The 56,332-nt window shown below is 73.8% G+C and carries 50 protein-coding genes; 26 read left to right on the top strand and 24 right to left on the bottom strand.

Going from position 1 to position 56,332, the window contains the following annotated elements:
* Window positions 1–427: 427 nt before the first annotated feature.
* From AC29IT_RS00250 to AC29IT_RS00235, 4 genes are all read left to right on the top strand, one after another.
* Window positions 428–1,480, top strand: a complete 1,053-nt coding sequence (locus AC29IT_RS00250; RefSeq protein ID WP_488217388.1) for a hypothetical protein — start codon at window positions 428–430, stop codon at window positions 1,478–1,480.
* A gap of 86 nt (window positions 1,481–1,566) precedes the next feature.
* Complete coding sequence (locus AC29IT_RS00245; RefSeq protein ID WP_488217387.1) at window positions 1,567–1,875, top strand: hypothetical protein; 309 nt, start codon at window positions 1,567–1,569, stop codon at window positions 1,873–1,875.
* Window positions 1,876–1,910: 35 nt separating this feature from the next.
* Complete coding sequence (locus AC29IT_RS00240) at window positions 1,911–3,170, top strand: nucleotide sugar dehydrogenase (protein ID WP_488217897.1); 1,260 nt, start codon at window positions 1,911–1,913, stop codon at window positions 3,168–3,170.
* 134 nt (window positions 3,171–3,304) lie between these two features.
* Window positions 3,305–3,838, top strand: coding sequence for an EF-hand domain-containing protein (locus AC29IT_RS00235; RefSeq protein WP_358435871.1), 534 nt, complete (start codon window positions 3,305–3,307; stop codon window positions 3,836–3,838).
* Window positions 3,839–3,949: 111 nt separating this feature from the next.
* On the opposite strand, the gene AC29IT_RS00230 is transcribed toward AC29IT_RS00235, so the two are convergent.
* Genes AC29IT_RS00230 through AC29IT_RS00205 form a run of 6 tightly spaced genes read right to left on the bottom strand, consistent with a single transcriptional unit; the run spans window position 3,950 to window position 9,661 of the window.
* On the bottom strand, window positions 3,950–4,378 hold the full coding sequence (locus AC29IT_RS00230; protein ID WP_488217386.1) for a DUF6917 domain-containing protein: 429 nt from the start codon (window positions 4,376–4,378) through the stop codon (window positions 3,950–3,952).
* Entirely contained in the window at window positions 4,375–5,328 is a 954-nt protein-coding gene (locus AC29IT_RS00225) for a Gfo/Idh/MocA family protein (RefSeq protein ID WP_488217385.1), read from the bottom strand. The genes AC29IT_RS00230 and AC29IT_RS00225 overlap by 4 nt, the downstream gene beginning before the upstream one ends.
* Window positions 5,325–6,449: an Ldh family oxidoreductase gene (locus AC29IT_RS00220; protein ID WP_488217384.1), complete on the bottom strand. Its 1,125-nt coding sequence runs from the start codon at window positions 6,447–6,449 to the stop codon at window positions 5,325–5,327. The genes AC29IT_RS00225 and AC29IT_RS00220 overlap by 4 nt, the downstream gene beginning before the upstream one ends.
* Window positions 6,449–7,741 carry a M20/M25/M40 family metallo-hydrolase gene (locus tag AC29IT_RS00215; protein WP_358435860.1) on the bottom strand — a complete coding sequence of 431 codons (1,293 nt, stop codon included), beginning with the start codon at window positions 7,739–7,741 and terminating at the stop codon, window positions 6,449–6,451. The genes AC29IT_RS00220 and AC29IT_RS00215 overlap by 1 nt, the downstream gene beginning before the upstream one ends.
* On the bottom strand, window positions 7,741–8,616 hold the full coding sequence (locus tag AC29IT_RS00210; RefSeq protein ID WP_488217383.1) for a sugar phosphate isomerase/epimerase family protein: 876 nt from the start codon (window positions 8,614–8,616) through the stop codon (window positions 7,741–7,743). The genes AC29IT_RS00215 and AC29IT_RS00210 overlap by 1 nt, the downstream gene beginning before the upstream one ends.
* Entirely contained in the window at window positions 8,606–9,661 is a 1,056-nt protein-coding gene (locus AC29IT_RS00205; protein ID WP_488217382.1) for a Gfo/Idh/MocA family oxidoreductase, read from the bottom strand. The genes AC29IT_RS00210 and AC29IT_RS00205 overlap by 11 nt, the downstream gene beginning before the upstream one ends.
* Window positions 9,662–10,089: 428 nt before the next feature.
* Between AC29IT_RS00205 and AC29IT_RS00200 the strand changes: the two genes are divergently transcribed.
* The 9 genes from AC29IT_RS00200 to AC29IT_RS00160 are packed head-to-tail and all read left to right on the top strand — an operon-like array spanning window position 10,090 to window position 20,935.
* Complete coding sequence (locus tag AC29IT_RS00200; RefSeq protein WP_358435904.1) at window positions 10,090–11,292, top strand: DegT/DnrJ/EryC1/StrS family aminotransferase; 1,203 nt, start codon at window positions 10,090–10,092, stop codon at window positions 11,290–11,292.
* On the top strand, window positions 11,292–12,476 hold the full coding sequence (locus AC29IT_RS00195; protein WP_358435853.1) for a DegT/DnrJ/EryC1/StrS family aminotransferase: 1,185 nt from the start codon (window positions 11,292–11,294) through the stop codon (window positions 12,474–12,476). Before AC29IT_RS00200 ends, AC29IT_RS00195 begins: the two co-directional genes overlap by 1 nt.
* A complete protein-coding gene (locus AC29IT_RS00190) occupies window positions 12,466–13,449 on the top strand; it encodes a UbiA family prenyltransferase (RefSeq protein WP_358435851.1) in 984 nt (327 codons plus the stop codon). The genes AC29IT_RS00195 and AC29IT_RS00190 overlap by 11 nt, the downstream gene beginning before the upstream one ends.
* On the top strand, window positions 13,446–14,816 hold the full coding sequence (locus AC29IT_RS00185) for a protoporphyrinogen/coproporphyrinogen oxidase (RefSeq protein WP_358435848.1): 1,371 nt from the start codon (window positions 13,446–13,448) through the stop codon (window positions 14,814–14,816). The genes AC29IT_RS00190 and AC29IT_RS00185 overlap by 4 nt, the downstream gene beginning before the upstream one ends.
* 1 nt (window position 14,817) lies before the next feature.
* Complete coding sequence (locus tag AC29IT_RS00180; protein WP_358435901.1) at window positions 14,818–16,377, top strand: class I adenylate-forming enzyme family protein; 1,560 nt, start codon at window positions 14,818–14,820, stop codon at window positions 16,375–16,377.
* Between the two features lie 31 nt (window positions 16,378–16,408).
* Window positions 16,409–17,182, top strand: a complete 774-nt coding sequence (locus AC29IT_RS00175; RefSeq protein WP_358435845.1) for a class I SAM-dependent methyltransferase — start codon at window positions 16,409–16,411, stop codon at window positions 17,180–17,182.
* Window positions 17,179–18,864, top strand: a complete 1,686-nt coding sequence (locus tag AC29IT_RS00170) for a CoA transferase (protein WP_358435843.1) — start codon at window positions 17,179–17,181, stop codon at window positions 18,862–18,864. The genes AC29IT_RS00175 and AC29IT_RS00170 overlap by 4 nt, the downstream gene beginning before the upstream one ends.
* Entirely contained in the window at window positions 18,861–20,480 is a 1,620-nt protein-coding gene (locus tag AC29IT_RS00165; protein ID WP_488217381.1) for a class I adenylate-forming enzyme family protein, read from the top strand. Before AC29IT_RS00170 ends, AC29IT_RS00165 begins: the two co-directional genes overlap by 4 nt.
* Window positions 20,477–20,935, top strand: coding sequence for a carboxymuconolactone decarboxylase family protein (locus tag AC29IT_RS00160; RefSeq protein WP_358435838.1), 459 nt, complete (start codon window positions 20,477–20,479; stop codon window positions 20,933–20,935). Before AC29IT_RS00165 ends, AC29IT_RS00160 begins: the two co-directional genes overlap by 4 nt.
* 40 nt (window positions 20,936–20,975) lie before the next feature.
* Here AC29IT_RS00160 and AC29IT_RS00155 read toward each other — a convergent pair whose 3' ends face one another.
* From AC29IT_RS00155 to AC29IT_RS00145, 3 genes are all read right to left on the bottom strand, one after another.
* The gene (locus AC29IT_RS00155) at window positions 20,976–21,764 is read right to left on the bottom strand and encodes a nucleotidyl cyclase domain-containing protein (protein WP_358435835.1); all 789 of its coding nucleotides are present in this window, start codon (window positions 21,762–21,764) and stop codon (window positions 20,976–20,978) included.
* A 93-nt stretch (window positions 21,765–21,857) separates the two neighbouring features.
* Entirely contained in the window at window positions 21,858–22,508 is a 651-nt protein-coding gene (locus tag AC29IT_RS00150; RefSeq protein ID WP_358435833.1) for a Crp/Fnr family transcriptional regulator, read from the bottom strand.
* Window positions 22,509–22,651: 143 nt separating this feature from the next.
* Window positions 22,652–23,515, bottom strand: a complete 864-nt coding sequence (locus tag AC29IT_RS00145; protein WP_488217380.1) for an endo alpha-1,4 polygalactosaminidase — start codon at window positions 23,513–23,515, stop codon at window positions 22,652–22,654.
* Window positions 23,516–23,835: 320 nt separating this feature from the next.
* On the opposite strand from AC29IT_RS00145, the gene AC29IT_RS00140 reads away from it, so the two are divergent.
* Window positions 23,836–24,018 (top strand): hypothetical protein, encoded by a 183-nt coding sequence (locus AC29IT_RS00140; protein WP_358435828.1) that lies wholly within the window; start codon window positions 23,836–23,838, stop codon window positions 24,016–24,018.
* A gap of 7 nt (window positions 24,019–24,025) precedes the next feature.
* Here AC29IT_RS00140 and AC29IT_RS00135 read toward each other — a convergent pair whose 3' ends face one another.
* Window positions 24,026–25,309: an MFS transporter gene (locus tag AC29IT_RS00135; RefSeq protein WP_358435825.1), complete on the bottom strand. Its 1,284-nt coding sequence runs from the start codon at window positions 25,307–25,309 to the stop codon at window positions 24,026–24,028.
* An 814-nt stretch (window positions 25,310–26,123) separates the two neighbouring features.
* On the opposite strand from AC29IT_RS00135, the gene AC29IT_RS00130 reads away from it, so the two are divergent.
* Window positions 26,124–26,285, top strand: coding sequence for a hypothetical protein (locus AC29IT_RS00130; RefSeq protein WP_358435823.1), 162 nt, complete (start codon window positions 26,124–26,126; stop codon window positions 26,283–26,285).
* Between the two features lie 6 nt (window positions 26,286–26,291).
* Here the strand turns inward: AC29IT_RS00130 and AC29IT_RS00125 are convergent, their stop codons facing one another.
* Together AC29IT_RS00125 and AC29IT_RS00120 are read right to left on the bottom strand one after the other, a co-directional pair.
* Window positions 26,292–27,170, bottom strand: coding sequence for a diacylglycerol kinase (locus tag AC29IT_RS00125; protein WP_488217379.1), 879 nt, complete (start codon window positions 27,168–27,170; stop codon window positions 26,292–26,294).
* Window positions 27,167–28,768: an FAD-binding oxidoreductase gene (locus AC29IT_RS00120; RefSeq protein WP_488217378.1), complete on the bottom strand. Its 1,602-nt coding sequence runs from the start codon at window positions 28,766–28,768 to the stop codon at window positions 27,167–27,169. Before AC29IT_RS00120 ends, AC29IT_RS00125 begins: the two co-directional genes overlap by 4 nt.
* A 17-nt stretch (window positions 28,769–28,785) precedes the next feature.
* Here AC29IT_RS00120 and AC29IT_RS00115 point away from each other — a divergent pair, with 17 nt between their 5' ends.
* Window positions 28,786–29,361 carry a TetR/AcrR family transcriptional regulator gene (locus AC29IT_RS00115; protein WP_358435815.1) on the top strand — a complete coding sequence of 192 codons (576 nt, stop codon included), beginning with the start codon at window positions 28,786–28,788 and terminating at the stop codon, window positions 29,359–29,361.
* The gene (locus AC29IT_RS00110) at window positions 29,358–30,863 is read left to right on the top strand and encodes a glycerol-3-phosphate dehydrogenase/oxidase (protein ID WP_488217377.1); all 1,506 of its coding nucleotides are present in this window, start codon (window positions 29,358–29,360) and stop codon (window positions 30,861–30,863) included. The genes AC29IT_RS00115 and AC29IT_RS00110 overlap by 4 nt, the downstream gene beginning before the upstream one ends.
* Before the next feature lie 43 nt (window positions 30,864–30,906).
* On the opposite strand, the gene AC29IT_RS00105 is transcribed toward AC29IT_RS00110, so the two are convergent.
* Window positions 30,907–31,737 (bottom strand): DUF6807 domain-containing protein, encoded by an 831-nt coding sequence (locus AC29IT_RS00105; protein ID WP_488217376.1) that lies wholly within the window; start codon window positions 31,735–31,737, stop codon window positions 30,907–30,909.
* A complete protein-coding gene (locus AC29IT_RS00100) occupies window positions 31,734–32,858 on the bottom strand; it encodes a Gfo/Idh/MocA family protein (protein WP_358435808.1) in 1,125 nt (374 codons plus the stop codon). The genes AC29IT_RS00105 and AC29IT_RS00100 overlap by 4 nt, the downstream gene beginning before the upstream one ends.
* Window positions 32,859–33,120: 262 nt before the next feature.
* Between AC29IT_RS00100 and AC29IT_RS00095 the strand changes: the two genes are divergently transcribed.
* The gene (locus tag AC29IT_RS00095; protein ID WP_358435806.1) at window positions 33,121–34,503 is read left to right on the top strand and encodes an MFS transporter; all 1,383 of its coding nucleotides are present in this window, start codon (window positions 33,121–33,123) and stop codon (window positions 34,501–34,503) included.
* A 51-nt stretch (window positions 34,504–34,554) separates the two neighbouring features.
* On the opposite strand, the gene AC29IT_RS00090 is transcribed toward AC29IT_RS00095, so the two are convergent.
* From AC29IT_RS00090 to AC29IT_RS00075, 4 genes are all read right to left on the bottom strand, one after another.
* The gene (locus AC29IT_RS00090) at window positions 34,555–35,871 is read right to left on the bottom strand and encodes an amidase (protein WP_358435803.1); all 1,317 of its coding nucleotides are present in this window, start codon (window positions 35,869–35,871) and stop codon (window positions 34,555–34,557) included.
* A gap of 175 nt (window positions 35,872–36,046) precedes the next feature.
* Complete coding sequence (locus tag AC29IT_RS00085) at window positions 36,047–37,849, bottom strand: hydantoinase B/oxoprolinase family protein (protein WP_358435800.1); 1,803 nt, start codon at window positions 37,847–37,849, stop codon at window positions 36,047–36,049.
* Window positions 37,846–39,942, bottom strand: coding sequence for a hydantoinase/oxoprolinase family protein (locus AC29IT_RS00080; protein WP_358435797.1), 2,097 nt, complete (start codon window positions 39,940–39,942; stop codon window positions 37,846–37,848). Before AC29IT_RS00080 ends, AC29IT_RS00085 begins: the two co-directional genes overlap by 4 nt.
* A gap of 303 nt (window positions 39,943–40,245) precedes the next feature.
* Entirely contained in the window at window positions 40,246–41,343 is a 1,098-nt protein-coding gene (locus tag AC29IT_RS00075; protein WP_488217375.1) for an aminotransferase class V-fold PLP-dependent enzyme, read from the bottom strand.
* Window positions 41,344–41,471: 128 nt separating this feature from the next.
* On the opposite strand from AC29IT_RS00075, the gene AC29IT_RS00070 reads away from it, so the two are divergent.
* The 5 genes from AC29IT_RS00070 (at window position 41,472) to AC29IT_RS00050 (ending at window position 47,549) form a co-directional block, all read left to right on the top strand.
* A complete protein-coding gene (locus AC29IT_RS00070; protein WP_358435795.1) occupies window positions 41,472–42,488 on the top strand; it encodes a LacI family DNA-binding transcriptional regulator in 1,017 nt (338 codons plus the stop codon).
* Between the two features lie 330 nt (window positions 42,489–42,818).
* The gene (locus AC29IT_RS00065) at window positions 42,819–43,970 is read left to right on the top strand and encodes a Gfo/Idh/MocA family protein (RefSeq protein WP_488217374.1); all 1,152 of its coding nucleotides are present in this window, start codon (window positions 42,819–42,821) and stop codon (window positions 43,968–43,970) included.
* Window positions 43,967–45,142: a dihydrodipicolinate synthase family protein gene (locus tag AC29IT_RS00060; protein ID WP_358435790.1), complete on the top strand. Its 1,176-nt coding sequence runs from the start codon at window positions 43,967–43,969 to the stop codon at window positions 45,140–45,142. The genes AC29IT_RS00065 and AC29IT_RS00060 overlap by 4 nt, the downstream gene beginning before the upstream one ends.
* Window positions 45,139–45,984: a sugar phosphate isomerase/epimerase family protein gene (locus AC29IT_RS00055; RefSeq protein ID WP_358435788.1), complete on the top strand. Its 846-nt coding sequence runs from the start codon at window positions 45,139–45,141 to the stop codon at window positions 45,982–45,984. The genes AC29IT_RS00060 and AC29IT_RS00055 overlap by 4 nt, the downstream gene beginning before the upstream one ends.
* Window positions 45,985–46,196: 212 nt before the next feature.
* On the top strand, window positions 46,197–47,549 hold the full coding sequence (locus tag AC29IT_RS00050) for a hypothetical protein (RefSeq protein ID WP_358435785.1): 1,353 nt from the start codon (window positions 46,197–46,199) through the stop codon (window positions 47,547–47,549).
* 108 nt (window positions 47,550–47,657) lie between these two features.
* On the opposite strand, the gene AC29IT_RS00045 is transcribed toward AC29IT_RS00050, so the two are convergent.
* The 5 genes from AC29IT_RS00045 to AC29IT_RS00025 all read right to left on the bottom strand — a co-directional run bounded on the left by AC29IT_RS00045 (window position 47,658) and on the right by AC29IT_RS00025 (window position 53,003).
* Window positions 47,658–48,680 (bottom strand): LacI family DNA-binding transcriptional regulator, encoded by a 1,023-nt coding sequence (locus AC29IT_RS00045; RefSeq protein ID WP_358435782.1) that lies wholly within the window; start codon window positions 48,678–48,680, stop codon window positions 47,658–47,660.
* Window positions 48,629–49,240: a P-loop nucleotide/nucleoside kinase family protein gene (locus AC29IT_RS00040; protein ID WP_358435779.1), complete on the bottom strand. Its 612-nt coding sequence runs from the start codon at window positions 49,238–49,240 to the stop codon at window positions 48,629–48,631. The genes AC29IT_RS00045 and AC29IT_RS00040 overlap by 52 nt, the downstream gene beginning before the upstream one ends.
* Window positions 49,237–50,613 carry a sugar porter family MFS transporter gene (locus AC29IT_RS00035; protein WP_358435777.1) on the bottom strand — a complete coding sequence of 459 codons (1,377 nt, stop codon included), beginning with the start codon at window positions 50,611–50,613 and terminating at the stop codon, window positions 49,237–49,239. Before AC29IT_RS00035 ends, AC29IT_RS00040 begins: the two co-directional genes overlap by 4 nt.
* 75 nt (window positions 50,614–50,688) lie before the next feature.
* On the bottom strand, window positions 50,689–51,582 hold the full coding sequence (locus tag AC29IT_RS00030) for a hypothetical protein (RefSeq protein ID WP_358435774.1): 894 nt from the start codon (window positions 51,580–51,582) through the stop codon (window positions 50,689–50,691).
* Window positions 51,579–53,003, bottom strand: coding sequence for an FGGY family carbohydrate kinase (locus tag AC29IT_RS00025; RefSeq protein ID WP_488217373.1), 1,425 nt, complete (start codon window positions 53,001–53,003; stop codon window positions 51,579–51,581). Before AC29IT_RS00025 ends, AC29IT_RS00030 begins: the two co-directional genes overlap by 4 nt.
* A gap of 222 nt (window positions 53,004–53,225) precedes the next feature.
* Between AC29IT_RS00025 and AC29IT_RS00020 the strand changes: the two genes are divergently transcribed.
* Window positions 53,226–53,966: a glycerophosphodiester phosphodiesterase family protein gene (locus tag AC29IT_RS00020; protein ID WP_488217372.1), complete on the top strand. Its 741-nt coding sequence runs from the start codon at window positions 53,226–53,228 to the stop codon at window positions 53,964–53,966.
* On the opposite strand, the gene AC29IT_RS00015 is transcribed toward AC29IT_RS00020, so the two are convergent.
* Complete coding sequence (locus AC29IT_RS00015) at window positions 53,953–54,477, bottom strand: DUF4231 domain-containing protein (protein WP_358435765.1); 525 nt, start codon at window positions 54,475–54,477, stop codon at window positions 53,953–53,955. The two genes, AC29IT_RS00020 and AC29IT_RS00015, sit on opposite strands and share 14 nt — an antisense overlap.
* Before the next feature lie 276 nt (window positions 54,478–54,753).
* Here AC29IT_RS00015 and AC29IT_RS00010 point away from each other — a divergent pair, with 276 nt between their 5' ends.
* Window positions 54,754–55,644 (top strand): alpha/beta hydrolase family protein, encoded by an 891-nt coding sequence (locus tag AC29IT_RS00010; protein WP_488217371.1) that lies wholly within the window; start codon window positions 54,754–54,756, stop codon window positions 55,642–55,644.
* Window positions 55,645–55,790: 146 nt separating this feature from the next.
* On the top strand, window positions 55,791–56,210 hold the full coding sequence (locus AC29IT_RS00005; RefSeq protein ID WP_358435760.1) for a PPOX class F420-dependent oxidoreductase: 420 nt from the start codon (window positions 55,791–55,793) through the stop codon (window positions 56,208–56,210).
* Window positions 56,211–56,332: the final 122 nt, after the last annotated feature.

The raw sequence follows: 56,332 nt of genomic DNA, 5'->3' as shown, positions 1-56,332 counted from the left end.
GGGCGCGGACACGCCCGGCGGAATGTGCGGGAATGGGTGATTGGGGGCACGCGGGGCCATCGGTGAACCACACGCGATACCGGACCCGGATCAACGGCCGAAAGCAGGCCGCCCCCTCGGTCCGCCGCGAAGAACCCTACCCGCCGAACCCCGTTGAAAGGAGGAACTTTCCAGCACCGGAGGGAAAATCACCGATTAGAGTGATCTTGAGCGATCACCCGGATCGGTAATGGCGGTTTCCAATCCAGCACTCTTCGCGAGCAGATTCAAATAGGCGCTGGTCAGCCTGCGCGGTGGACCATTGTGGACTTTCCGCGAGGTCGCCGGAACCACGATTCAGGGGTGCTACGGTCCTCCGCGATCGCCGATGAGGCCCCGAGTTCCCGCGGGCCGAATTCACGCATTCCACGAACAACGAGGAGGTGAGATGTCGCGTCCACGATCCGTTCCGAATCGGTTCCGGTCCCGAATCGCGCGGGCCGGGCGGACACCGCGCTCCGCGGTGCTGTCCTGCTGCGGGCTGGTGCTGCTCGCACCCCTGCTCACGTCCGCGTACGTCCCGCCTCGGCAGGACGCGGCGGCCGACTCGGGCAGGGCCGACATCCCCTGGGTCCCGGACGACGACGTCCCCGGCATCGGGGGCCCGGGGTGGCCCGGCGAGCACCCGGCGCTGTCGCTGCGCACCACCACCGCCCCGCGCGCCGCCCACCCCGGCGACCCGCTCACCCAGACCGCCGTCGTCACCAACACCGGGGACGCCGCGCTGTTCGGCACCGTGGTGAGCCTCGGCGCCGGACCGTGCCACGACGTGGTGGGCGGGCTCCACCCCGGCGATGCGCGCACCGTCACCTGCGACGGAACGGCACCGGCGGACGGCGAGGTGACGGCCCGCGCCGTCGGCATGACCTACACCGGCTTCGCCACCACCGCCCGCGCCACCGCGCAGGTCGACCGGCCCGCACCACCGGCCGAGCCCTCGGTCTCGCTGGAGATCCTGCCCGTGCGGGACGGCGCCGTGCCGGTGCGGGTGCGCAACACCTCCACCGTCCCGCTGCTGGACGTGGCGGTCACCGGGGAACCACCGGCCTGCCGCCGCTCCCTCGGCACGCTGGAACCGGGCGCGGAGACCACCTACACCTGCCCCGCGCGGCCCGGCGAGGTCGTGCGGCTGGCGGTCAGCGCGCGCTCGCTGGCAGGTCAGGTCACCGCCGCGGACGCGACCCTGGTGCTGCCACCGGCACCACCGCCAGCGCCATCGCCACCGGTGCCGCCCGCCGAACCGGCACCCGCCGTGCCGGCACCGCCGCCCGCGGCACGCCCGGCACCACCCCCGCTCGAACCCGCCGTCGAGGAGCTCGCCGACTCGGCGGGCCCCCGCGAATCCCCGGCGCAGACCGCCGGGTTCATCGCGGTGCTCGGCGTGCTGGTGATGATGGTCAGCGTCGGCGCGCTGTCCTCCGCCACCCGCCCGAGCAAGTGATCCCCGCGCACCCACCAGCACCGGACATTCCGCTTTCCGGGCCACGCCGGGGCGCACCACGTCGACTCCGAACAGGAACCCCCACCATGCGCACGAACGCTCGACTGCTCTTCGCGGCCGCCGCCGCGGTGCTCGCCACCGCCCTCCCGGCGAGCACCGCGGGCGCCGCCACAACCGGGCAGGTCCTGGTGTTCAGCACCGAACTCCAACCGGTGGACAGCTACGACGCGCCGAGCGGCTGCTACCGCGCGCCGCTGGCCGCGCACGTGCTGATCAACGACACGGACGAGCCGGTGCGGATCTACGGCGACCCGCTGTGCCTGACGGCGAGCCTCGTCGTCCAGCCCGGGCACGGCGCGCACGTGCCGCCCGGCACCGGCAGCTTCTCGGCGTGACCTCCGGGAACGCCGCGGACGCCGGACACCGGGACATGCCGCGGGATCTCGTCGTGGTCGGGCTCGGCTACGTCGGCCTTCCGCTCGCGGCCGCCGCCTGCGCGGCCGGCCTGCGCACCGTCGGGCTGGACGTCTCCGCGGAGGTCGTGGCCGGGCTCGGCGCGGGCCGCTCGCACGTCGGTGACGTGCCGAGCGGCGCGGTCGCCGAGATGGTCGCCGCCGGGTTCACCGCCACCACCGATCCGGACGTGCTCACCACCGCGGACACGATCGTGCTCTGCCTGCCCACCGGGTTGTCCGCGACGGGCGAACCCGACCTGAGCGCGGTGCGGGCCGCGGCGCACACCGCCGCCTCCCGGCTGCGGCCGGGCACGCTGGTGGTGCTGGAGTCCACCAGCCATCCCGGTACCACCGAGGAGGTCGTGCGGCCCATCCTGGAACGCGGCAGCGGACTGCGGGTCGGTGAGGACTTCCACCTCGTCTACTCGCCGGAGCGGATCGATCCGGGCAACGAGCGGTTCGCCATGCAGAACACCCCGAAGATCATCAGCGGTTGCACGCCGTTGTGCGCCAAGCACGGCGTCGCGTTCTACGGCCGCTTCGTCGACTCGCTCGTCGTCTCCCGCGGCACGCGGGAGGCCGAGATGGCGAAGTTGCTGGAGAACAGCTACCGGTACGTGAACATCGCGCTGGTCAACGAGGTCGCGCTGTTCTGCGACCGGATGGGCATCGACGTGTGGGACGTGCTGCACTGCGCGGGCACCAAGCCGTTCGGCTTCGCCCCCTTCCAGCCCGGCCCGGGCGTCGGCGGGCACTGCATCCCGGTGGACCCGCGCTACCTGGAGAGCAAGGCCCGCAGCGCCGGTTTCACCTTCGGCACGCTGTCCGCGGCGCGCGCCGTGAACGAGCGGATGCCCTCGCACGTGGTGCTGCGCGCGGCGGAACTGCTCGGTGGGCGCGGCCGGATGCTCTCCGGGTCCCGGGTGCTGCTGCTGGGGGTCGCGTACAAGCGGGACGTCGCCGACACCCGCGAGTCCCCGGCCTACCCGATCGCCCGCGGGCTGCTCGCCCAGGGCGCCGAGGTGTCCTACCACGATCCGAGGGTCGCCGAGTTCCACGTGGACGGGCATCCCCTCCGCAGAGCGCTCGAGCTCGCGGAGGCGCTGGCCGCCGCGGATCTGGTGGTCCTGCTGCAGGACCACTCCTGCTACGACCTCGTCGAGCTCTCCTCGTCGGGCTGCCTGCTGCTGGACACCCGGGGGAAGTCCGCGGGGACCGCGGTGACGCTGCTCTGACGTCTCCGGCCGGTTTCCACCGGCCGCATCGAGAAGAACTTGCGCGGTGCTTCGGCTCCGCGCGGGCCGGCCACCCCGATTCCGCGGGGCGGACGGAATTTCCTGTTCACCCATACACAGCTAGGAGGATGGCCATGAGCACGGCTATCGCGAACGACCGCCTGCGCAAGCGCTTCGCCAAGTGGGACCTGGACGGCAGCGGCAGCCTGGAGCGCAACGACTTCGTCCAGGAAGCCGAGAAGATCGCGCGTGCGTTCGACACGAGCGCCCAGAGCCCCCAGGCGCAGCTGCTGCGCGAGGCGTTCACCACGATGTTCGACCACCTGGCGAGCCGGGCCGGCCAGGCGCCCACGGGTTCGCTGTCGGAGGAGCAGTTCCTCCAGGTCGCCGAAGGAATGGTCACCCCGGGTGGCGAGGCCGACTTCGACCGGGTCATGCGCCCGGTGGTGCAGGGCATCGTCGGCCTGTGCGACAAGAACGACGACGGCGTGATCGACGCGGGCGAGTTCGCGTCCTGGCTGACCGCGGTCGGCGTGGACCGCTCGCAGGCCGCCTCCGCGTTCGTCGACATCGACACCAATGGCGACGGTGAGCTCTCGCTGGAGGAGCTGCTCGCCTCGGTGCGCGACTTCCACTTCGGCCGGTCGGACGTCGAGCTGCTGGGCTGATCCGCAGCGCGCGACAAGCGGCCGGTGACCACCCTCCCCTCGCGGAATGGTCACCGGCCGCCGTGTCGTTCCGGCCGTGCGCCGGAGTCGCCGCTCCAGCGGGTCAGCGGGTCAGCACCGTTCGGGGACCACCACCGCCGCTTGCTCGAAGGTGAGCGTCTGCTCCGGGAACAGGTCGAGGTCCGCACCGGTCCACGGGATTTCGGTGCGCACCAGGACGTTGTAGTGGTTCGGGTGGTGGCAGGCGTCGAAGCCGAGCACGGTGCCGACCACCCGCCCGCCGATGTGCAGCTCGTCGCCGCGGTCGAGCACGCCGGCGCAGCCGAACTCGGCGAAGCCGAGGAACCCGACGCGGTCCACGCGGGCGCCCGGGGCGGTGTCGGCGTGGTCGGTGGTGACGAGCTCGTGCACCTCCCCCGCCCGGATGCAGCGGCTGGCGTGCGGTTCGAGCGACATGCCCCGTTCGGTACGGCGGTGCCGCAGCACCTTGACGACGGTGGCGTGCAGCCCGCGTTTGCGGCCGTCTTCGTGCGGGTTCATCCCGAGCCCTCCTCGTTGGACGCGGCGTCCAGGAATTCGGTGCGGTAGACCGCGTCGACCAGTTCCAGCGCGGGCAACCCGCCGTCGGGACGCCGGTCGGCGGCGGTGTTGCCGGCGTCGAGCACGGCGCCGAAGTCGGCGAGGATGCCTTCGTACTCGTGCCACAGGGAGGTCTTGAACCCGTGGTGGCCGTGCAGCATGTCGGCGCGGTGCGCGCTGCCGTCGGCGCAGCGGATCTCGACGTCCTTGGTCTCGCCGGGGTGCGACCAGTCGAGTTCGACGACGGCGGGAACCCCGGTGGCGGAGCGCAGTTCGACGACGGCCTGCCGGTCGAGTCCCACGTCGTCGCGGTGCACGGTGACCGCGGCCGGTTCGACGTCGCCGAGGAACAGCCGCACCAGGTCGAAGGCGTTCGGTCCGTTGTCGGCGACGCACCCGCCGCCGCAGCGGTCCGGGTCGAGGTACCAGGTGTCGCCGCCGATGTGCTCTTCGATGCGTTCGAGGTAGCGCACGGTCATCGCCTCGATGGGGCCGTGGCCGCGGAGTTCCTCGCGCAGCCGCAGCACGTTGTCGTTGTAGCGGCGGTGGAACGCGGTGAACAGCGGCGCGGTGACCGAGGCGAGCGCGGTGAGCGCCCGGGCGTCGGCGAGGTCGATGGCGAGCGGTTTCTCCACGCACACCGGGATTCCGGCCCGCAGCGCGTCGCGGCTGATGTCCGCGTGCACGTCGTTGGGCACGACCACGATCACCGCGTCCGGGGCGGTCTCGGCGAGCAGGTCGCCGTGGTCCCGGAAGACCGGTAGCCGGTCGCGGTGCGCGGCCAGCGCGGAGTCGTCCACGTCGCAGACGGCGGCGAGTTCCCAGCCGGGCAGCGCGTCCAGCGCGGCCAGGTAGTACCGGGAGATGGCGCCGAGCCCGATCACGGCGGCGCGGCGCGGCGCGGCGCTCACCGCACACCTCCGTCCACTTCGGACTCGTCGAAGCCGAGCTCGACGAGGTCGCGGTGCACCGGAGTGCGCAGCGGCACCCCGTCCCGGCGGCGCCGCGCGGCGCGTTCCGCCTCGTGCCAGCCGGGATAGCGCACCGGGTCCTCGGCCGCGGGCGGGCAGTCCAGCAGGGTGCCGAACAGGCTCCGCGCGTCCGCGGTGAACGCACCGCCGGGGCGCAGCAGGTCGGGTGCGATGGCCAGCACGAAGTAGCCGATGTCGTCGTCGCGCCCGTGCGGCCCGCCGTCGCCGTCCAGCGCGGCCGGGGCGGGGCCGACACCGGCGCCGGGCAGCAGCGCGGAGAGCACTTCGACGACGAGTCCGAGCCCGAAGCCCTTGTGCGCGCCGGTCGCCGAGTCGCCGCCGAGCCAGCGCAGGTGCGCGCCGCCGCGGTCGAACTCGGCCGGGTCGGTGACGGGGTGCCCGGTGTCGTCGTCGAGCCATCCGGGCGGGATGCGCTCGCCGTCGGCGGCCGCGATCCGGACCTTGCCGGTGGGCACCGCGGTGGTGCTCATGTCCAGCACGAACGGGTGGCCGTCGAGGGCGGGGGCGGCGACGGCGATCGGGTTGGTGCCGAGCATCGCGAGCGCGCCGAGCGGTGGCCGGGCGATCCGCTGCGAGCCGCAGTTGCTGGCGACGATGCCGATCAGGCCGCGTTCGGCGGCGCGGGCGGCGTGGAACCCCGCGCAGCCGAAGTGCGTGCCACCGCGCACCGACACCAGGCCGACGCCGTGCACCTGGGCGCGGTCGGCCGCGTCGTCGACGGCTTCGGCGGCGGCCCACAGGCCGAGCGCTCGGTGCGCGTCGCGCACGGCGCAGGCGCCGAGGTCGAGCCGCGTGGTCGGCTCCGCGGTGGGGTCCACCCGCCCGGAGCGCAGCTGCGGCAGGTAGAGCCGGGTGAGGTTGAACAGGCCGTGCGAGTCGAATCCGCACAGATCTCCGTGGCACAGCGCCTCCGCGGCGAGGCGCGCCCGGTGATCGGGTATCCCGTGCTCGGCGAACAGCCGCGCGGTGAACGCGTGCAGCCGCGCGTAGGACACCGTCGTTCGTTCCCCGGAGTGTGCGATCTCCGGCAGCAGCGTCATCAGGTGATCTCCTTCCCGGCACCGCCGTGGTGCCGCTTGGTGAACTCGGTGAGCACCGCCGCGACGGCGAGGGCGAAGTCGCGGAGTTCGGCGACGTCGGCGTGTTCGCCGTCGGCGTGCGCGTGGTTCGCCTCCAGCGATCCGGGGCCGAGGACGGCGGTGCGGGTGTCGGGGATGCCGTGCATCCAGATGGCGTCGCAGGTGAACGCGGGCAGCTCGTCGGGCCAGCGCGGGATGCCCGCGGCGGCGAACAGTTCGGCCACGTCCTGCTGGTCGGGCAGGCAGGGCAGGCCGCGCTTGAGCCAGTCGACGCGGGTGATGCCCGCGGCCTGCGCGGCGGTGCGGGCGAATTCCCTGGTGTGCGCGAAGGTGTCGGTGAACTCGCGGACGCCGCTGCGCACCGCCTCCTCCAGCGCGCGTTCGGCGGCGGCGCCTTCGGCGGCGGTGGCGTAGGACAGGTTGAGCAGCAGTCCGCCGCTGCCGTAGACCCGGTTGTGCCGGTCTCCGGTGCGCAGGCCCGCGATGCAGCAGCGCCCCGGCCGGTCCTGCGGGTCGAGGTGGCGGGCGAGGTGCTGGGCGAGGAAACCGAGCAGCACGGTCGCGTTGTGCCCGGCGGCGGGCTCGTCGTCGATGGCGCCGTGCCCGTCGACCCGGATGTGCGCGGTCGCCGAGGCGGTGGACCGGGGCAGGTAGCGCAGCCCGGTCGGTTCGCAGAACACGTTGAGCGCGCCGACGTGCCCTGCTTCGACCAGCGGCCGGGTGCCGTAGGTGCCCATCGCGCCGCCTTCTTCCCCGGCGACGACCTGCACGAGCACCCCGACGTCCTGCCCCAGTTCGGGGTTGGTGACGCGGGCGGCGCGGATTCCGGCCAGCAGCGCCACGGCGGGTCCCTTGGCGTCGATGGCGCCGCGCCCGGTGATCCGCTCCGCGGTGCGGGTGACGGGTTCCAGCCCGCCGACGGTGTCCAGGTGCACGTTGAACATGACGGTGCGTTCCGGCGGCAGTTCCGGTCCGAGCCGCAGCACGAGGCTGGGCTGGTCGGCGAGGAAGTCCGGGTCGCGGGCCGCGTCGCGCACGGTGCGCGGCACGTCCTCGCGGTCCAGCACCGCGGGGTCGGGGGCCGCGTGGTGCGCGGTGCGGAACCCGATCCGCTCGGCCGCCGCGGCGTAGGCCCGCTGCGCCCGCCACATCCGGGAGGGCGGGGTGGCGCCTTCGAGCGGGTTCACGGTGGGCAGCCGCAGCAGGTCCACCAGCAGGTCCAGGTCACCGGGTTCGAGCGGTGCGGTGCCCATCAGGTCCGGCCGGGCGCGGTGACCGCGGTGTAGGGCGCGCTGAGCCGCCCCAGCAGCCGTTCGAGGGCGCGGCCCGCGTCGACGAACCGGTCGGCGGCGGTCTCGTCCGCGCGGACCCCGTGGTGCGGACGGGCGACCAGGTGCGGTTCGAGGGAGTAGGCCCCCTCGTAACCGGAGTTCAGCAGCAGCCGCAGGCAGTCGGCGACCCGCGCGGTGCCCTCCCCCGGTGGCACGTACATCACGGCGCCGGGTGAGCCGGTGGCGTCCTTGACGTGCACGTGCGCGACGTGGCCGATGAGCGGGCGCAGCAGTTCCGGGGCGCTGTAGCCGTGTTCGACGCCGTTGCCGGTGTCGAACAGCAGCCGCAGCGACGGGACTTCGGCGAGCAGCCGCAGCGTCCGGTCGGCGTCGGTGGCGGCCCAGCCGGCGCAGTTCTCGTGCAGCAGCGCGACACCGTGCTCGGCGGCGCGTTCGGCGAGCTTCGCGACGCGATCGCGCGCGCGGGCGCCCCACTCGGGTTCGGGCAGGCCGTCGTTCGGGTAGGACATGATGCGCACGTACCGGCTGCCGAGGTCGCGGCACTGCTCGGCGAGCACGTCGAGTTCGCGCAGGTCGTCGTCGAACGGGGCGGTGATGGGCCGGGCCCAGTTCCCGATCCGGGAGGCGAGGCACACCACGTCGAGCTCGGCGGCGCGGACCTGCCGCACGGTGCGGCGCAGGTCGGCTTCGTCGAGGTCGGCGAGCGGGACGCCGTCGACGGTGCGCAGTTCGATCGAGCGCCAGCCGAGCCTGCGGACGGCGGCGAGCTGCCCGGTCAGGTCCGCGGCGGCTTCGTCGCCGAGGCCGGCGAGCCGGGGGCGCGGGTCATCCTGCATGGTCTGCGGTCCTCCTCCGCTGTCGTGCGGGACCGGTCCGGTCCCGGCAGTGCTGCTTCGCCGCCCACAGCAGGCGGACCACGTCGCGGTGGATCGCGAAGTGCCCGGTGGCGGCGGATTCGGTTTCCGGTCCGATGGCCTTGAACCGGCGGTAGGTGCGCAGCGTGAACTCGGTGAGCGCGTCGTCGGGGAAAACCGACCGCTGTTCGTCGGCCCGCTGTACGTCGGCGCCGTGCACGGTCAGCTGCGCGTGGTGGTCCTGGTCGCTGAGCGGGTAGTGCCCGACGGCTCGGCCGCGTTCGAACGAGAGCTCCACGCTGCGTTCCCGCACCGGCGCGGTCAGGTCGGATTCGATGCTGGTGCGGACGCCGCCCGCGTGCCGCAGCGCGAGCCGCGCGCCGCCCATGCCGGGGATCAGCACCTCGCCGCAGCGCATGTCGGTGCAGTCGGCGTCGACGAGGTCGGCGGGCCCGGCCAGCCGCAGCGCGACGCCGAGCGAGTGCGGGACCTCCACGTCGAACGCGGTCGGGTGCCCGCCGGTGGCGGTGGAGTGGGTGAACCGGGGCTTGTGCTGCCGGAAGGAGATCTCCCGCAGCGGTCCCAGCGGCCGGTGCCGCACCAGGTCGTCGAGCCTGCGGGTGAGTTCGGCGTCGAGCCAGTGCGCGACGACCGCGAGCCGCAGCCCGTGCGCGGCCCGCAACCGTTCGACCTCGGCGAGCGCGGCGAGGTCGGGCGCGACGGGTTTCTCCACGATGATGCGGCGGAAGCCGAGTTCGGCGAGCTCGCGCAGCAGGGCGGTGCGCTCGGTGGGCGGGGTGCACAGGTGCACCACGGTGCGTCCGGGCGGGACCAGTTCGGCGGCGGCTCGGACCGATTCGGCGGCGGTGACCCCGGGCGGGACGCGGCGGGCCGCGGGCGCCGGGTCGCAGGCGACGATCGCGCCGGGGTGGAACAGGTCGCGGTCGAGTCTCCTGGCCTGCGCCAGGACGCGGAGGTGCAGCCCGGCGCCTGCGCGCCCGAGCCCGACCACGAGTGAGTGCAGCATCGTGCTCCGTTGCTCCAGAGGGGTTCGAGGTTGTTTCCGGGATTCCGGAGTCCGCCGCATGCCGGGGTTCGGACCGGGGGATCCCGGCCGGGTTTCGCCGTTCTCCGCGAATTCGTTCCCGCTTCCGCACCGGTTCCGGAGTTCACGCCTTTTCCCGAACCGTCCACACGGGACGGATCGGGCGACCATTCGGGATGCGTGGCGGAATGCAGGTCGGCGACCGCGCGGGGCCGCCGGAGGGCAAGACTAACGATTTCCCCGAACAGCCCAGGAACCGGGTCCGCGCGCCACCCGCAGGTGATCACCGGAAAGGATGAAAAACGCGCTTCACGTTCCGGTGGCCTTTCGGATCCGCGCGGCGTTCCGCTACTTTGCCTAGCCGAAGATCCCTCCCCATTTCCCAGGAGTTGACCGTCGTGTCCCGCGGTGTGCATGACACCGGGACGCGGGAATTATCGAGCCCGCCGGATTCGTCCGCGCCCGTTCCGTTCTTCTCGCAGGCCCGCACGTTCGACCGGCTCTGGCCGGCCATCAGCGACCGCGTCGAAGCGGTCTTCGACAACGGCAAGTTCTCCCACGGCAAGCAGGTCGCCGAGCTGGAACGGCGGCTCTGCGAGTACACCGGCGCGCGGTACGCGATCGGCGTGAACAGCGGGACGGACGCGCTGGTCCTGCTGCTGCGGGCGGTGGGGCTGCGGCCCGGGGACGAGGTGGTGGTCCCCGCCTACTCGTTCGTGGCGACCGCGAGTTCGGTGGTGCTGGCCGGGGGCCGCCCGGTGTTCGCCGACATCGACCCGGTGACCTATGCGCTGGACCCGGCCGAGGTGGAGCGGGTCGCGGGCCCGCGCACCCGGTTCGTGCTGCCCGCGCACCTGTTCTCGCAGATGGCGGACATGAGCGCGGTGTCCCGGGTCGCGGCGCGGCACGGGCTGGTGGTGCTGGAGGACAGCGCCGAGGCGATCGGGATGCGCCAGGTCGGAGTGCACGCCGGGCTGCACGGCGCGGGCGGCGTGCTCTCGTTCTTCCCGAGCAAGACGCTCGGCGCGATCGGCGACGCCGGGGCGGTGCTGACCGACGATCCGCGGACCGCGGAGCTGGTCGCGGGGCTGCGCCACCACGGGCGGTTCGGGCACACCCTGGACCACTTCCCCGGCATCTCCACCGAGACCGCCCGGCCGGGCACGAACAGCAAGATGGACGACATCCAGGCGGCGGTGCTGCTGGCGAAGCTGCCGGAGCTGGACCGGGACATCGCGCGCCGCGCCGAGCTGGCCGCCGCCTACCGGGAGCGGCTCGCGGACGTGCCGGGGATCGTGCGGCTGCCGGAGGTCCTCGACCGCGGCCCCGGCTCGACGAGCGCCTGGTACGTCTACCTGGTCGAGGTGGAGCGCCGCGACGAGCTGGTCGAGTGGCTGGCCCGCGCGGAAATCGGCACCGAAACCTACTACCCCATTCCGCTGCACCGGCAACCCTGCTTTTCGGCGGATTATTCCGCGAAGGTTCCGCTGCCCCACGCGGAAGCGGCGGCGCGGCGTGCGGTGGCCCTTCCGCTCTACCCGGACCTCACCCTCGGGCAACTCGATCGGGTGTGCTCGTCGATCCGCTCCTTCTATTCCGGGAGGCGCGCGTGATGCGTTCCGAGATTCCGTTCTTCCCGCCCGATCTGTTCGAAGACGATCGCAAGGTGATGCTCGATATCATCGGCGAGATCGGTCGGGATCCTCGACAGAAATTCATCCTCGGTGAACAAACCCGGGAATTCGAGGAGCTGCTGCGCGACGATCTCGGCGCCGCCGACGTCATCGCCTGCGGCAGCGGCACCACCGCGCTCGGGCTGGTGCTGCGCGCCGTGGACGTCGGCCCCGGTGACGAGGTCGTGGTGCCCGCGTTCGGGTGCGCCCCGCTGGCCGGTGCCGTGCTGGAGGTCGGCGCCGTCCCGGTGTTCGCCGACATCGACCCGCGCACCATGGTGCTCGACCCCGAGTCGGCGCGGCGGCACATCACCCACCGCACCAAGGCGCTGCTGCCCGCGCACATGTTCTCGATCATGGCCGACATGCCCCGGTTCACCGAGCTGGCCGCCGAGCACGGCCTGCGGCTGGTCGAGGATTCCGCGGTCGCCCAGGGCGCGGTGCTGCGCGGTACGCCCGCCGGGTTGTGGGGCGACGCGGGCGTCTACTCCTTCGTCCAGGTCAAGTCCTTCGGCATGCCCGGCGAAGGCGGCGCCGTCGTCACCCGCGACCCCGAGCTGGGGCAGCGGGTCCGGATGCTGCGCAACCACGGCCAGCAGGAGCGGTTCGTGCACCGCGTCGTCGGCACCAACAGCCGGTTCGACGAGATCCAGGCCGCGTTCCAGCGCTACCGGTACCCGGGCCTGCCCGCCCGGCTCCGGCGGCGTGCCGAGATCGCCGAGCACTACACGGAGCGCTTCGCCCCGCTCGCCGAGCACGGCGTGCACCCGCCACCACCGGGCCGCGAGGGCCGCTGCCACTACGTGTACTGCCTGCTCGCCGAGGAACGCGACGCGCTGCGGGAATACCTCGTCGAGCACGGGATCGGCTCGCACGTGTACTACCCGCTGGCGCTGCCGCACCAGGCCGCGTTCCGGCCCTGGGCACCCGTGGACGAGCACTGGCCGAACGCCGAGCGGGCCAGCGCCCGCATCATCGCCCTCCCGATCTACCCGCACCTCACCGACGGGGACGTGACCCGGATCGCCGACGCGGTCTGCGAGTTCGCCCGCCACCGCCCGCGCGCGCAGGCGCCGGGCACCAGCCAGTCCGGAACAGGAGCAGCACGACACGATGACCAGTGACCTGCACGCCGCCCCCGAACGCACCGGGGCAGGCAGGCCGGAGAGCAAGGCCCGCACCTTCGCCCGCCTGGGCAAGCTCGACGTCTACGACTACTACCTCAGCGTGTTCGTGGTCGGCGCGGCCGCGCTGCCCGCCGCCGGGTTCGCCGCGGGCGCCGAGGCGCTGCCGATGCTGCTGCTGTTCCTGCTCGGCGAGGTCTGCACCCTGGTGGCGCTGGTGTCGTTCGACGACGTGACGGGGTTCCGCGACGGCAGCGACATCGCCAACTACGGGCCGAACGATCCGCTGCGCAAGAAGCTGCGCAAACCGCTGGTCTCCGGCGCGCTGACCGAGCGGGAGGCGCTGGGCTTCGGCTGGGCCGCCGCCGGGTGCGGGGCGCTGCTGTGGCTGGCGGCCGCCGTCGTCGCCCCGCACCGTCCGATGTGGACGATCGTGGTGATCGCGGTGACCTTCGTGATCGCGCTGCAGTACTCCTACGGGCTCAAGCTCAGCTACCACGGCTTCCAGGAGGCGTTCCTCGTCGCGCTGGGCACCGTGCTGGTGCTCGCCCCGTACGGGCTGGCGACCGGCGAGTTCTCCGGGTTCGTGCTGGTGCAGGCGGTGCTGTTCGGCCTCGGGCCGCTCATGTTCGGGGTGTACTCCAACACCAACGACGTCGCGGGCGACCGGGCGGTGGGCCGGCCGACGGTGGCGGCGCTGACCTCGCCGCGCGGCAACGCGCTGTTCATCGGGGCGCTGTCGCTGGGCGAGTTCCTGCTGTGCCTGGGCGCGTCGGTCAGCGGGGTGGCGCCGTGGTGGTTCGCGGTGCTGCTGCTGCCCGGCAACGCGCTGCGCGCCCGGCAGTACCAGCTCGGGTTCCGCGCCGGTGACATCATGCGCGCCCGCAGGCTCGGGTTCCGGGTGCACCGGCTGTACGTGGTGCTGCTGGTCGCGGCGAACCTGCTCGCGGCGTTCGGGGGTGCCACCGGATGAGCGACGAGCTGGACGTAGCCGTGGTGGGTGCGGGCATGGCCGGGCTCACCGCCGCCACCGAGCTGACCCGCGCCGGGCTCGACGTCCGCGTGTACGAGGCCGCCGAGCACGTCGGCGGACGCACCGCGAGCGCCCGCGTCGACGGGTACACCATCGACACCGGCGCCGAGCAGCTGTCGCCCCGCGGCTACCGCGCGACGTGGGAGCTGCTGGCCCGGGTCGGCGTCGAGGACCACGAGATCCCGCTGATCAGCAGCCCGATCTCGATGTGGCGGGACGGCCGCGCGCACCCCGGGGTCGCCGAACCGCGCGGGCTGCTCACCGGTGCCGGGCTGTCCCCGCTGGCCCGGGTGGACCTGGCCCGGTTCCAGATGTGGCTGTCCCGCCGCCGCGGCGAGTTCGCCACCGACGACCCGCAGCACACCCCGCTGGCCGACAGCTCCGTCGCCGACTTCGCCCGCCGGTACCACCCGGACCTGCACGACTACCTGCTGCAACCCGTCGCGGGCACCTTCTTCGGCTGGGACACCGAACGGTCCTCGGCGGCGGTGATGGTGTCGCTGCTGCTGGCGGTCGGCGACGCGTCGAACTGGCGGACCTACCGCGGCGGCATGGACACCTTGGCGCGGCGGCTCGCCGCCGGGCTGGACGTGCGGACCGGGCAGCGGGTGCACCAGGTCGTCTCCACCGGCTCCGCGGCCCGGCTGCACGTCGGCGACGAGGTGGTGGCGGCGCGCGCGGTGCTGCTGTGCGTGCCCGCACCGGTCGCCGCGCGGCTGCACCCGGGCGCACCGGAAGCGGAGGCGGCGTACCTGGAGGCCTGCACGTTCACCCCGGCGCTGAAGGTGAGCTGCCTGCTGGACCGGCCGCTGGCGCCGGAGCACGGCGCCCCGCCGTACGTGCTGCTCACCCCGGAGGCCGAGGACGAGGTGCTCTCGGCGATCCTGTTCGACCACCAGAAGCATCCGGACCGGGCACCGGCCGGCGCGGGACTGCTCACGCTGATGCCGAACGCGCGCACCACGGCGGGCCTGCTGGACCTGCCGGACGAGGAGGTCGTGGCGCGGCTGACCGGTGCCGCGGCCCGATACCTGCCGGAGCTGCTCGCGGCGAACCGCCGCAACTTCGTGCACCGCCACCCGCACGGCCTGCCGGAGGCCACCCCGCAGGCGCTGGGCCTGCGGTCCCGGTTCATGGCGCGCCGCTTGCGCCCCGTCGACTACGCCGGGGACTGGGTGATGCTGCGCCCCGCCAGCGAGGGCGCGGTGCGTTCCGGCGCGCTGGCCGCCTCCCGGGTGCTGAGCAGGCTGCGCGCCCCGTTGAGCATTCCGACCCAGGCGAGGAGCCGACGCATTGAAACCGCATGACATGGGCGTCCTGTTCGACGAGTGCGCGCGGCGCGGCACCGCGACGGCGGTGCGGCTGGACCGGCCGTTCGACATCGCGCCGGACGGCGGCTCGTCCTACGGGGTCGCGGAGCTCGCCGACCTGGTGCGGACCGCGGCCGGGTGGCTCGCGGCGGCCGGTGCGGGGCGCGGGGACCGGGTGGCGATCGTCAAGGAGAACCACTGGGACTACGACCTGCTGGCGTGCGCGGCGGTGCGGATCGGGGCGGTGCCCGCGCAGCTGTCCGCGGAGCTGTCGACGACGGCGCTGGAGCAGCTGCTCAAGCGGCTGGACGCGGCGGTGCTGGTGACCTCCGGTGCGCTGGTGCGGCGGTGCGCGGAGCAGGGCCTGGACCTGGTGTCCGCCGCGCGCACCGCGCTGCTGCTCGACGGGGAGGCGCCGGGCGCGGTGCGGCTGGACGAGGTGCGCGGCCGGTCCGCTCCGGCGCCGCGGCTGCGCCCGGACGACGCACCGCTGGTCATCAACCACACCTCGGGGACGACGGGCGTGCCGAAGCTGGTGGTGCACTCCACCCGCACGATCATCGGGCAGCTGGCGCGGTTCGAGTCGAATCCGGTGCCGGTGATCGGGGTGCGCCCCGACGACGTGGTGGTCAACGCGAGTTCCTACGCGCACGGCCGGACGTTCTGCTGGACCGCGGTGGCGCTGAGCAGGCAGCCGCGCGAGCTGGTGGTGCTCAGCTCGGCCGATCCGGACCGGGTCGATCCGGTGCTGCGCGCCTACCCGCCGACGATCGTGGAGGCGCTGCCCGCGTCCTACGTGCGGTTCCGGGCGCTGACCGAGCGGCTGGACAACCCGTTCCGCCGGGTGCGGCTGTTCATCAGCACCTACGACGCGGTGCACCCGCCGACGATCCGCGCCTACCTGCACGCCTCCGCGCACCGGCGTCCGCTGTGGATGCAGGGCTGGGGGCAGACGGAGACGGGGCCGCTGACGTTCCGCTTCCACACCAGGCGTTCCGCTGCCGGGGCGCGGAACCTGGGCCGCCCGATCCCGGTGAAGACGCGGCTGCGGGTCGTGGACCCGGACACCTTCGAGCCGGTGCCGCGCGGCACGCCGGGCCTGGTGTTCGCGCGGACCGCGGCGCGCTGCCTGGACTACGCGGGCGAATCGGAGCGCTGGGCGGCGAAGGCGCGCGGGCCGTGGTGGAACACCGGTGACATCGGCGTGCACCACCGGGACGGCCACGTGTCGCTGCTGGACCGCGAGGTGGACCGGACGCCGCGGCTGAGCTGCCTGGGGACCGAGGACGTGCTGGAGGACCGGCTGCCGCAGGCGCTGGAGTGCGTGCTGCTGGGCCGTCCCGGCGACCTCCCGCTGCCGGTGGTGGTGACCGCGGACGGAGCGCTGCCGAGCGGAGCGTGGCGCCGCGCGATCCGCGGACTGCCCGCGCTGGCCGAACCGGTGGTGCTGACGTGGGATGCGGTGCCGCGCACCGGTACCGGGAAGGTCCGGCGCGCCCTGCTGCTGGAGCGGCTCACCGGGAACACCGACACGCCCGGATCCGGCCGGTGGACGTGACGGTCCGGACGCGCGGAGGAGGAAGCCGGTGGTGACCGGGATCTACGTCTTCGATCAGCGGCGGGCGCACGGGCGGCACCGGCACCTGTCGGCGGCGCACGACCCGCTCACCCGCGCCCGCCTCGCGGAGACCGGGGTGGGTGACGGGTGGCACTGCCTGGACGTGGGTGCGGGCGACGGCGAGATCGCGCGGTGGCTCGCGGACCGGGTGGCGCCCTCCGGCAGCGTGCTGGCCACGGATGTGCGGCCGAACCCGCGGTCGCGGCCGCCGGTCGTCGAGCACGACGTCGTCACCGATCCGCTGTCCGAGGAGGCGTTCGACCTGGTGGTGGCGCGCCTGGTGCTGCGCCACCTGCCCGAGCGGGAGGCGGTGCTGGCGAAGCTGGTGAGTGCGCTGAAACCGGGCGGGTGGTTGCAGATCGACGAGTTCGACACGTCCTACGAGCCGCTGCTGCTGGCCGGGGACGCGGAATCGGCGCTGCTGTACGAGAAGTTCCTCGCGGCGAAGGCGACCGCGATGCGGGCGGCGGGGGTGGGCACCGACTGGGGCAGGCAGGTGCCGCTGGCGATGCACCTGGCCGGGCTGGTCGAGATCGACCCGCATCCGCAGGTGCAGCTGCGCCACCCGGGCAGCCCGGACCTGCTGCTGCTCGTGCAATCCACTGTGGACATGCACGCGGAGCTGGTGTCGGCCGGGATGACCGCGGGGGAACTGGACCAGGTGCGGGAGATCGTGCGGCACCCGGACTTCCGCGCGACGTCCTGCCTGATGTACTCGGTGCACGGCCGGAAGCCGGCGCGGTGAGCGGGGTACCCACCTCGACGCGCTCGGTGGCGCGGGTCGCCGCCGAGGTCCGCGACGTCCTGACCGGCGGGCCGGTCGACCCCGCTGTGCGCTGCGAGATCGACTGGTCCGGGCCGGTGCGGGCGGTGCTGCCGGACGAGGCCGCGGTGCAGGCGGCCTGCGGCATCATGCACGTGCACGGCAGGGCCGCCGGGCGTCCCGCCGCGCTGGGCGTCGACTACGCCTCGGTCGTCGCGGGCGTGCTGGCGAGCCAGGGCGAACTGGCGGCGGCGATCGCGCGGGCCCGGGGCGCGCGGATGGCACGGGTGCGCACCTCGGTGGCGGCGGCCGCGCTGCTCAGCGTGCAGCAGTACCTGGCGGTCGCGGCCACCGACGCCGACACCGCCGAGGACGCGGAACCGCGGCCGGAGCCCGGTGGGGCGCGGCCGCCGTTCACCACCGCCGACGGGGTGCGTTGCGAGCTGGAGACGCTCGACGCGGACCCGTGGCTGCGGTTCTGGCAGGCTCTCGGTGCCGAGCACGCCGCGATCGCGCGCGGCTGGGGCCCGTTCCAGCGGCGCTTCGGCACGGCGTGCTGCGCGCTACCGCCCGCCCTGCACGCGGCGGTGGGCCGCGCCCGGTTCGCCGAGGTGCTGGCCGCGGCGGCGGAGTCCGGAGTGGCGGTGCTGCCGGTCCGGGAGGATCCGGTGCCGCCGTGGGAGGTTCCCGCCTGCACCACCGCTCCCCTGGGCCGGCCCGGTGCCGCCCTCCGCCCGCGCGGTGGCCCCGCGCCCCTCGACGGCCTCGTCGTGGTCGAGTCGACCCGGCGGGTGCAGGGCCCGGTCACCGGGCACGTGCTGCGGATGCTCGGCGCCGAGGTGATCCGCGTCGAACCGCCCGGGGGCGATCCGATGCGCGGCATCCCGCCGACCGCCGGGGGCACCTCGGTGCGCTACCGCTCGCTCAACGACGGCAAGCGGGTCGTCGAGGTGGACATCAAGTCCGCCGCCGGGCGGCGGGAGCTGCGCGAGCTGGTGGCGGGCGCCGAGGTGTTCGTGCACAACTGGGCGCCGGGCAAGGCCGCGCAGCTCGGGCTGGACTCCGCCGACCTGGCGCGCGCCCGGCCCGGGCTGGTCTACGCGTGGGCGTCCGGGTGGGGCGAGGCGGCCGGGCCGAATCCGCCGCTGGGCACGGATTTCCTGGTGCAGGCGGGCGGCGGGCTGGCCGCGGCGCTGTCCCCCGCGGGCGACCCGGTGCGCCCGTCGCTGATGACGTTGACCGATGTGCTCGGCGGGCTGGTGTGCGCGCAGGGCGTGCTGGGCGCGCTGCTGCACCGGGTGCGCACCGGGGAGGGCTCACGAGTGGACACCTCGCTGTTCTCCGCGGCCGGGCTGGTGCCCCGGCCCGGCCGGCGCGCGCCCGATCCGCTCGCGGCTCCATTGTGGACTGAGGACGGTTTCGCCGTGCTGCCGCCGGGAATCGACCCCGCCACCGCGGCCGCCGCGTTCGGTCCCGGCGACCTCACCACCCGGTTCCGCACGCGCCCCACCGCCGAGTGGGTCCGCCGCGGCGCCGAATCCGGGGTCGTCGTCACCCCGGTGTGCGCGGACCTGCGCGAGCTGACCACCGACGACCGGTTCGCCGCCGCGCTGGGCCGCGCCGACGACCACGTGTTCCCGTTACCTCCCTGGGAGTTCTCATGATCGACAGCACCGATCGGGTCGCCATCGGCGACCTGGTGCCCGCCGCGCTGCGCGCGCGGTGGGTCCGGGACGGGCACTGCCCGGGCCGCGACGTGCACGCCCTGTTCCGCGAGCAGGTCCGCGCCCATCCGCACCGGGAAGCGGTGCTCGACGCCGACGGCGTGCTGGACTACGCGGCGCTGGACCGCGAGGTGGACCGGGTCGCGGCGGCCCTGGACCGCGCGGGGATCGGCGCGGGCGACGTCGTCGGCATCCGGCTGCCCAACGGCAGTCGGATGGCCATCGCGGAACTCGCCGTCGCTGCCGTCGGCGGTGTGGTCCTCGCCTACCCGGCGGGGCGCGGATTCCGGGACACCCGCAGCCTGCTGGGCCGGTCCCGGGCGGCCGCGGCGATCTTCGGCACCACCGAGGACGCCGACGACGCACGTGCACTCCCCTACCTGCGCCGCGCCTTCACCTTCGGTGCCGGGGAATCCGGCCCGCGGTCGCTGGACGACGCCCCGGCGGCGCGGTGGGCGGCGCGGGAGCACGACCCGGAAGCGCCGGTGCGCATCCTGGTCACCTCCGGTTCCGAGGCGGAGCCGAAGATGATCGCCTACTCGCACAACGCGATGGCCGGGGGCCGGGCGAACTACGTGCGGGCCCTCGCGGGAGCCGGGCCGGTGCCGATGCGGGCGCTGCTGCTGATGTCGATGGCCTCGTCCTACGGTTCCTGCGCGACGCACGTCGCGATCGCCGCGCTGGGCGCCACGCTCGTGCTGCCCGGCGGTTTCGACGTGGCCCGCACCTTCGAGCTGATCGGGCACCACCGGCCCGGCCACGTGTTCGGGGTGCCGACGATGCTGCGCCGCCTCGCCGACCACCCGGCGGCCCCGGACGAGGACCTCTCCTCCGTGCGCGTCGTCGTGTCCAGCGGAGCCCCGCTGTCCGACGTGACCCGGGATGCCGCCGCGGACCGGTTCGGCGCCCGGGTGATCAGCGTGTACGGCTCCTCGGACGGCATCAACTGCCACACCGCCCGCACCCCGGGCGCGCCCGGCACCGGCCTGCCGGACCCGGCCGTCGCCGAGATCCGCGTCGTCGACGCCGCCGAGGACGAGGTGCCGCGCGGGGAGAGCGGCCAGATCCTGGCCCGTGGCCCGATGACCCCGCTGAGCTACGTCGCCGACCCGGAGCTCGACGGCCGCTACCGCACCGCGGACGGCTGGGTGCGCAGCGGGGACCGCGGGATGCTCGACGAGCACGGCAGGCTGCACGTGCTGGGCCGGTTGCGCCAGGTCGTCTCGCGCGGCGGCTACCACATCAGCCCGGCCGAGGTCGAACGCGAGATCGCCGCGCACCCGTCGGTCGTCGACGTGGCCTGCGTCGGGATCCCCGACGACGACCTCGGCGAACGGCTGTGCGCCTGCGTGAGCCACACCCCCGGCACCGCGGAGCTCACCCTCGACGCGCTCACCGGATTCCTGGAGCGAGACCGCGGCCTGGAACGCCGCAAGCTGCCGGAATTCCTGCTGGTATTGCCCGAACTCCCCCTGGCACCGACCGGCAAGGTCTGCCGCCGCACCGTCACCGCGCTCGCCACCGAGCGCACCACCGCACCGGGAGGAACCCGATGACCACGCTCACGCCCCGCCTCGACCTGCTCGCGCTCACCCCGGACGACTTCGCCGACCTGCAGCGGCTGGCCGAGCGGTCCGGTGCCGCCGCGCAGGACGCCGGTCTGGACCCGGTCCTGCTGGAGCTGGTGCGGTTGCACGCCTCGCAGCTCAACGGCTGCGCGTTCTGCACCGGCCTGCACACGGTGCGGGCGCAGGAGCTCGGCGCGTCCCGGCAGCGACTGGACGCGCTGGTCCGCTGGGCCGGCTCGTCCGAGTTCACCGCGCCCGAGCGGGCCGCGCTGCAGCTCGCCGAAGCGGTCACGCTGCTGCCCGGCGGACAGGTCCCCGACGAGGACTACCGGTCCGCCGAAACCCACTTCGACCAGGCCCAGCTCGCTCACCTGCTGTGGACGATCAGCCTGATCAACACCTTCAACCGCCTCGCCATCGGATCCGCGGGGGTGCGGGGATGAGAGCGGCCGCCCCCGACCGGCGGCCGCTGCGATCCCGGCGCTAGTGGAAGGTGATGTCGCCGTTGATCACACCGCCCTGGAACGACTTGCGGGACGATCCGTTGATCACGTTCTGCACGCTGGGCTGCGGGGATCCGTCCGGCTGCGGGGATTCCGCCGCGGCGCCTCCCGCCCGGCCGTCGTCCCGGGCATCGCCGGGGTGCGTCGGCCGGTCGTCCGGTGCGGAGCCGTCGGGGCCGGGCAGGAACCGCTGCACGAGGCCGGGGTCGCAGCCGGGCACGCGCACCCACGCGGTCTCGTCGTGCTCCTTGTTGCCGACGTGCAGCGGGACGAACTCGTCCTCCTGCAGCTCCCGCACGTGGTCACCGCTGAAGGCGACCTTCTTCGCGTGGTCGGACACGATGAGCGCGGTGGCGATCCCGCGCTCGGCGCGGCAGCGGCCGAACAGCTGCTTGAACGCGTCGGCGTCGAGCATCCGGGTCAACGTCACCTTCGACCGCTCGTAGTACGCGCCGCCGTGCACCGGGCCGGATTCCACGGCGACCCGCAGCAGGATCTCCGGTTTGCGCCGCTGGTTCCGGCGGATCGCGGCCGATTCGAGCTTCGCGGCCGCGTCGAGCACCGATCCCAGCAGGGAACCGGGCAGCGTCAGCAGCGCGCCGTCGCCGGTCGAGTCCCAGCTGAGCACCTCGTCGCGGCTGATCTCGGCCGTGGTCAGCGCGGTGTCGAGCAGTTCGGCGATGGCGGCGGGGATCTCCTCGGCGTGGTAGCCGGGGATGCGCGCGGAGCCGACGACGTCGACGCCGAGCAAGGTCCGGGTTGGGGACACGTGTGGCACTGAAATCCTCCAGACGAGTGATCACGTTCGGAGGAGCCATCGTGGAACGGGGTCACCGCCCGCACTCCCGGATTTCCGGGGGTATCAGCGATCCGGCTGGATCAGCTCGTCCAGCCTCGCCGGGTCGACGACCGTGAACGTGCACCGGGCGGTGCGGATCAGGCCTTGCTCGCGCAGTCTGCGCAACTCGTCCTCGACGTGCTGGCGGGACGCTCCGAGCACGCCCGCGATGTCCTCCTGCGTGAGCCCGTCGACGCGCGCTCCGGCGTCGGTGCGCCGCCCGAACCGGTCCGCCCAGAACCGGAGTTCCCGCGCGAGCCGCACCAGCAGCGTCCGGGTCTGCCACACCTGGCGCTCGTCGAGGATCTGCTGGCGCCGCCGCAAGGTCTCGTGGACCAGGTCGCGCACCGATCGGTGCTGGTCGTGCAGGTGCAGGAAACGATCCGCCGGGAGGCGCCACCCGTGCCCCGGGGAGAGCGCGACGACGCTCGCGGTGCGGACCTCCGCGTACATCGCACCGATGTCGCCGAGCAGTTCCCCTGGACCGCACACCCCGGCGATCGGCTGACCCCCCGCCCGGTCCGGCAGCACGATCTTGACCAGGCCGGCGCCGAGGAGCACCACGTCGGTCGCGGCATCGCCGACGCTCATCAGCCGGTGGTCGCGCCGGAACACGAACGCGCCGCCCGCGTCCCGGAGGGTCGTCCTGCCTTCGTCGGCTCGGTTGTCCCGCACGACCGGAATTGTCCGGCACCGGGGCCCCGATGACGACGACTCGCCGGACGACGCCGCGCACTCCACCCGGACGGCCCAGCAAGAGCCCCGGTGATCCCGTGCCGCTGCGGATTCCCGTCCCGCGGCGACGACGCCGGGCGGGCTCAGCAGTGGTCGAAGACGTGGGCGGGGTCCGCGGGCGGCACGAGGTCGTGGTCGCGCAGCGTGGTGGTGGCGGGGGTCTCCGGGTCGGCGCAGACCTCGGGGAAGGTGCCGCGCAGGTCGTCGGCGTACTCGATGTCGAGCACCAGGCCGCCGTAGTGCTCGGTGTAGTCCGCGCACTCGGTCCAGCGGTGGCAGCTCTCGGCGATCGCGAAGTCGTAGCCGGCCTCGTCCTTGCCGCGCACACCGAGGTCGGGGGCGTTCTTCTGCGCCACGGCGAGCCCGGCACCGTGCGCGGCGTCGACCAGCAGGCGCGCGAAGGCGAGGTTGTCGTCGGCGTCGAGCGCCCCGTCGGAGCGGGTGTAGGAGTCGAGGTTGTCCAGTTCCACGGAGTCGAAGCCGCGGGCGGCGCAGTCGGCCACGGTGGCGCCGATGATCTCGGCGAGCCGGGTGCGGTGCTGTTCGGTGGAGGTGTCCAGCAGGAGTTCGTCCGGCCAGTCCGGATCGATCACCGGTTCCCCGTCGGGCCCGGACAGCACGAGGTCGCGCCGCTGCTCCAGCCAGAGGTCGCGGTCGGCCGGTTGGGTCTGGAATCCGTTGACGTAGCAGATGTTGTGCAGCCCCGGCACCGGTTCCGCGGTGCTGTCCCTGGTCACGACGGTGACTCCGGCGGGCGGCGGGTAGGCGCCGCCGAGCTGGTAGTCGTGCACGCCGCCCACGGGTGGCGCGCTGCGGTCCGGGCCGGCGGGAGCTTCGGCGGCGATGTCGCGCACCACCGGCTGGTCCGGCTCGGTCCCGCAGGCGGCCAGTGCGAGCACTGCCGCGCCGAGCACGGCGCAGCGCGTCGCCAGCGGTGCGCAGCCCATTCGATCCACTCCTCGAGCGCAGGCCGCGGTGCCGATCACCGCGAACTCCGGAGATCAGCTTAGGCCGCGGCCCCGCCGCGCTCGCCAGGTCGAACGGCGCACCGGGTGAACGCCGCAGCAGCGCCGTCCGCCCGGCCGAACGGCCCCGGACCGCAATCGCCCGTTCGGCCCAATTCGCGCGGCAGCCGCAGATTTCGGCGCCACGGTCAAGGAATCCGGCTCGACTCCACTCGAAGGGTGGGTGCTCGCGAGTACGCCGTCATGCCCGCCGCGGCGGCCGGTCCCACTGCTCGCCCCACCGACGACGCAGGGAGTGTGCGATGCACGAGGGATTGGTCGAGCGGGTTCGACAGCTGGTGGACGAGCAGGCACCGCGGGACCCGGAGGTGGCGGCGATCGAGCTGGACCTGCTGATCGCCAGGTTCGGCCGCACCGAGATCGCGGCGGCGCTGGCGATCGTGGCCCCGGTGGAGATCGCGGGCCTGGTCCGGCACGGCCGCTGACGTTCGCTCACCTCGCCCGCACGCGGCGCGGTGGCGCCACCGCGCGCCCCCGGGATCGGTCGGCTCCCGGGGGCGCGGTGCGGTCGAGGCGCCGGTAGACGAGTGCGGCGGCGAGCAGCGCACCGGCCAGCACCAGCCACGGCGCCGTGCCGGACACCGCGAACAGCACGGTGTTCAGCCCGGGTCCGACGGCGCTCGCGATCCCCCACACCAGCTGGTAGCAGGCGCCGTAGCGGCCCGCGCCCGAGCCGCCGGCGAAGTCGAGCACGATGACCATCGCCACCGCCCCGAACAGCGCCTGCCCGAGGCTGAACACCAGAACCAGCACCACCAGCAGCAGCGCCGCGCCGGACACGTTCCGGCCGACGAGCAGCAGGAATCCGCCGAGCGATGCGGCGACGAGCAGCGCGGACCGCGCCATCAGCCGCATCGGCGCCCGTCCCCTGCCCCAGCGCAGGACGACGGGCTGGAACGCGGGGATCGCCAGGCAGGACAGCACGTACGCGACCGGCGGCAGCCACAGCGGCAGCCCGAGCCAACGCAGGTAGATCGGCAGGATCGATTCGAACGCGACGGCGGCGAGGGTGAGCGCGAGGGTCGCGCCGGTGAACGCGAGGAACCGCCGGTTCGCGAACACCTCGCGGTACCCGCGGGTCACCGCGGCCGACGGCCGGTGCCGCGGGGCGCGCGCGCCGATGCGCCGGAACAGCAGGCCGGCGACGGCGAATCCGGCCGCGTTGAGCAGCGGTATCGCCGTCCAGAACACCGGCCCGGACCACTGCTCCAGCGCGGCGCCGACGGCGACGACCAGGGCGCCGAGCCCGAGTCCCATCGTGCGCAACCCGTTGAGCAGCGCGAAGAACCGGCGTCGCGCCTGCTCATCGGAGGTGATCCCGGCGACGAGCCCGCCGTGCGCTGCCCAGTAGAGCCGGTCGCCGAGGCTCACCCCGAACGCGATCACCACCACCGCGGCCGGGGTGTCGGCCCACAGGTAGGCGGGGAACACCAGCGCGCGGATCGCGCAGCTCAGCACCGCGGCCGGGTAGGGGCCGACGCGGTCGGCGAACGCGCCCGCGGCGAGCCCGCCGAGCACGAGCGCGGCGAGCGATCCGGTGCTGAGCGCGGTTCCGGCGGTGGCCAGCGGGATGCCGCGCCCTTCGGTGAAGTACAGCAGCGAGAACGTCACCCACACCCCGGAACCGATGGTGTCGACGACCATCGCGGTGAGGAAACCGCGAGGTCCTGCCCGGTGCGGCGGTACCGCGGTGCCGGGCCGGTTCGCCTGCTGCATCGGTCTCCTCCGGTCACCGGTGTCCGCCGCGCGCCGGGGCGCCGCGCGGTTCCGACGGGGTGGTCCCCCGGCGGGCGGGGCCTCGGCGGGGCGCGATGCGGCGCGGTGGGGCCGGGTGCGGTGGCCGCGACGGCGTCGTCGGGCCTGGTTCGGGCGCGGCCGGGCGTTCGCCGCTTCCGGGGTGGCCGTCGATCGCGGCGGTTGCCGAGGATCGCGGGGGAAGATCGCGGCCGCGCGCCGCTTCACGTTAACCGCGGAGCGGGTACCGATCCAGGAATGTCACACCCTCGGATCAATGATGCAGGGAAATGAGATGGGACACGCTCGATGAATACCGTATCAGCGATTCAGAAGTGACATAGCCGCAGTTCACAGCGCTTTCCGCGACCTTCGAAAAAGTGCGTCGGCCGCGTGGTGAATTCACCTCGGGTCGCCATTTTCGGATTCACCGAACGGCCGCTCTCCCGTTCGCGACGATGCGATCCAGCAAGAATTATCGGCCTCGCGGGAATTCCGCACGCCGCACTTCCGGCGGAGCCGGTGGCGACGCCGCGCCCCGCGGGTCACCCGCCGCAGAAGTCGATCAAGATCCACAGTGGACCTCGCCCCACGATCACCCGCCGCACCGCGAGCCACCTGCGGTGCGACCGCACCCGCGGGACAACTTGACTCGTCAACCAGGCGTTTTCCCCGGTACCGCCACCCGCCGCCGCGTCCACGACCGGCCACAGTGGCGCGAACGCGGCCCGGACCGGGGATAACGAACCGGGTACCGCCGGACGTGAGACGATCTCCGTCCCTTACCCTCTCGCTCGTGAGGGAAGAACGAACTCTGCTGCACGAGCTGGTCGACCAGCTGCCGGACGACCGCCTGGGCCAGGCCGTCTCGCTGCTGGAGAAGCTGGTCAGCGTCTCGCTGCGGCGCAACTTCAAGACCGAGGACAAGTCGGAGCCGCACGACCAGCGCTGGAACTAGCGCGGGTCAGACCGGGACCAGCGCGGTCGCGGCGCGCGGAACGCACTCGCACACCACCGGCAGCGGCGCGAACCGCTCGCCGTCGGCGTACCCGACGACGCCTGGAGTGGACAGCCGCACCCGCCGCGCCCGGTAGGTCGTGACCTCCGGCCGCGCCACGTGCGTGCCCGGGTAGATCGTCGGCAGCAGCCGCACCAGCCGGGCCAGCGGGACCGCACCGAGGACGGTGACGTCGAAGAGCCCGTCGTCGGGCACCGCGCCCGGGCAGACCCGCATGCCGCCGCCGTAGCTGGCGCCGTTGCCGACCGCCACCAGGACACCGCTGGTGGACACCCGTTCCCCGTCGAGCTCCAGCTCGTAGTGCAGCGGCCGCAGCGCAGCCAGCTCGGCCACCAGCGCGAGGTTGTAGCGCAGCTTCCCGCGCGGCCAGCGCAACCGGTTGGTGCGCTCGGTGACCTTCGCGTCGAAACCACCGGCGAACACGGTGCCGAACCAGCGGTCCCCGGCGCGCCCGAGGTCGATCGGGCGCGCCACCCCGTCCAGCAGCACGCGGGCCGCGGCGATCGGATCGTGCCGCGGGACGCCGAGCATCCGGGCGTGGTCGTTGCCGGTGCCGGACGGGATCACCGCGAACGGCGTGCCGGTTCCCGCCACCGCTTGCAGCGCCAGGTTGACGATGCCGTCACCGCCGCACGCCACCAACGCCCCGGTTCCCGCCTCGACGGCCAGGTGGGCCAGCGCCTGCGCCTCGGCCGCGTCCCGGCCGACCAGGACCCGCACCGACACCCCCGCCCCGCGCAGGAAGTGCAGCGCGCGCAACGCGACCGCCGCGCCCCCACCCTGGCCCGAGCTCGGGTTGACCAGCAGCGCGATCTCGTCGATCACGGGATCAGCTTGCCCGGGTTGAGCACTCCGGCCGGGTCCACCGCGGACTTCACCGCCCGCAGCACCTGCACGCCGAGCTCCCCGATCTCGTCGGCCAGCCACGGCCGGTGGTCCAGGCCGACCGCGTGGTGGTGGGTGATGGTGGCCCCGACCCGGCTGATCGCCGCCCCCGCCGCGTCCTTCGCGCGGCGCCACTGCCGCACCGGGTCCTCGGCGCGGGCGCAGACGACGGTGAAGTACAGCGAGGCCCCGGCCGGGTAGACGTGCGAGAGGTGGCAGAGCACCAGCGGCGGCGTGCCCTGCGCCGCCAGCGCCTCGGTCACGGCCTCCTGCACGGCGGCGCGCGTCTCCGCCAGCCGGGACCAGGTGGTCGCCGTTTCGAGGGTCTCGGCCAGCGCGTTCACGTCCAGCAGCGCGTCCCGCAGGTACGGGCCGTGGTAGCGGCCGTGCGCCCAGCTCTCGGCGGGTTCGGCACCGAGCGGTTCGCCACCCGCCTCGGCCAGCAGCGCCCGCGCCCGCGCGGACACCGCGACCCGCGCGCCCTCGTACCGGGTGATCAGCAGGCAGCCGCCGGGGCCGCCGCCCTCTCCGACGTCGTGCGCCGCGGACAGGTTGATCCAGGTCTCGGTCTCGTCGGACAGCCGCGCGACGGTGGGCAGCGCCTCCTCCTGCGCCAGCCGCCGCAGCGCCGCCGAGCCGGCGTCGAAGTCGGGGAACGACCAGCCCTCGGACTCGACCTCGGCGGGCACCGGGTGCACCCGGGCGGTCACCTCGGTGATGATCCCGAACGCGCCTTCCGAGCCGAGGAACAGCTGCCGCAGGTCCGGCCCGGCCGCCGACGCCGGCGCCCGGCCCAGGTCGAGCTCGCCGCCCGGGGTGGCGACCCGCATCCGCAGCACCGCGGCGTCGAAGCGCCCGTAGCCCGCCGAGGCCTGCCCGGAGGAGCGGGTGGCGGCGAAGCCGCCGATGCTGGCGTGCTCGAAGCTCTGCGGGAAGTGCCCGAGGGTGAACCCGTGCTCGGCCAGCAGCGCCTCGGCTTCCGGTCCGCGCAGCCCGGCCTGCAGGGTCGCGGTGCGCGAGTCGGCGTCGACGGCCACCAGCCGGTCCAGCCGTCGCAGGTCGAGCGAGATCAGCGAGGTGAAGCCGCCGCGCTCGGGTTCCACTCCCCCGACGACGCTGGTGCCGCCGCCGAACGGGACCACCGCGATGCGGTGCTCGGCACAGCGGGCGAGGACCGCGCACACCTGGTCGTGGTCCGCGGGCAGCACCACCGCGTCCGGTGCGGCCCCGGCGTCGCCGGCGCGGCGGCGCAGCAGGTCGGGCGTGCTCTTGCCGCCGGCGTGCAGCAGCCGGGTCTCGTCGTCGGTGCGGATCGCGTCGTCGCCGACGATCCCGGCGAGGGCGGCCCGGGCCTCCGCGGGAAGCCGGGTCTCGCCGAGGCGCACTTCGGACCGGGCCACCGAGGGCGTGTCGCGGTGCTCGACGCCGAGGAACGCCTCCAGCAGGCCGCGCACCTGGTCGGACACCGGGGTCGCCGCGTCGGTGGTGCCCCAGGCGTTCCAGGCCAGATCCGGGGTGCGGTGCTCAAGCTCAGTCATGCGTTACAGTTTTACACATGACGTCAAGTCGTAACGACGAGGCGATCCTGGACGCCGCCGCGCAATGCGTGCTCGCCGTCGGGATGCGCCGCACCACCCTCGCCGAGATCGCTCGCCGCGCGGGCGTGAGCAGGCCGACGGTGTACCGCCGCTGGCCGGACGTGCGGACGCTCTCGGCCGACCTGCTCACCCGCGAACTCGTCGCGCTGCTGCCCGCCGACACCGGGGGCGGATCGCGCGCCGACGGCGTCGAGCGGATCGTGCGCACTGCCTCCGCCGTGCGCGACCACCCGCTGTTCCGGAAGGTCTTGGAGACCGATCCCGAACTGCTGATCACCTACGTGTTCGACCGGCTCGGCACCAGCCAGCACCACATCCTCGACGTCCTCACCGGCGCCATCCGGCACGGGCAGCAGGGCGGCTCGATCCGCGCGGGCGATCCGGACGAACTCGCCGCGATGGTGCTGCTGCAGGTGCAGTCCGCGGTGGTCTCCGCCCGCATCGTCTCCGACGTGCTGCCACCGGACCGGCTCGACGAACAGCTGCGCACCGCGCTCGACGCCTACCTGCGCCCCGAGGAGGGAGCACGATGACCGCCCTGAACGCCGCCCGCCGCACCCGCGAACTGGCCGAGCTCGCCGAACACCCCGAAGTGGACCTGCTCGTCGTCGGAGGCGGGGTGACCGGCGCCGGAGTCGCGCTGGACGCCGCCTCCCGTGGGCTGCGCGTCGTGCTGGCCGAGAAGCACGACCTCGCGTTCGGCACCAGCCGGTGGAGCTCGAAGCTGGTGCACGGCGGGTTGCGCTACCTCGCCTCCGGCGCCGTCGGCATCGCCTACGAGAGCGCGGCCGAGCGCCGGGTGCTGATGGAGCGCACCGCCCCGCACCTGGTCCGCCCGCTGCCGCAGCTGCTGCCGCTGGTCGGCGGGATCGGCGCGGGCCGGGCGGCGCTGGTCGGGGCCGGATTCCTGGCGGGCGACCTGCTGCGCCGCGGCTCCGGCACCTCCGGGGCGACGCTGCCCGCGCCGCGCCGGGTCTCCCGCGTCGAGACGCGGCGCATGGTGCCCGCGGTGCGCCAGGACCGGCTGCGCGGCGGGCTGCTGTCCTGGGACGGGCAGCTGGTCGACGACGCGCGGCTGGTCGTCGGGATCGCGCGCACCGCCGCCGCGCACGGCGCGACGGTGCTCACCCGCTGCTCGGCCGAGCAGGTCACCGGCGAGGGCGCGGTGCTGCGGGACCACCTCGGCGGCGGCGAGATCCCGCTGCGCGCCCGCGCGGTGATCAACGCGGCCGGGGTGTGGGCCGGTGCGGTGGCACCCGGCCTGCGGCTGCGGCCGAGCCGCGGAACGCACCTGGTGGTCTCCGACGAGCTGTTCGGCGGGCTGGGCGCCGGGCTGACGGTGCCCATCCCGGGGACCACGAACCGGTTCGCGCTCGCGCTGCCCGCCGGGAACGGCCGGGTCTACATCGGGCTCACCGACGAGGAGCAGCACGGCCCGATCCCGGACGTGCCCACCGCCGACGAGCGGGAGGTCGGGTTCCTGCTGGACACGGTGAACTCGGTGCTGGCGCGGCCGATCCGGCGGGACGAGGTGCTGGGCACCTACTCGGGGCTGCGCCCGCTGCTGGACGGCGGGGAGGGTGCCAGCTCGGACCTCTCCCGTGAGCACGCGGTGCGCACCGGACCGGACGGGGTGATCAGCGTGGTCGGCGGGAAGCTGACCACCTACCGGAAGATGGCGCAGGACGCGGTGGACGCCGCCGGGATCGCGCGGCGGCCGTGCCGCACCGGGAACCTGCCGCTGCTCGGCGCCGCACCCCGCGCCCGGTTGTCCACGGTGGATGCGCCGCGGGACCTGGTCGACCGCTACGGCACCGAGGCGCCCGCCGTGGTCGCCGCGGCCGACGGCGATCCGCGGCTGCTCGAACCGATCGACGGGCTCGGCGTCCGCCCCGCCGAACTCCGCTTCGCGGTGCGCAGCGAAGGCGCGCTCGACGTCGCCGACCTGCTCGACCGCCGGACCCGCATCGGCCTGGTACCGGCCGACCGCGAGCGCGCGGTCCCCGCCGCGGAGGAGGCGCTGCGGGCGGGCTGAAGACGGGCTCCCCGCCGCCGCACACGGCGAGGAACCCGACCCTTCACCCCGATCCGCGGACGCGCTCCCGCGGCTCGGTCTCCGCCCACCGCCGCGCGGCGGCGCGATCCAGCGCCCCGTCGGCGATGAGGACCCGCAACCCGCGCGCCAGCACGGCGCCCGGGGCGAGGACCACCGGTTCCCGGGACGCCAGCTGCGCGCCGACGCCCGGGTAGTCGGACGTGCGCACGAACCACGGGTCGGGTTCGGCGCCGGTGAACACCAGGGTGTGGTCCCGGCCCGCCCAGGCGAGCCACGGCGCGGTGCGGTCGTGCACCTCCGCCTCGCCCGCGGCGTCGGCGGTGAACGGCTCGCCGGTCCCGGGCAGGCGCCAGAAGAAACCGCCGTACCCGGCGCCCGCCCGGCCGTTCGTGGCGGGACTGCCGATCCTGATGTCCCGCCCGGCGGGGTTGGTGAGCTCGGTGCGCACGTCCAGCTCCCAGCCGTCCGCGGCGGGCAGGCTCCGCAGCAGGCGCCGTTCGGCCAGCAGCACCGAGCCGTCCGGCGCGCACCAGTGCAGCCGCTGCCGGAGCTCGTTCGGGCGGACCTCGTCGAACCCGAGGTGCTCGATCCGCCCGTGGTCGGCGCGCTGCACGTAGCCGAGCCCGCGCAGGTAGGTGGCGCCGCCCCACAGGTTCCAGCCGTCCACGTCCTGCGCGGCCAGGGAGAACCCGAGGTGCCACGGGTGATCCGCGGGCCGCACCGCGGTCACGGCGGTGCCGCGGAGGGTGCGCACCGGGTGCAGGTGCGGGCGCGGGCCGAGGTGTGCGGGCAGGTCCGCCCCATCGCGGTAGCCGGCGACGACCGCACCACCCAGCCGCAGGTCCGCGATCATCGCGCCACCGCCGGGAAGTCCACTTCGGACAGCAACCGGAGCTCCTCCGCCGCGCGGACCACGGCCGCGTCGACGCCGGGGACCACGCACCGGGGGTGCGGCCCGCTGCGGTCGACCAGGTGCGGGATCGGACGCGGTTCGGGCGCGAGCCGGACCGCTTCGAGCACCCGCATGAACGGCCGGGTGGCGGCGGGCGGGACCAGGAGCGGGACCGCCGGGTCCCGGACGTGCGCCACCAGGTTCGCGAGCAGGCCGGTGCCGCCGAGCTCGAACTCGCTCCTGCGGCCGGCGGAGTCGACGCGCAGCCTGCCGGTCCGGTATTCGAGGACGAGCCTGCCGCGGCTGCCGTGCACCACCACGTGCGGCTCGACCTCCCGTTCGGCGCAGAGCGTGCCCGCGACGGCGATGGTGGTGCCGCGCGCGGTGACCATCCGCAGCCCGGAGGTGTCGTCGGCCTCGATCGGATTCGCCCGGTGCAGCCGCACCTCCAGCTCGCGCGGCGGTTCGTCCCCGGCCGCGCCGTCGAGGGCGAGCGCGGTGGCGGTGGCGTGCGCGAACGGGTTGGTGAGCGCGCCGTCGACGACCGGCACGCCGTCCAGCTCCCGGCGCCCGGCCCAGCGGGCGCGCGCGTAGTACGCGGTGTCGCGCCGCCACGCCCCGGCCGCACCGATCCCGCGCACCTCCCCGACCGCACCCGCGGCGAGCAACCGGCGGGCGTGCGCGAGGGCGTGCGAACCGAGGCTCTGGAACCCGATCTGGCAGGCGCGCCCGGTGCGCTCCAGCCCCGCCGCGAGCCGGTCGAACTCGGCGAGCGTCGGGGCCGGTGGCTTCTCCAGCAGCAGGTGCGAACCGGATTCCGCCGCCAGCAGCGCGAGTTCCGAGTGGGTGTGGATGGGGGTGCACACGATCGTCACGTCCGGCCGGACCCGCGCCAGCAGCGCGCCGAGCTCGGCTTCGACCGGCACGTCGCCGATGAGTTCGCGGTCCGCGTCCGCGGGCGGCACCGGGTCGCAGATCCCGGCGAGCCGGACGCCGATGCCGCGCAGCCGCCGCAGTTGCCGCAGGTGCCAGCGGCCGTGGCCGTGCAGGCCCGCCAGCACGACCGTCGTCGTCTCGGTCATCGATCCTCACCTGGAGCGGGGGTCACCGGTGCGCATCGTAGCGAGCGGACCACGATCCTGGAAAGCGCATTCCACATCTCGCCACCCGTGGTCGGCGGTGGCGAAAACCGGGTGTTGACACCGAATCCCGCTGCCGGTTCCATCTGGAAAGCGCTTACCCAGACTGCGTGCGCCTCGGCCCCTCGACCGGTTCGGCCGCATGGCGGCCTGCACCCCGCTGAACGGAACAACGACGTCACCGCAGCACGCCGAGGAGGCACCCGTGAGCACCGACACCGGAGGCAGATCCGCCGCATCCCGCGGCACACCGCGCAGAGCGGCCGCCAGCGGATGGATCGGCAGCGCGCTGGAGTACTACGACTGGTTCGTCTACGCGCAGGCCGCCGCGCTGGTCTTCCCCACCATCTTCTTCCCCGAGGGCGACCCCACCGTCGCGCTGGTGGCCTCGCTGGGCACCTACGCGGTCGGCTACGTCGCCCGGCCCATCGGCGCCGTCGTGCTCGGGCACTGGGGCGACCGGCGGGGCCGCAAGAACGTGCTCGTGCTGGCGATGTTGCTGATGGGCCTGTCCACGTTCGCCGTCGCGCTGCTGCCCACCTACCACCAGGTGGGGATGCTGGCGCCCGTGCTGCTGGTGCTGCTGCGGTTCGTGCAGGGCTTCGCGGTGGCCGGGGAGCTCAGCGGCGCCAGCGCGATGATCGTGGAGCAGGCGCCGTTCGGCAGGCGCGGCTACTACGCGAGCTTCAGCCTGCACGGCACCCAGGCGGGCCAGGTCATCGCCGCCGCCATGTTCCTGCCGCTGTCGGCGTTCCTCAGCGACGAGGCCTTCGACGCGTGGGGCTGGCGGGTGCCGTTCCTGCTCAGCGCCGTCGTCGTGTTCGCCGGGTACCTGATCCGGCGCCGCGTCGCCGAGAGCGCGCTGTTCGAATCCGAGCAGCAGCGGCGGCGCCCGCAGCGGGCACCGATCGTGCAGGTGCTGCGGGAGAGCGGCCTCGACGTGCTGCGGGCGACCTGCATGACGCTGGTGAACGTGGTCGGCGTGGTGGTGTCGGTGTTCGGCGCCGCCTACGCCACCCAGCCCGGGTACGGGATCGAGATGGACAAGAGCGTCTACCTGTGGATCCCGGTGGTGGCGAACCTGGTGGCGCTGCTGCTCATCCCGTGGTTCGCGAACCTGTCCGACCGGTTCGGCCGCCGCCCGCTGATGATCATCGGTTCGCTCGGGTCGGGGGTGTTCTCCTACGCGTACCTGTGGTCGGTGGGCCAGGGGAACGTGGTGCTGGCGGTGGTGCTGGCGATCCTGGCCTGGGGGATCTTCTACCAGGTGTGGAACGCGACGTTCGCGAGCTACTTCCAGGAGCTGTTCCCGGCCCGCACCCGGGTGACCGGGTTCGCGATCGCGCAGAACCTCGGGCTGGCGATCACCGCGTTCCTGCCGAGCATCTTCGCGCTCGTCGCGCCGCCCGGGTCGGCGAACGTCCCGCTGGTGGTGGGCTCGTTGTGCTTCGGCATCACCGTCCTCGGCGCGGTGGCGGCCTGGTCGGCGCGCGAGACGCACCGCATCCCGCTGGCCGACCTGGGCGAGGCGGACGCGCGGCCCCTCTCGAAGGAGGACTTCGACCGGCTCCGCGCCCAATCCCGCTGACACCTCAGGTGAATGGCCCATCGGACCCACCACGACGGTCCGGTGGGCCATTCACCTGCGCGGTCCGGGCGCGCGGAGCTCCTCGACGACCTGGGCGGCGCGCAGCGCGAGGTGGTCGCACCAGGGCGCCGCGGTCAACTGGAGCCCGACCGGCAGGCCCGAAGCCGGGTGCACGCCGCACGGCACGCTCACCGCGGGCCCGCCGTACATCGACCACGCGTAGGTGAACCGGGCGATGGACCGGGTGGAGTCGGCCAGGTCCACGGCGTCCCGCCGCGGCACGTCCACCGGGATCGTCGGCGTCACCAGCACGTCGACCTCCGCGAACAGGGCGTGCACCCCGCGCTGGAACTCGCGGCGCCACTCCCGGCCGCGTTCGCGGCGCTCCGGCGGCACGTCGTGGCCGAGTCGGATGCGGCGCAGCACGTCCGGGTCGAGCGTCTCCGGCCGGTCCCGGACCCGGTCCGCGTGCACGGCGGCGGCCTCCGGGTACATCACGTCGAGCATCCGCGGCTGGGCGAGTTCGGCGCCGGGCACCCGCACCTCGCGCACCGGCCCGCAGGCGCGGCCGAGCGCGTCGATCGCGGCCCGGACCACCGCGTCGACCCCGGGGTCCACGTCGTCGAAGAAGAAGTTCACCGGTACCCCCACCCGCAATCCGGCCGCGCCGTCGGCCAGCGCGGAGAGCACCGGGACCCGCTCGGCGCGCACCGAGTGCGGGTCGGCGGGGTCCCAGGCGTCGAGGACGGCGAGCACCTCCGCGGCGGTGCGCACGTCGCGGGCGATCGGGGTGACGGTGTCGAAGGAGGTGCTCACCGGGAACACGCCCGCACCGGATACCCGCCCGAGGGTGGGGCGCACCCCGACGATCCCGTTGACGGCGGCCGGAACCCGGCCGGAGCCACCGGTGTCGGTGCCCAGCGAGGCCGCGCACATCCCGGCCGCCACCGACACCGCGGAACCGCTGCTGGAGCCGCCGGAGATCCGCGCCTCGTCGACCGCGTTGCGGCAGTCGCCGAAGGTCGCGTTGCGCCCGACCACGCCCATCGCGAACTCGGCGAGGTTGGCCTTGCCGAGCACCACCGCGCCCGCCTCGCGCAGCAACCGGCTCACCGTCGCGTCGGCCGCGGCCGGACCGGTGGCGTGGTGGCGGGTGCCCGCGGTGGTGGGCACGCCCGCGACGTCGATGTTGTCCTTGATCGTGGTGGTGAGCCCGTGCAGCAGGCCGGGTTCACCGGTGGCGGCGTCCAGCTCGTCGGCTTCGCGCAGCGCCGCCTCGTCCCTGGTGCTGATCAGCGCGCGCAGCCGCGGGTTCTCCGCCGCCGCCCGGTCCAGTCCCGCCCGCACCCGATCTCGAACCGCTCCCACGGCAGCGCTCCTCCTCGTTCCCACCGGCCCTCCTCGTTCCCACCGGCCCTCCTCGTTCCCACCGGCCTGCTCCGCGTTCCCACGGCCAGGCGCCGCGCGACGGCGGAACCCGCCGGGTGAACGGCCCGTCCGACCGCTGAGCCCGGACGAGCGGGCCGTTCACCCGGGGCGGAGCTCAGCCCGCCCGCAGCCGTTCCGTCGCCGCCCGGTCGACGGTGCCCGCGGCGAGGTCGACGACGACGCCATAGTGCTCGCGCGCGTCCTCGGCGGAGACGAAGTCGTCGAGGACGTCCTCCAGCACCGCCGCCGGGTCGCGCCGGAACGGGTCGCCGTAACCGCCGCCGGAGGGCAGCTTGATCTCCAGCGTGTCGCCCGCCGCGCACTTCTCCTGCGTCACCTTGGAGTACATCGGTTCCTCGGCCGAGGTCCCCGCGTTGCGGGTGAACGATCCGGCGCGCCCGTCGTGCCCGCCTTCCAGGCCCTTCGGCGGGTCGGTGCGGTTGTCGGCCTCGGAGCCGATGAAGGTGTCGGTGAGCATCCGCCACTTGCGCACGCTGCCGATGCCGCCCCGGTACCGCCCGGGCGCCGGGGGTTCGTCGCGCAGCTCGTAGCGCTCGGCGAGCATCGCGTGGTTGAGCTCCAGCTCCTCGATGGGGTTGTTCCGGGTGTTGGCCATCAGCGAGTCGACGCAGTCCAGCCCGTCCTTGCCGTTGCGCCCGCCGTAGGAGCCCTCGTTGATCTCGATGTACACCCAGTACGACTTCCCGTCCGCGGCGATCCCGGAGTAGGCGATCGCGCACAGCGCGGCGGAGGAGCCGGCGACCGCCCGGTCCGGCAGCACGTCGGCCAGCGCCAGGTTGATCGAGTCGAAGATCCGGTTGATCTGGGAGAACCGCGCGAAGCAGGACGCCGGGAAGTCCGGGTTGAACAGGGTGCCCTCCGGCGCGTAGGCCTTCGCGGGGCGGAAGCAGCCGTCGTTCTGCGGCACGAACTCCTCGGTCAGCGCCTCGTCCAGCAGCAGGGTGCGGACCGCGGAGGCCACCGTCGGCAGCACCGAACCCTCGAAGGGCACGTTGAACGCGGTGGGCACCTGGTCGTGCGAGCCGGTGAGGTCCACGACCACCTCGTCGTCCTGCACCTTGACGGTGACGGCGACCTTGAGCGGCACGTCCCGGTTCTTGCCGTCGTCGTCCAGGTAGGACGCGGGGGCGGTGTACTCGCCGTCGGGGAGCTCGCGGATCTTGCGGCGCAGCATGTCCTCCGAGTAGTCCATCCACTTCTCGGCGGCGGACATCACCACGTCCAGCCCGTAGCGCTCCAGCAGTTCCAGGAACCGCCGCTCGCCGAGCCGCGCGCAGGCGATCAGGGCTTCGAGGTCGCCCGCGTTCTGCTCGGGGGTGCGGACGTTGTCCAGGATGTGCTGGATGAGCGCCTCGTTGCGGACCCCGGCGTCGTAGATCTTCACCGCGTCCATCAGCTTGCCCTCGGCCCACACGTCCACGACGTCCATGCACAGCCCGGGGAAGTTCCCGCCGATGTCGGACACGTGCCCGGTGCAGCCGGCGAAGCCGATGTGCACGCCGCCGAAGAAGATCGGGATCATGATCCCGTAGTCCGGCGAGTGCGCGGCCCCGTGGTACGGGTGGTTGTGCAGCACCACGTCCCCCGGCCGGTAGGTCCCGGCGAGCTTGCGGTCGATGCCGCGGATGTAGGCGGGGATGGAACCGCAGTGCATCGGCGTGGAGTCCGATTCGCACAGCTCCCGGCCGTGCGCGTCGAAGATGCCCGCGCCGAGGTCCTCGGACTCGCGGATGAGGCTGGAGTACGCCATCCGGTAGAGGATCTGCGCCATCTCCTTGGCGATGCTGTTGAGCGCGCCGCCGATGACCCGCAGCGTGATCGGGTCGACCTCGACGGTGGTGAAGTTGCCGGGTGCGGTTCCGGCCAGGGACACGCCTGCCGGGTCGAGGGCGGTCATCGCTGGTCTCCTTCGCGTCCGGCGGCGGTGTCGATGATGATGTGGCCGACCCGGTCGATGGTGGCGGTCTGCTGCGGGCCGACGACGGTGGTGGAGTCGAACTGCTCGATGATCGCCGGGCCGGTCAGCTCGTGGCCCGCGCGCAGCAGCGCCCGGTCGTAGACGGGGGTGGCGAACGTCTTCGGCTGGTTGTCGGGGGTCCAGAACAGCGCGTCGGTGGTGGTCTTGATCGCCGCGGAGGCGTCCGGACCGCCCGCTTCGACCTCGGCGAGCGGCACGTGCCCGACGCGGCCGACCGCGGCGACGCGCACGTTGACCAGGTGCACCGGTTTGTCGTCGAAGCGCTGCGAGTAGGTGCGCTCGTGCACCTCGTGGAACGCGTCGGCGGCTGCGGCCATCCACGCTTCGTCGATGTCACCGGGCGGGGCGGGCACCCGCAGCTCGTAGCCCTGTCCGAGGTAGCGGCAGTCGAGGCTGCGCTCCAGCACGATCTCGGCGGGGTCGAGGCCGTCCGCGGCGAGCTGCTCGACGGCTTGGGCGCCGAGCCGGTCGAACTCGGCGGCGATCCGCGGCAGGTCCGGGTCCGCCGAGGACGTCCACACCGTCGCGGGCGTCTCGACCCGGATGTCGGTGCTGAGCAGGCCCATCGCGGAGGCGATGCCCGGGTGGTGCGGCACGATCACCCGCGGCACCCGCAGCTGCTCGGCGATGTGCCAGGCGTAGAGCGGTCCGGCGCCTCCTTCGGCGACCAGGGAGAAGTCCCGCGGGTCGTAACCCTTGCGGACCGAGTGCAGGCTGATCGCCTCGGTCATGGCGTGCGCGAGGATCTGCACGATGCCGATCGCGGCCTGCTCCACCGAGGTGTCCAGCCGGGTGGCGACGTGCTCCTCGATCGCCCTGGTGGCCAGCGCCGGTTCGACGTGCATCGAGCCGGACAGGAAGCTGTCGGCGCGCAGCCAGCCCATCGCGACCATCGCATCGGTGCTGGTCGGTTCGGTGCCGCCGCGCGCGTAGCAGGCCGGGCCGGGCGTGGCCCCGGCGCTGCGCGGGCCGACGCGGAACATGCCGCCCGCGTCGACGAACGCGATCGAGCCGCCCCCGGCGCCGATGGTGTCGACCTCCGCCATCGGCACCATCGCGTGGTAGTCGCCGATGCGGGTGTCCAGCAGGTGCTTCATCCGCAGCGCCCCGTCCGGAGCCACCCCGATGTCCGCGGAGGTGCCGCCCACGTCGAGGGTGATCACGCTCGGGTACCCGGAGGCCGCGCCGATCGCGCAGCCGCCGAGCAGGCCCGCGACCACGCCGCTGGTCAGCAGCAGCACCGGGTTGTCCGCGGCGCGGCGCGAGGAGATCAGCCCGCCCGCGGAGGTCATCAGCCGGATGTCGCCGCGCACCCCGGCGTCGCGGGTGGTCGCGGCGAGGTTGTCGATGTAGCCGGAGACCTTGGGGCCGACGAAGGCGTTGAGCGCGGTGGTGGAGAACCGCTCGTACTCCCGGTACTGCGGCGCGACCTCGCTGGAGAGCGAGACGAACACGCCGGGGCACTCCTGCTCGACGATCTCCTTGACGGCCTGCTCGTGCACGGGGTTGCGGTAGGCGTGCAGGAAGCACACGGCGATGGCCTGCACCCCGCTGTCGCGCAGCGCGCGCACCTGCTCGCGGGCCGCGTCGAGGTCCAGCGGCACCAGCACCTCACCGGCGGCGTCGATCCGCTCCGGCACGACCCGCCGGTTGCGGCGGCGCACCAGCTGCCACTTCTGCCAGGGCAGGTCCTGGTAGGAGGAGTAGTTCAGCGGCCGCTTCTTGCGCGCGATGTGCAGGACGTCGCGGAAGCCCTCGGTGGTGATGAGCCCGACGTCGGCGCCGTCGTGCTCCAGCACGATGTTGGTGGCGACGGTGGTGCCGTGCAGGAACTGGTCCAGGTCGCGCACGGAGATGCCGGTCCGCTCGGCGAGCTGCCGGACGCCGTCCACGGTGGCCAGCGAGGGGTCGTGGGGTGTGGACGGGACCTTGTGCACGGCGATCGAGCCGTCCTCGTCCCAGTACATGAGGTCGGTGAAGGTGCCGCCGACGTCCACTCCGATGCGTTTCATCGCCTGGTCTGCTCCTCGTCTCGGACGACGTTGTCCTGCGCGGGAGGTTCCGCTCGCCCGCGCGGCCGGGGTGCGAGCCACGTCACGTCCGGCCGGGCAGAAGTATGCTGGCTCACCGAGTCCGGAAGCAATACATCTGACATTTTCGGATGCCGACGTCCGCCGCACCGGATCGGGCCGTTCGCCCCACCGGGCTCGGCCGACCATCGCAAACGCGGCACGCCGAAGCGGCGCCGGACGAGCCCCCGTCCGGTGCCGAGCTTCGCGAGGAAAAACGTCTGACTTTTGCGGGCGAGCCCTGGCTCAGCGCCCGCGCAGCACCGCCCCGACCTGCCGCACCGCGTCCGCGGACGTGGAGGCGTGCGGGGCGAGCCGGACGTGCTCGTCCCGGCCGGTGGCGGCGATGCCGGCGGCGGCCAGCTCGGCGGCGACCTCGCGGGACGGGTGCCCCGGCAGGTCGAAGGTGAGGATGCCGCTGCGCGGCGGCGGTGCCGAGGTGATCCGCGCGCCCGCCGAGCGCAGCTCCTCCGCGAGCTCGCCGACCCGCTCGGCGATGCGGGCCTCGATCTCCGCGATCCCGGCCCGTTCCACCAGGTCGAGCGCGGCGGCCAGCTCCCCCGCCGACACCGGGCTGAGGTTCGTGATCGACCAGGACCCGGCGCCCGGCACCGGTTCCCGCACCTCCCCGTCGAAGCGGCCCGGGTCCCGCGCGCCGGTCCAGCCGGACAGCAGCGGGCGGTGCCGGTCCAGGGCGCGCGCCGAGAGCACCGCGAAACCGGTCCCCCACCCGGCGCGCAGCCACTTCTGCCCGCCCGCGACCAGCACGTCCGCCGCCGCCCAGTCCGCCCGGACGGCGCCGAGCGCCTGGATCGCGTCGACCACCAGCAGCCGGTCCCCGATCACCTCGCGGATGCCCGCGAGGTCGGCGCGGTGACCGGTGCGGAAGTCCACCGCGCTCACCGCGACCGCGGTGACCTCGTCGTCGAGCCCGGCGCGCACCGCCTCCGGGGTGACCAGCCCGTCCGGCGGGGACCACGGCCGCACCTGGATCCGGCCGGCCTCGGCGGCCCGGGACCACGGGTAGGTGTTGGCGGGGAACTCCGCGCCGGAGACCAGCACCGCTCCCCCGGTGGCGAACGCCGCCTGGAACAGCGCGGTGCTCGTGTTCGGCTGCAGCACCACCTGGTCGGCGGGGAACCCGCACAGCCGGCCCACCCGGGACCGCGCCTCGGCGTCCGCGCGCATCAGGTCGTCCACTGTGGAGTGATCGGCGGTGCCCGCCCGTTCCAGCAGCCGCGCCGCGGCCTCCCGCACCGCGCGCGACGGCGGGCCGAAGCGGGCGAAGTCCAGGTACCCGGGGCTCTCGGTGAACTGGTCGAGGTAGTCCTGCGGCAGCGGCATGGCGGCGAAACTACTCCGCGCGACCGGCCCGACCGGCCGCGGTCCACCTCGGACCGCCGCGCGGCGCGGTCACCCACCGGACGAACCGGGCGCTATCCTCGGAATACGCATTCCCGGGAAGGAGCGATGTGGCCGCACGAGCAGCGACCTTGACCGACGTCGCCAAGGAAGCGGGGGTCTCCCTCGCCACGGCCTCCCGCGCCCTCAACGGCAGCGAGCGGGTCGTCCGGGCCGAACTGCACGACCGGACGCTGGCCGCCGCCGCACGGCTCGGCTACACCCCCAACGCGCAGGCCCAGTCGATGGCCAAGGGCTCCACCGACCTGGTGGGGCTGCTGGTCAACGACATCGCCGACCCGTACTTCTCCACCATCGCCGCCGGACTGGCCACCGCCGCCGAGGAGCACGGGCTGCTGGTGATGCTGTGCAGCACCGGCGGCAGGCCCGAACGGGAGCTGGAGCTGCTGGCCGCGCTGCGCCGCCAGCGCGGCCGGGCGATCGTGCTGGCGGGCAGCAGGATCAACGATCGGGCGCACCTGCGGGAACTCGCGGCGCACGTGGAACCGTTCACCGCCTCCGGCGGCCGGGTCGCGGCGATCAGCGAACCGCGGCTGCCGGTGGACACCGTGGTGGTGGACAACCGGCGCGGCGCCCAGGACCTGGCGGTGCGGCTCGCCGAGCTCGGCTACCGGCGGCCCGCGGTGCTCACCGGCCCGGAACGCCTGCTGGTGTCCCGGGACCGGCGGGACGGGTTCCTCGCCGGGTGGCGGAAGTCCGCGGACGGCGAGCCGGTGTGCGCGGCCGAGGAGTTCAGCCGCGACGGAGGTGTCCGGGCGATGCACCGGCTGCTGGACGAGCACCCGGACGTCGACTGCGTCTTCGCGATCAACGACCTGATGGCGCTGGGCGCGATGGCCGCCTGCCGGGAGCGCGGGGTGCGGGTGCCGCAGGACGTGGCGGTGGCCGGGTTCGACGACATCGCCACGCTGCGCGACGTCACGCCCGGGCTGACCACGGTGCGGCTGCCACTGGCGGAGATGGGCCGGATGGCGCTGGACCTGGTGCTCGGCACCGAGCAGGAGAAACCGCGCCGCCGCAAGGTCCGCGGCGAGGTCGTGCTCCGGGAGAGCACCCCCGGCCGCTGACCCGTCCCTTCGACGAACGATCCACTCACCCAGCCCCCGTCCACCGGAGCGCCTGCGCGAGGTGAATGGCCCATTCGCCCAGCGCCGTTGGGCGAATGGGCCACTCACCTGAGCGCCACGGCACGAGAACGGTCCTGGTGGCCCGCTCGTTCGCGGTCCGCGCGGTGCTGCGGGCGGGCGCCCTTCGGGCGCGGCACGCCGGACCGATGGGGCGTCGTGCTGGGGCCTCGCGGGCGCACATCGCGGGAAGCGCTTTCCGATGCATCTTGTTCCGGGCCCCCTCTTGCACCTACGGTTTCGGTAAGCGCTTTCCAGAGGGGCGGTACTCGCATGACCGAGCGACGGCTGGGCGTCGTGATGAACGGCGTCACCGGCAGGATGGGGTACCGGCAGCACCTGGTGCGGTCGGTCCTCGCCCTGCGCGAACAGGGCGGGGTGCGGCTCTCCGACGGCACCCGGGTGCAGCTCGACCCGGTCCTCGTCGGCCGCGATCCGGCGAAGCTGGCGGAACTCGCGGCGCGCCACGGCCTGGACCGCTGGACGACGGACCTGGACACCGCGCTGTCCGCGGACGACGACCGGCTGTACTTCGACGCGCAGGTCACCTCGGCCCGCGAAGCGGCCATCACCCGCGCGATCGCCGCGGGCAAGCACGTCTACACCGAGAAGCCCGTCGCCTCGGACGTCGCGGGTGCGCTGCGGCTGGCCCGCGCGGCGCGCGATGCGGGGGTCCGCGCCGGGGTGGTGCACGACAAGCTGTACCTGCCGGGCCTGCTGAAGCTTCGGCGGCTGGTGGAGTCCGGGTTCTTCGGCCGCGTGCTGTCGGTGCGCGGCGAGTTCGGCTACTGGGTGTTCGAGGGCGATCTGCGCCCGGCGCAGCGCCCGAGCTGGAACTACCGCGCGGAGGACGGCGGCGGCATCACCACCGACATGTTCCCGCACTGGAACTACCTGCTGGAGAACCTGTTCGGCCGGGTCGAGGCGGTCACCGCGCGGGTCGTCACGCACGTCCCGCAGCGCTGGGACGAGCAGGGCCGCGGCTACACCGCGACCGCCGACGACGCCGCCTACGCGACCTTCGAACTCACCGGTGGGGTCGTGGCGCAGCTGAACTCCTCGTGGGCGACGCGGGTGCACCGCGACGAGCTGGTGGAGTTCCACGTCGACGGCACGCACGGCAGCGCGGTCGCCGGCCTGCACCGCTGCCGCGCGCAGCACCGCGCGCACACCCCGTCCCCGGTGTGGAACCCGGATCTGGTGGAGCCGACGCCGTTCCGCGCGCAGTGGCCGGAGGTCCCGGACGACGAGGTGCCTGCCAACGGGTTCCGCGCGCAGTGGGAGCAGTTCGTCCGCCACCTGCACGACGACGCCGAGCACCCGTACGACTTCCCGGCCGGGGTGCGGGGTTTGCAGCTCGCCGAGGCCGGGCTGGCGTCGTCCCGCGAAGGCCGCCGCGTCGAGCTCGCCGAGGTGGTCCTGTGACCGCGCTGCTGCTGCCGACCGCGGACGGACGCCTGGTCGAGCACGTGCTCGGCGAACCGCGGGACTGGCCGAGACCGGACGGCCCGCTGCGGTCCCGCGTCGCGTACGCGGCCGCGCACGTGGTGCCGCGGGTGCTGGGCGAGAACGTGCCCGGCACGCCCGCCGACGTCGACTGGGACGCGACGCTGGCGGCCCGGCACCGGATCTGGTCCGACGGGCTCGGTGTCGCCGAGGCGATGGACACCGCGCAGCGCGGCGCGGGCGTCGGCTGGGCGCAGGCGGCCGAGCTGGTGCGCCGGTCCACCGCGGAGGCACGGGCCTGCGGCGGGACGATCGCGGCGGGCGCGGGTACCGACCAGCTGGACCCGGCCGCGCTGCCGTCCGGGCGCGCCGGGCTGGACGTGGTGCTGCGGGCCTACCGGGAGCAGATCGCGCTGGTGGCGGGCAGCGGTGCCGTGGTGATCCTCATGGCGTCCCGCGCGCTGGCGGCGGTGGCGCGTTCGGCCGAGGACTACGCCGAGGTCTACGGCGCGCTGCTGGCCGAAGCCGACGCGCCGGTGGTCCTGCACTGGCTGGGCCCGATGTTCGACCCGCGGCTGGCCGGGTACTGGGGCAGCGCGGACGTGGCGGTGGCGGCCGAGTCGTTCCTGCGGATCATCCGGGAGCGGCCGGAGAAGGTCGACGGGGTGAAGGTCTCGCTGCTCGACGCCGCGCAGGAGCTCGCGCTGCGCCGGGCGCTGCCACCGGGGGTGCGGCTCTACACCGGGGACGACTTCCACTACTCGCGGCTCGTCGTCGGCGACGGCACCGGGTATTCGGATGCGCTGCTGGGGATCTTCGCGGCGATCCACCCGGCGGCTTCGGCGGCGATCCAGGCCCTCGACCGGGACGACCCCGGCACGGCCAGGTCCATCTTGGACAGTACGGAACCGTTGGCCCGCAAGGTGTTCGAGCTACCGACGTTCCACTACAAGACCGGCATCGCGTTCCTGTCCTGGCTCAACGGGCACCAGCCGGGATTCGCGATGGCGGGCGGGCTGCACGCGGGCCGCTCGGTGCCGCACCTGGCGGAGGTGTTCCGGCTCGCCGACCGGGCGGGCCTGCTGGTCGATCCGGACCTGGCGGTCGCGCGGATGCGGTCCTTCCTGGCGGTGAGCGGGGTGGCGACGTGACGGGCCGGTCCCGGTTGTCGCTGAACACGGCGACGACGAAGGGCTGGACGCTGCGCGAGGCGGTGGACGGCGCGGCGCGAGCCGGACTGCCCGCGGTGGGGCTGTGGCGGGACCGCGTCGCCGAGGTCGGCGTACCGGCCGCCGCGAAGCTGGTGCGGGACGCGGGAGTGCGGGTCTCCAGCCTGTGCCGCGGCGGGTTCCTCACCGCCACCGACCCGCACGAGGTGCGCGCGGCGCTCGCCGACAACCGGGCCGCGATCGCGGAGGCCGCCGCGCTCGGCACCGACGTGCTGGTCGTCGTGGTCGGCGGCCTCCCCGCCGGGGACCGCGACCTCGCGGGCGCGCGAGCGCGCGTCGCGGACCGGATCGCCGACCTGGCCCCGGTCGCCCGCGAGCACGGGGTGCGGCTGGCCCTGGAGGCGCTGCACCCGATGTACGCCGCCGACCGCGCCGTGCTGTCCACAGTGGAACAAGCGTTGGACCTGGCGCGGCCGCATCCCCCGGACGTGGTCGCCGTCGTGGTCGACACCTTCCACGTGTTCTGGGACCCGCGGCTGGCGGCGAGCATCGCCCGCGCCGGGAGCGAGGGCCGCATCGCCGCCTACCAGGTCTGCGACTTCCTGCTGCCGATCGCGCCGGACCCGCTGCTGTCCCGCGGCATGATGGGCGACGGCGTCATCGACTTCGCCGCGCTCACCCGGCTCGTCGCGGCCACCGGCTACGCCGGGGACGTCGAAGTGGAGATCTTCAACGCCGACGTCTGGGCCACCCCCGGCGACGAGGTCCTCGCCACCATGACCGCCCGCTACCGGGACCACGTCCTCCCCCACCTCGACGGCTGAGCCGCCGCCCCACTTCCGGCGCACCCACCCCTCGCGGTGCGCCACCGCCACCTCCCGCGACCGTTCCGGATGCAGCAATCTTGCGCCGATCGGACGACCTCCCACCTGCGGAAACCACTACTCCGAACGTCAACCGAACGGAGGCCGACAGCGGGGTGCGAGTTGTGGTGAGTTGGGGTCGGTCCCGTTGATCACGATGCTGTGGAGGGTGTGTGAAGGCCCAAGCCGCGCTCAACAAACTCGGCCGGAAAGCGGACGTCATGTTCGAGTCGACGTCGTCCCTCAGCGCCCGGGTGAGCGAACGCGCCAACAAACTCGATCGCGACATCGTGAAGAAGGGGCGCGAACCGCACGCTCGGCCGAAAGCACTCATCCCGGTGCGGCACGGCCACCCCGTGGAGCTCACGCCTTGGCAAGTGCTGCACACGTTCGCTCGAACGGTCGCCCTCGCCGGGCAGGGTTCCGCTCGCGCGGTGGCACAGCACTGGGACTGCCTCCGCTACGTCACAGCGTTCGATTCGACGGCGCAGCACGCGATGCAGCTGAGCAGGAACGGGAACGACCTGAACTACCACCGGAAGGGAGCTCAAGCTCGCGATCTCGGGATCGCGTTCGGACTGGCAGCAGCCCAACAGATCTTGCGACAGGAGTTCCCCGGCTATCGGTTCGACGCGCTCGATTCCGAACTGGTGCTGACGGCGTTCTGCGGTTCGAGCAGCGAAAAACCGGCCGCAGGCACGAGCGCGACGAGGCCGAACTACCTGCTCGTCGGGCGCAAGCCCGGCGCGCCGATCCGCGTCATCGCCATTGACGCCCGGGGGTCGCACAGCAAGTCCGATCCCGCACCCACCGCGCTCGCGCAGTCCGCCCGGCGCGTGCACGGCCTGGTTCTCGGCGAATCGGACTTGTCCGGGAATCCCTTTCCCGGCTTGATGACCGCGACCTGGCTGCGTCGCGACGGCATCGGTGTCCGCCTGCTGGCCGCCGAAGGCGACGGCGTCCTCACCGTTCCGGATCCCTCCGTGCCCGCGCAGGACGACGCCATCCTTCCCTTGATCACCACGACCGTGAACGGAGAACGAACCCAGCGGCAAGGCTTCGCGGTGCGGGACGATCTGCACGATTGGCTCGCCCGTCTCTTGGTCCGCACCAGTGCCGCGTCCCTCCTCACCTTCGCCGGAAATCGGGCGGCGGCACGAGACCTGCTGACCGAACGCCAGCAGGCGCGGCTCGGAACGGCCGTCTCCTCCTCCGTTCCCGGGACGCAGGGCGATGCCCGCATCACGCTGGGCGGCATGTCGTTCGTGGGAACCGATCAGGTGTTCCGGCTCAACGGTGAACGGGTGGAGGTGTACTCGGCGCTTCTCGCCGACCAGTATCAACGCTTGAGCGAGGGACTCATCGACGAACACGAGGCCGGCATCCCGGACGCGCTGACGACCTGGCGCCGCAACAAGAACGCGGCCCACATCGAGTGGGGGAAGACCGGCCTCGTGCACATGGACGCGAGCGGGGCATTGCTGGCGATCCGCCCACGACTCCGGAACAGCAAGGTGCTGGGCTGATCGATGGTCGTCGGCTTTCGACCCTCACCTCCCCTGTTCCGATCACCTCCGTGACGGTGGCGACGGCCGAACGGCGAACCTCCGCACGCACCCCGCCGTCCCCCGGACCTACCGCCCCACCGCCGACAGCGGGATCTCGCCGGAGCCGCGGGCGGTGAGCCGCAGCGGGAGGGTCAGCGTGGCGCCGGTGCCCGCGGTGCCGTCGAGCTGCTTGAACAGCTCCTCGGTGGCGGTGCGGGCGACGACCTCCGGCGACTGGTCCACGACGGACACCGCCGGGTACAGCGAATCGGCCATCGGGAAGTCGCCGAAGCTGATGAACGCGATGTCGGTGCGCCCGCGCGCGTGCAGCGCGGGCACCACGCCCAGCGAGCAGCGGGCGTTGGAGGACAGCACCGCGGTCGGCGGTTCGGCGGAGCGCAGCAGCTCGTCCAGGGCGCTGCGCGCTTCGGCGGCGCTGGACAGGCCGGTCTTGACCAGGCCTTCGTCCACGCCGACCCGGGAGCTCTGCATCGCGCTGCGGTAGCCGCGGATGCGCTCGCCGGTCGTGTAGACCTCGGGCCGGTCGCCGATCAGCGCGATCCGGGTGTGCCCGGAGTGCAGCAGGTGCCGGGTGGCGGCCTCGGAGGCGCCGAAGTCGTCGCCGAGCACCGTGGTGCCCAACCCGGCCGCCGGTCGCGCCGGCCGGTCGGCGAACACGACCGGCGTGGTCCCGGCGACGGCGCGCAGGTAGCTCTGGTCCGCGCTGACCGGCACCATGATCAGACCGGAGACCTGGCGCTGCAGCAGGCTCTCCACCAGCGCGTGCTCCCGGTCCGGGTCGCCGCCGACGCTGGAGACGAGCACCGCGTGGCCGCGTTCCAGCGCGCACCGCTCGATGACGCTGGCCATCTCGGCGAAGAACGGGTCGGAGAGGGATTCCAGCACCACACCGATCGCCTCGTCCCGGCCGACGCGCAGCGAGCGGGCGTGGAAGTTGGGGCGGTAGTTGAGCTCTTCGATGACGGCCTGCACCTGATCGCGGGTGCTCACCGAGACGCCGGCCGCTCCGTTGATCACGCGGGAGACGGTCTTGGGGCTCACTCCGGCCGCGGTGGCCACGTCGTAGAGCGTGACGTTGCCTGCTGGCACGCCGGGTTCCTTTCCGTCAGGCCGCGGTGCAGCTCGGTGAGCTGCGCCGCGATCGGCCGGGTCGCGTCCACTCTAACGTGGGGCGTGCGCGGCGGGTCCGCGCGCGCGGCCCGGACCTGCGCCGGGTCGGCGAGCTTGGCCGCGTCCCGCGCGGCGGCCCGGGCGCGCATCCGTTCGAGCGCCACCTCGGGCGGGCAGTCGACCCACACCAGCACGGGTTCGGCACCGGCGGCGCGGAACCGGTCGGCGACCGCCTCCCACGCGGCGGGATCGGTGCGTTCGGCGGTGAACGGGGCGACGAGCACCGCCGAGGTGCCGGTGCGCACCGTGTCCAGCGCGGTGCCCAGCAGCGATTCGTAGCGGGCGGTGCGGGCGTGCTCCCGCATCCACGGGCTGTCGGGGGTGCCGGAGCCGCTGACCCGGCCGAGCAGCTCGGTGAGCGGCCCGGCCAGCACGTCCAGGTCCAGCAGCGCCGCGCCCCACCGGCCCGCGGCCACCCCGGCGAGCGTGGTCTTGCCGCTCGCCGGGGCGCCGCAGACGAACAGGGCGAGCGGGCTCATTTCCGGGCTCTGGCCCGCAGCAGGGCCTCGACCTCTTCCAGGGTGCGGCCGCGGGTCTCCGGCAGGTACTTCTTCAGGTAGCAGAAGCCGATCAGGCCGAACACCGCGTAGAGCCAGAACAACCCGCTGGGCGTGAACGCCTCGAACGCGCTGAGCACCGTCAGCGAGATGATCAGGTTCAGGCCCCAGTGGGTGAACATCCCGAAGCTGCCCGCCTTCCCGCGCAGCGCGGTCGGGAAGATCTCGCTGTTGATCAGCCACATGGCCAGCCCGATGCTCGCCGAGAACATCGCCTCGTAGGTGATCAGCAGTGCGACCAGCACCACGCCCCAGCCACCGCTGAGGTCGGTGACCGCGTACAGCAGCCCGATGCCGACCAGCGAGGCCACCACACCGCCGAGGCCGACCAGCAGCAGCGGCCGCCGCCCGATCCGGTCCACCAGCAGCAGCCCGACGAGGGTGAACACCACGTTCGCCACGCCGATGCCCACCGAGGACAGGATCGCCGCGGACGCCCCGAACCCGGCCTTGGTCAGCAGCGTCGGCGCGTAGTAGGTGATGGCGTTGACGCCGACGAGCTGGTTCACCGCCGCCACCCCGATGCCGAGGTAGATCGCCGGACGCATCGCGGGTTTGAGCACGTCCCGGTAGGTGACCGAGTCCTCGGCGGTGACCGCGCCGGACAGCGCGCTCAGCTCCGCCTCGACGCGGTCGGCGCCGACGACGCGCCGCAGCACGTCGCGGGCCTCGTCGATCCGGCCGCGCGCGACGAGCCACCGCGGGCTCTCCGGCAGCCCGAACAGGCCGAAGAACATGAGCAGCGACGGAATGCCCGCCAGCCCGAGCATCCAGCGCCAGGCGCCCGCTTCGGCGAGCAGGAAACCGGACACGTAGGACAGCAGGATGCCGGAGCTGATCATGATCTGGTTGATCGAGACCAGGCTGCCGCGCTTCTCCGGCGGGGCGATCTCGGCGATGTAGGCGGGCACCGACAGCGACGCGGTGCCGATCGCGAAGCCGAGCAGCAGCCGCGAACCCAGCAGGGTCGCCAGGTCCGGGGCCAGCGCCGAGATCACCGCACCGGCGGTGAACACGATGCTGGTGATCGACAGGGTGCGCCTGCGGCCGAGCGCGTCCGCGATGATGCCGCCCAGCCCGACGCCGACGATCGCGCCGACCAGCAGCGAGGCCACCACGACCTGCTGCCACAGCTCGGACAGCGCGAACTGCGGGGCGATGTAGAGCAGTGCCGCCGAGATGACACCGGTGTCGTAGCCGAACAGCAGCCCGCCGAGCGCGGCGACGACCGCGGCTCCGGTGACGGCCGCCGCGGGCGAGCGGGCAGGGGCTGGGGCGGGTGACGTGGTGGTCACGGTCGTACCTCGTTTCTCCGGCGACGCTGCCGGGAAAGAGCGGTGGCCGCCCGGCGGGGCGGCCACCGGGGGACGTCAGACTGCGGCGTACGGGGTGGCGCGGCCCTGGATGGCGGTCACGCACTCGTCGAGCCTGCGCCGCGCGGTGTCGGCGAGGAACGGGCGCCGGTCGGGCTGGTCGAGCAGCACGGCGTCCTTCCAGAACGCGCGGCCCGCGATGAAGCCGGACGCGCCGCCCTCGTCGCAGGAGATCCGCAGCACGTCCTTGAACTCGTCGAAGCCGACGCCCGCGGACAGCACCACCCACGGCACGCTGACGGCCTGCGCGATGCGGCGGCAGGCCGCGGCGGAGCCGGGGTACTCCAGCTTGAGCAGGTCGGGCTTGAGCTCGTCGAGTGCGCGGGCCGATTCGATGATCGCGTCGGCGCGCGCCTCGGGGCTCAGCTCGCCCTCGCCGGGCAGCGGGTAGATCAGGTTCTCGACGACCGAAGGCACACCCTCGGCGCGGCAGTCCGCGACGACCTCGGCGGCGGCGGCCAGCGCTTCGGCGGAGACGTCCCGGCCACCGAGCTCGCGGTCCCGGTCGGCGCGCAGCTGCACGAAGAACTTCACCGCGTGCCCGCCCATGTCGCGCACCCACTGCGCGTTCTGCGCGGGTTCGCGGCGGGTCAGCGGCTCGTCGCCGAACTTGCCGCGGTCGGACGGTTCGGCGGCGACCGCGAGTCCGGCTCCGGGTGCGAGGTTGCCGTCGGCGATGGCGGCCGGGACCCCGAAGTCGGGGTCGACGAGCAGTCCGCTGGCGCTGGGCGAGAGGCCGCCGATGACGTCGCCCTTGAACCCGCGCAGCAGGTCGTCGTCGATGGGCTGGCCGGCGGCGGTGAACATGCGGCGCAGGGTGTTGCGCTGGTCGAGGGCGACGATGGCGAAGGTGCCGTCGGACTGGGCGATGTCGGCGAGTGCCGCGGTCATAGTTCTGCTCCGATGGTGTCGAGGGCGTGCTCGGTGAACCGACGCGCGATGTCCACTGCGGACAGCGCGGTATCGCCGTCGCCGTGCGCGGCGGCGCGGGCGGCGAAGATGGCGGCGCCGTAGGCGCTGGGCTGGTCGATCCGCGCGTAGCGGACCGCCGGGAGGCTGCGTTCCTTCACCGCGCGGAAGCTGCCCATCCGGGTCCAGCCGCCCGCGGCGGTGACGTGCTCGTGCGGCCCGGCTTCGGCGGCCATCAGGGCGATGACCGCGTCGGTCTCGGCCACGGCGTGCGCGAGGGCCGCGGACCAGACGTCCAGCGGGGTGGCGTCGTCCCCGCCGAGCCGGACGTCGACGTGCTCGCTGCGGGCGTGCGCGCCGGTGATCCGCACCGAACCCGGTTCGGGGCCGCGGGCGAGCCAGTCGCGGTCGAGTTCGGCCCTGGCGGGTTGTTCCTTGCGGCCCAGCAGCGCGAGGACCTGGTCGAGCAGCAGTCCGCCGCGGGTGCCGCCGAGCAGCAGGTGGCGGCCGGGCAGCACGTGCAGGCCCTGCGCGATGCCCTCGGCGGTGAGCCGGCGGCGCTGGTCGTCGCGCAGCGGTGCGGACGCGACGCGCAGCAGCGCCTCGGAGGTGCCGCAGGAGTCGAAGAGGTGCTCGCCGTGCCACACGCCGCTGGCGACCGAGGCGACCGGGTGGTCGTGCCCGGCGACGGTCAGCACCGCGCCGCGCACCGCGTCCGGCGCACCGGGGTGGTCGACGGTGCCGATCGGCGTTCCGGCGGTGGTGAGCGGCGGCAGCACCTCGGCGGGCAGCGCGAGGTGCTCCAGCGCCGGGCCCCACGGCTTCTCGGTGGCCTGGTCCAGCAGCCCGGTGCGGGAGGCCAGCGAGGGTTCGGTGACGGCCTGCCCGCCGAGCGCGTGCGCCACGAATTCGGGGACGTTGAGCCAGGTCCCGGCCCGCTGCGGGGGCAGGCCGCGCGCCGCGAGCCAGCCGAGCTTCGCGAACGAGCACAGCGGGCTCAGCGGCAGTCCGGTGTGCGCGCTGAACTCGCGGGCCAGGTCCGCGGGCAGCGCGGCGAGTTCGGCGCCGCCGCGCTGGTCGAACCAGGCGATCACCGGGTGCATCGGCTCGCCGTCGTGGTCGAGCAGCACGCCGGACTCGGCCATGCCGGTGATCGCGACGGACACCACGCGCAGCGCGCGGGCCGAGCGCTCGGCGACCTGGACCGCGTCGGTCACCGCGGACAGCACCCGGTCCAGCAGCAGCCCGGCGGGCAGTTCGCTGTGCCCGCCGGGGGTGCGCTGCCACTGCGTCGGGGTGCGGCGGAGGCTCAGCGCGACGCCGGCCCGATCGGCGACCAGCACCTTGATCTCGGTGCTGCCCACGTCGACGCCGACGACCGCTTCCGTGGCTGCGAAGTCCACCTCGGCACGCTCCTTCTGCCGCTGACACCGGCCTCGTCGCCGGTTGCAGGACACTGAACCGCGGCCATGTCATCGATGTCAACGCTTTCTCGATTCACCGTGGACATCGATGTCAAGGACGACGCACCGGAACCGCGGCGGACATCGAGCGGAACCGCCGGGCACGGAGGCGGGCCGACCCGAATCCGGCGGTACGGTTGCCCCACGACTGGAGGACCGACCGTGACCGCACCTGCCTGGCTCACCTCGGAGCCGATCGCCCACCGCGGCCTGCACGACGAGGACGGCGCGGCACCGGAGAACTCGTCGGCCGCGTTCGCCCGCGCCGTCGCGGCGGGCGTGCCCTTCGAGTTCGACGTCCAGCTCACCGCGGACGGCGTACCGGTCGTGCTGCACGACGCCGACACCGCCCGGATGACCGGACGGCCGGGACTCGTGCGGGAGCTGACGTGGGCCCGGCTGCGGCGGTTGCGGATCGACGGGTCCGGCGAGCCGGTCCCCCGGCTCGACGAGGTCCTGGCCGCGGTGAACGGCGCGGTCCCGCTGGTGATCGACGTCCGCCGGTGGGGCCTCGACGCTTCGGCGGCACTCGAACGGGCCGTCGCCGACCGGCTGCGCGGGTACGCCGGCGCCGCGGTCGTGCAGTCCTTCGACCCGCTCGCGGTCCGGCGCCTGCGGCGACTGCTCCCGGACCGGGCCACCGGCCAGGCGTCCGGATCACTGCCGTCCGCGGGACCGCTGAAGGCCGCGCTGGGCCGGATGATGCTCACGAACGCCGTGGTGCGCCCGGATTTCCTCACCTACGAGCTGGCCGCGCTGCCGGACCGGTTCGTCACCTTCTGGCGCGGGCCGCGGTGCCCGGTGCTCGCCTACACCGCGCACTCCCCGGCGGAAGCGGCGCGGGCCGCACGGCTGGCCGACGGCTACTTCTTCGCCGGGTTCGTCCCGGTCAGCGCGGTGTGAGGGGAGGAACGCGGGGCACGTCGTGCGTCGGGAACGCCATCTCGGCGAAGAACTGCTCCGCTTCGTGCTTGCGGATGTCGACGAGCCTGCGCATGAAGTCCCGCGTGATCTCCCGCTGCTCGGGGCTCGCCGAGTCGGCGTCCACGTCGGCCGCGTCCAGCCTGCTGTGCCACTCCCACCACGCCGCGGTGATCGCGCGCTCGGTGTTGCGCAGCAGGATCCACGACTGGTCCCACCGGTAGAACGCCCGCAGCGCGGTGATGCCCGCCATGATCACCCCCGCGGCCGAGATCACCAGGTCGCGGCCCGCGTAGTCCCCCGCGACCAGCAGCGGCAGCCCCGCACCGATGATGATCACGGCGATCCCGCTGAACCGGAAGAACCGCCGGTGCCACGCCGCCCGCGAGTCGTAGAAGGTGCGCAGTCGCAACGCGTACGACTCCACGGCCGCCGGATATCCCAGCGATCGGGGATCCGGCAGCGCGCCGGGATAAGGCGGTTGGAACTTCATCCGACAAGCCCCCCGATCGTGCCACCACGAACATCGACAGCATGCCACCGAACGGGATGGCGACGGGCCGGATTCGGCACCTGCACCGCCGGACGCACCGCATCGCTCGCCCGGTCCCCGGATACCGCGGCGGACGACCGCCCCCGGCCATCCGGCCGGTGAAAACGTTCTCTTGACGCCGCGAGTTCCGGACCACACCCTCACGAAAGTGATCAATCGGGCGCGGCCGCTCCGCCGCTCCCGGCGCTCCGATCCGCTTCGAGAAAGGCGTGGTTCATGACCGCAACGCTCCCCTCGCCGCACCGGTCCCGCGGCCGCCGGACGCTGATCGCCGCGGCGGTGATGCTCGGGCTGCTCGCGGGCGGCGCGCCGGTGGCGCAGGCCGCCGACGACTCGTTCCAGCGCGGACCCGACCCGACCGACGAGAGCGTCGAGGCACCACTGGGCCCGTTCGACGTCGCGCGGGACGTGGTGCCGCGCGGTGCCGTCACCGGCTTCGGCGGTGGCACGATCCACTACCCCACCGACACCTCCGAGGGCACCTTCGGCGCCGTGGCCGTCGCCCCCGGCTACACCGGCGACCAGTCCTCGATGGCCTGGTACGGCCCGCGGCTGGCCTCGCAGGGGTTCGTGGTGTTCACCATCGACACGCTCACCCCCACCGACCAGCCGGATTCGCGCGGTCGCCAGCTGCTCGCCGCGCTCGACCACCTCACCACCGCCTCGTCGGTGCGGGACCGCGTCGACGCGGACCGGCTGGGCGTCCTGGGCCACTCGATGGGCGGTGGCGGTGCGCTGGAGGCCGTCGTCGCGGACCCGGACCTGCGGGCCGCGATCCCGCTCACCCCGTGGCACACCAGGAAGGACTGGTCCGGCGTGCGGACTCCGACGCTGGTCATCGGGGCGGAGCGGGACTCAGTGGCGCCGGTCGGCTCGCACGCCGAACCGTTCTACGAGAGCCTGCCCGGCGACCCGGACAAGGCCTACCTCGAACTGGCCGGGGCCGACCACTTCGCGCCGAACTCCGCGAACACCACCATCGCGAAGTCGAGCATCGCCTGGCTGAAGCGGTTCGTCGACGAGGACACCCGCTACGAGCGGTTCCTCTGCCCGCCGCCGAGCGGCCCGGAGATCGCCGAATACCGGGACACCTGCCCGATCGGCTAGCGCGCCCGGGTCGTCGCCGGCCTCCCCGGCGGCGACCCCGCGGCCCGGCTGGTTCCACAGTGGACGACCGGGCGTGCGGGCGGCGCCGCGCCCGCGCCGGTAGGTTGGCGGAGTCCGCACCGACCGCCGGAACAGGGAGGACCCGCATGTCCACGCCACCGCTGCCCGACGAGGCGATCGCCTTGCTGCGCAAGCCGAACCCGTCCACGATCGCCACCTTGCGCGCCGACGGCCAGCCCGTCTCCGCGGCCACCTGGTACCTGTGGGAGGACGGCAAGGTGCTGGTGAACATGGACGCGGGCCGCAAGCGGCTGGACCACGTCCGCCGCGACCCGCGCGTCACGCTCACCGTGCTCGACGCCGCGGACTGGTACACGCACGTCACCCTGATCGGCCGGGTCACCGAGCTGCGCGACGACCCGGGGCTGGTCGACATCGACCGCCTCGCCCACCACTACCTCGGCAGCCCCTACCCGGACCGGGAACGGGCCCGCGTCACCGCCTTGATCGACGTCGACCGCTGGCACGGCTGGGGCGGCCAGAAGGACAACACCCAGGCGGGCTGACGGCGCCGTTCACCCGCTCCGGGCGCGCCCCCCCGGCCCCCCGCGGCGCGGCCCCCACCGGGGGGGAGCGGGGGGGGGGAAAGATAGGAACAGGCGGGGGGGGGGGAAGGGTGGTTGTAAAG

It is taken from the genome of Saccharopolyspora sp. MMCC62 (assembly GCF_057736575.1).
Note: the sequence above shows the minus strand (reverse complement) of the source record. Positions and strands in the feature narration are given on the sequence as shown.

Excerpts from the sequence above, each read along its gene's own strand:
- AC29IT_RS00190 (WP_358435851.1), top strand. The coding sequence starts at position 12,466 with ATGACCAGTGACCTGCACGCCGCCCCCGAACGCACCGGGGCAGGCAGG.
- AC29IT_RS00120 (WP_488217378.1), bottom strand. The coding sequence starts at position 28,768 with ATGACTGAGCTTGAGCACCGCACCCCGGATCTGGCCTGGAACGCCTGG.
- AC29IT_RS00240 (WP_488217897.1), top strand. The coding sequence starts at position 1,911 with ATGCCGCGGGATCTCGTCGTGGTCGGGCTCGGCTACGTCGGCCTTCCG.
- AC29IT_RS00015 (WP_358435765.1), bottom strand. The coding sequence starts at position 54,477 with ATGAAGTTCCAACCGCCTTATCCCGGCGCGCTGCCGGATCCCCGATCG.
- AC29IT_RS00110 (WP_488217377.1), top strand. The coding sequence starts at position 29,358 with ATGACCGCCCTGAACGCCGCCCGCCGCACCCGCGAACTGGCCGAGCTC.
- AC29IT_RS00165 (WP_488217381.1), top strand. The coding sequence starts at position 18,861 with ATGATCGACAGCACCGATCGGGTCGCCATCGGCGACCTGGTGCCCGCC.
- AC29IT_RS00085 (WP_358435800.1), bottom strand. The coding sequence starts at position 37,849 with ATGACCGCCCTCGACCCGGCAGGCGTGTCCCTGGCCGGAACCGCACCC.
- AC29IT_RS00185 (WP_358435848.1), top strand. The coding sequence starts at position 13,446 with ATGAGCGACGAGCTGGACGTAGCCGTGGTGGGTGCGGGCATGGCCGGG.
- AC29IT_RS00075 (WP_488217375.1), bottom strand. The coding sequence starts at position 41,343 with ATGCCGCTGCCGCAGGACTACCTCGACCAGTTCACCGAGAGCCCCGGG.
- AC29IT_RS00160 (WP_358435838.1), top strand. The coding sequence starts at position 20,477 with ATGACCACGCTCACGCCCCGCCTCGACCTGCTCGCGCTCACCCCGGAC.
- AC29IT_RS00250 (WP_488217388.1), top strand. The coding sequence starts at position 428 with ATGTCGCGTCCACGATCCGTTCCGAATCGGTTCCGGTCCCGAATCGCG.
- AC29IT_RS00030 (WP_358435774.1), bottom strand. The coding sequence starts at position 51,582 with ATGACCGCGGCACTCGCCGACATCGCCCAGTCCGACGGCACCTTCGCC.
- AC29IT_RS00215 (WP_358435860.1), bottom strand. The coding sequence starts at position 7,741 with ATGGGCACCGCACCGCTCGAACCCGGTGACCTGGACCTGCTGGTGGAC.
- AC29IT_RS00115 (WP_358435815.1), top strand. The coding sequence starts at position 28,786 with ATGACGTCAAGTCGTAACGACGAGGCGATCCTGGACGCCGCCGCGCAA.
- AC29IT_RS00220 (WP_488217384.1), bottom strand. The coding sequence starts at position 6,449 with ATGACGCTGCTGCCGGAGATCGCACACTCCGGGGAACGAACGACGGTG.
- AC29IT_RS00180 (WP_358435901.1), top strand. The coding sequence starts at position 14,818 with ATGGGCGTCCTGTTCGACGAGTGCGCGCGGCGCGGCACCGCGACGGCG.
- AC29IT_RS00230 (WP_488217386.1), bottom strand. The coding sequence starts at position 4,378 with ATGAACCCGCACGAAGACGGCCGCAAACGCGGGCTGCACGCCACCGTC.
- AC29IT_RS00205 (WP_488217382.1), bottom strand. The coding sequence starts at position 9,661 with ATGCTGCACTCACTCGTGGTCGGGCTCGGGCGCGCAGGCGCCGGGCTG.
- AC29IT_RS00145 (WP_488217380.1), bottom strand. The coding sequence starts at position 23,515 with ATGGGCTGCGCACCGCTGGCGACGCGCTGCGCCGTGCTCGGCGCGGCA.
- AC29IT_RS00235 (WP_358435871.1), top strand. The coding sequence starts at position 3,305 with ATGAGCACGGCTATCGCGAACGACCGCCTGCGCAAGCGCTTCGCCAAG.
- AC29IT_RS00040 (WP_358435779.1), bottom strand. The coding sequence starts at position 49,240 with ATGAGCCCGCTCGCCCTGTTCGTCTGCGGCGCCCCGGCGAGCGGCAAG.
- AC29IT_RS00010 (WP_488217371.1), top strand. The coding sequence starts at position 54,754 with ATGACCGCAACGCTCCCCTCGCCGCACCGGTCCCGCGGCCGCCGGACG.
- AC29IT_RS00140 (WP_358435828.1), top strand. The coding sequence starts at position 23,836 with ATGCACGAGGGATTGGTCGAGCGGGTTCGACAGCTGGTGGACGAGCAG.
- AC29IT_RS00245 (WP_488217387.1), top strand. The coding sequence starts at position 1,567 with ATGCGCACGAACGCTCGACTGCTCTTCGCGGCCGCCGCCGCGGTGCTC.
- AC29IT_RS00100 (WP_358435808.1), bottom strand. The coding sequence starts at position 32,858 with ATGACCGAGACGACGACGGTCGTGCTGGCGGGCCTGCACGGCCACGGC.
- AC29IT_RS00210 (WP_488217383.1), bottom strand. The coding sequence starts at position 8,616 with ATGCAGGATGACCCGCGCCCCCGGCTCGCCGGCCTCGGCGACGAAGCC.
- AC29IT_RS00080 (WP_358435797.1), bottom strand. The coding sequence starts at position 39,942 with ATGAAACGCATCGGAGTGGACGTCGGCGGCACCTTCACCGACCTCATG.
- AC29IT_RS00195 (WP_358435853.1), top strand. The coding sequence starts at position 11,292 with ATGCGTTCCGAGATTCCGTTCTTCCCGCCCGATCTGTTCGAAGACGAT.
- AC29IT_RS00005 (WP_358435760.1), top strand. The coding sequence starts at position 55,791 with ATGTCCACGCCACCGCTGCCCGACGAGGCGATCGCCTTGCTGCGCAAG.
- AC29IT_RS00135 (WP_358435825.1), bottom strand. The coding sequence starts at position 25,309 with ATGCAGCAGGCGAACCGGCCCGGCACCGCGGTACCGCCGCACCGGGCA.
- AC29IT_RS00065 (WP_488217374.1), top strand. The coding sequence starts at position 42,819 with ATGACCGAGCGACGGCTGGGCGTCGTGATGAACGGCGTCACCGGCAGG.
- AC29IT_RS00105 (WP_488217376.1), bottom strand. The coding sequence starts at position 31,737 with ATGATCGCGGACCTGCGGCTGGGTGGTGCGGTCGTCGCCGGCTACCGC.